The sequence below is a fragment of the Actinokineospora alba genome, assembly GCF_004362515.1.
Lineage (GTDB): Bacteria > Actinomycetota > Actinomycetes > Mycobacteriales > Pseudonocardiaceae > Actinokineospora > Actinokineospora alba.
The window spans coordinates 6,394,176-6,451,846 of record NZ_SNXU01000001.1; the positions used below are offsets into that span (position 1 = coordinate 6,394,176).

The 57,671-nt window shown below is 69.6% G+C and carries 47 protein-coding genes (2 of these 47 cut by a window edge); 22 read left to right on the forward strand and 25 right to left on the reverse strand.

Going from position 1 to position 57,671, the window contains the following annotated elements; all coding sequences use genetic code 11:
* Positions 1-1,126 carry the 3' portion of a glycoside hydrolase family 13 protein gene (locus C8E96_RS29005; RefSeq protein WP_091377996.1) on the forward strand. 494 nt of this gene lie to the left of the window's left edge, so 1,126 of the gene's 1,620 nt are visible here — the last part of the coding sequence; its start codon lies off the left edge, out of view; its stop codon occupies positions 1,124-1,126.
* 1 nt (position 1,127) lies between these two features.
* Positions 1,128-2,174, forward strand: a complete 1,047-nt coding sequence (locus tag C8E96_RS29010; protein ID WP_091377992.1) for a LacI family DNA-binding transcriptional regulator — start codon at positions 1,128-1,130, stop codon at positions 2,172-2,174.
* Between the two features lie 50 nt (positions 2,175-2,224).
* Here C8E96_RS29010 and C8E96_RS29015 read toward each other — a convergent pair whose 3' ends face one another.
* Positions 2,225-3,322: an ABC transporter ATP-binding protein gene (locus C8E96_RS29015; protein ID WP_091377989.1), complete on the reverse strand. Its 1,098-nt coding sequence runs from the start codon at positions 3,320-3,322 to the stop codon at positions 2,225-2,227.
* 238 nt (positions 3,323-3,560) lie between these two features.
* On the opposite strand from C8E96_RS29015, the gene C8E96_RS29020 reads away from it, so the two are divergent.
* The 4 genes from C8E96_RS29020 (at position 3,561) to pulA (ending at position 12,529) form a co-directional block, all read left to right on the forward strand.
* Positions 3,561-4,862 (forward strand): ABC transporter substrate-binding protein, encoded by a 1,302-nt coding sequence (locus C8E96_RS29020; RefSeq protein WP_091377986.1) that lies wholly within the window; start codon positions 3,561-3,563, stop codon positions 4,860-4,862.
* A 93-nt stretch (positions 4,863-4,955) separates the two neighbouring features.
* The gene (locus C8E96_RS29025) at positions 4,956-5,930 is read left to right on the forward strand and encodes a carbohydrate ABC transporter permease (protein WP_228770013.1); all 975 of its coding nucleotides are present in this window, start codon (positions 4,956-4,958) and stop codon (positions 5,928-5,930) included.
* Positions 5,927-6,784: a carbohydrate ABC transporter permease gene (locus tag C8E96_RS29030; RefSeq protein WP_091377983.1), complete on the forward strand. Its 858-nt coding sequence runs from the start codon at positions 5,927-5,929 to the stop codon at positions 6,782-6,784. Before C8E96_RS29025 ends, C8E96_RS29030 begins: the two co-directional genes overlap by 4 nt.
* A gap of 30 nt (positions 6,785-6,814) precedes the next feature.
* Positions 6,815-12,529 carry a pullulanase-type alpha-1,6-glucosidase gene (gene pulA, locus C8E96_RS29035; RefSeq protein ID WP_091377980.1) on the forward strand — a complete coding sequence of 1,905 codons (5,715 nt, stop codon included), beginning with the start codon at positions 6,815-6,817 and terminating at the stop codon, positions 12,527-12,529.
* Between the two features lie 63 nt (positions 12,530-12,592).
* On the opposite strand, the gene C8E96_RS29040 is transcribed toward pulA, so the two are convergent.
* Genes C8E96_RS29040 through C8E96_RS29050 form a run of 3 tightly spaced genes read right to left on the reverse strand, consistent with a single transcriptional unit; the run spans position 12,593 to position 14,665 of the window.
* Positions 12,593-13,009, reverse strand: coding sequence for an MmcQ/YjbR family DNA-binding protein (locus C8E96_RS29040; RefSeq protein ID WP_091377976.1), 417 nt, complete (start codon positions 13,007-13,009; stop codon positions 12,593-12,595).
* Between the two features lie 37 nt (positions 13,010-13,046).
* Positions 13,047-13,748 (reverse strand): hypothetical protein, encoded by a 702-nt coding sequence (locus C8E96_RS33585; RefSeq protein ID WP_091377973.1) that lies wholly within the window; start codon positions 13,746-13,748, stop codon positions 13,047-13,049.
* A complete protein-coding gene (locus C8E96_RS29050) occupies positions 13,745-14,665 on the reverse strand; it encodes an ABC transporter ATP-binding protein (protein WP_091377969.1) in 921 nt (306 codons plus the stop codon). Before C8E96_RS29050 ends, C8E96_RS33585 begins: the two co-directional genes overlap by 4 nt.
* Positions 14,666-14,810: 145 nt before the next feature.
* Here C8E96_RS29050 and C8E96_RS29055 point away from each other — a divergent pair, with 145 nt between their 5' ends.
* Together C8E96_RS29055 and C8E96_RS29060 are read left to right on the forward strand one after the other, a co-directional pair.
* On the forward strand, positions 14,811-15,935 hold the full coding sequence (locus C8E96_RS29055) for a sensor histidine kinase (RefSeq protein WP_228770012.1): 1,125 nt from the start codon (positions 14,811-14,813) through the stop codon (positions 15,933-15,935).
* Positions 15,932-16,528 (forward strand): response regulator transcription factor, encoded by a 597-nt coding sequence (locus C8E96_RS29060; protein ID WP_091377965.1) that lies wholly within the window; start codon positions 15,932-15,934, stop codon positions 16,526-16,528. The genes C8E96_RS29055 and C8E96_RS29060 overlap by 4 nt, the downstream gene beginning before the upstream one ends.
* Here C8E96_RS29060 and C8E96_RS29065 read toward each other — a convergent pair.
* The 7 genes from C8E96_RS29065 to C8E96_RS29095 all read right to left on the reverse strand — a co-directional run bounded on the left by C8E96_RS29065 (position 16,525) and on the right by C8E96_RS29095 (position 22,736).
* Entirely contained in the window at positions 16,525-16,746 is a 222-nt protein-coding gene (locus tag C8E96_RS29065) for a helix-turn-helix domain-containing protein (RefSeq protein WP_091377962.1), read from the reverse strand. The two genes, C8E96_RS29060 and C8E96_RS29065, sit on opposite strands and share 4 nt — an antisense overlap.
* Positions 16,746-17,225, reverse strand: coding sequence for a DUF2975 domain-containing protein (locus tag C8E96_RS29070; RefSeq protein WP_091377960.1), 480 nt, complete (start codon positions 17,223-17,225; stop codon positions 16,746-16,748). The genes C8E96_RS29065 and C8E96_RS29070 overlap by 1 nt, the downstream gene beginning before the upstream one ends.
* Positions 17,226-17,296: 71 nt before the next feature.
* A complete protein-coding gene (locus C8E96_RS29075; protein ID WP_133794850.1) occupies positions 17,297-18,082 on the reverse strand; it encodes a hypothetical protein in 786 nt (261 codons plus the stop codon).
* A gap of 53 nt (positions 18,083-18,135) precedes the next feature.
* Positions 18,136-18,696, reverse strand: coding sequence for a hypothetical protein (locus C8E96_RS29080; protein ID WP_133794852.1), 561 nt, complete (start codon positions 18,694-18,696; stop codon positions 18,136-18,138).
* Positions 18,697-18,843: 147 nt separating this feature from the next.
* Positions 18,844-19,974 (reverse strand): alpha/beta fold hydrolase, encoded by a 1,131-nt coding sequence (locus tag C8E96_RS29085; protein WP_091377949.1) that lies wholly within the window; start codon positions 19,972-19,974, stop codon positions 18,844-18,846.
* A gap of 1,068 nt (positions 19,975-21,042) precedes the next feature.
* Entirely contained in the window at positions 21,043-21,717 is a 675-nt protein-coding gene (locus C8E96_RS29090; protein ID WP_091377946.1) for an ABC transporter ATP-binding protein, read from the reverse strand.
* Positions 21,714-22,736: an ABC transporter permease gene (locus C8E96_RS29095; protein WP_091377943.1), complete on the reverse strand. Its 1,023-nt coding sequence runs from the start codon at positions 22,734-22,736 to the stop codon at positions 21,714-21,716. The genes C8E96_RS29090 and C8E96_RS29095 overlap by 4 nt, the downstream gene beginning before the upstream one ends.
* A 134-nt stretch (positions 22,737-22,870) precedes the next feature.
* On the opposite strand from C8E96_RS29095, the gene C8E96_RS29100 reads away from it, so the two are divergent.
* From C8E96_RS29100 to C8E96_RS29145, 10 genes are all read left to right on the forward strand, one after another.
* On the forward strand, positions 22,871-23,995 hold the full coding sequence (locus C8E96_RS29100) for a sensor histidine kinase (RefSeq protein WP_228770011.1): 1,125 nt from the start codon (positions 22,871-22,873) through the stop codon (positions 23,993-23,995).
* Positions 23,996-24,119: 124 nt separating this feature from the next.
* On the forward strand, positions 24,120-24,740 hold the full coding sequence (locus C8E96_RS29105; RefSeq protein ID WP_091377940.1) for a response regulator: 621 nt from the start codon (positions 24,120-24,122) through the stop codon (positions 24,738-24,740).
* A 288-nt stretch (positions 24,741-25,028) separates the two neighbouring features.
* Positions 25,029-27,593, forward strand: coding sequence for an ROK family protein (locus C8E96_RS29110; protein WP_166658146.1), 2,565 nt, complete (start codon positions 25,029-25,031; stop codon positions 27,591-27,593).
* A 69-nt stretch (positions 27,594-27,662) separates the two neighbouring features.
* A complete protein-coding gene (locus C8E96_RS29115; RefSeq protein WP_091377934.1) occupies positions 27,663-28,544 on the forward strand; it encodes a carbohydrate ABC transporter permease in 882 nt (293 codons plus the stop codon).
* Positions 28,541-29,452 (forward strand): carbohydrate ABC transporter permease, encoded by a 912-nt coding sequence (locus C8E96_RS29120; protein WP_091377931.1) that lies wholly within the window; start codon positions 28,541-28,543, stop codon positions 29,450-29,452. The genes C8E96_RS29115 and C8E96_RS29120 overlap by 4 nt, the downstream gene beginning before the upstream one ends.
* Positions 29,449-30,570 (forward strand): putative glycoside hydrolase, encoded by a 1,122-nt coding sequence (locus tag C8E96_RS29125; RefSeq protein ID WP_091377928.1) that lies wholly within the window; start codon positions 29,449-29,451, stop codon positions 30,568-30,570. The genes C8E96_RS29120 and C8E96_RS29125 overlap by 4 nt, the downstream gene beginning before the upstream one ends.
* Positions 30,567-33,170, forward strand: a complete 2,604-nt coding sequence (locus C8E96_RS29130; RefSeq protein ID WP_091377925.1) for a family 20 glycosylhydrolase — start codon at positions 30,567-30,569, stop codon at positions 33,168-33,170. Before C8E96_RS29125 ends, C8E96_RS29130 begins: the two co-directional genes overlap by 4 nt.
* A 68-nt stretch (positions 33,171-33,238) precedes the next feature.
* Positions 33,239-33,958 (forward strand): GntR family transcriptional regulator, encoded by a 720-nt coding sequence (locus C8E96_RS29135; RefSeq protein WP_091377921.1) that lies wholly within the window; start codon positions 33,239-33,241, stop codon positions 33,956-33,958.
* 129 nt (positions 33,959-34,087) lie between these two features.
* Positions 34,088-36,889: a glycoside hydrolase family 2 TIM barrel-domain containing protein gene (locus C8E96_RS29140; protein WP_133794854.1), complete on the forward strand. Its 2,802-nt coding sequence runs from the start codon at positions 34,088-34,090 to the stop codon at positions 36,887-36,889.
* Positions 36,890-36,918: 29 nt separating this feature from the next.
* Positions 36,919-39,192, forward strand: a complete 2,274-nt coding sequence (locus C8E96_RS29145; protein WP_091377916.1) for a right-handed parallel beta-helix repeat-containing protein — start codon at positions 36,919-36,921, stop codon at positions 39,190-39,192.
* Positions 39,193-39,208: 16 nt separating this feature from the next.
* Here the strand turns inward: C8E96_RS29145 and C8E96_RS29150 are convergent, their stop codons facing one another.
* Entirely contained in the window at positions 39,209-40,150 is a 942-nt protein-coding gene (locus C8E96_RS29150; protein WP_091377913.1) for a LysR family transcriptional regulator, read from the reverse strand.
* 171 nt (positions 40,151-40,321) lie between these two features.
* Between C8E96_RS29150 and C8E96_RS29155 the strand changes: the two genes are divergently transcribed.
* On the forward strand, positions 40,322-41,542 hold the full coding sequence (locus C8E96_RS29155) for a M64 family metallopeptidase (RefSeq protein ID WP_091377910.1): 1,221 nt from the start codon (positions 40,322-40,324) through the stop codon (positions 41,540-41,542).
* Positions 41,543-41,607: 65 nt separating this feature from the next.
* Here the strand turns inward: C8E96_RS29155 and C8E96_RS29160 are convergent, their stop codons facing one another.
* The 13 genes from C8E96_RS29160 to C8E96_RS29220 form a co-directional block, all read right to left on the reverse strand.
* Positions 41,608-43,719, reverse strand: a complete 2,112-nt coding sequence (locus C8E96_RS29160) for a right-handed parallel beta-helix repeat-containing protein (protein WP_133794856.1) — start codon at positions 43,717-43,719, stop codon at positions 41,608-41,610.
* A 2-nt stretch (positions 43,720-43,721) separates the two neighbouring features.
* Positions 43,722-44,363, reverse strand: coding sequence for a bifunctional 4-hydroxy-2-oxoglutarate aldolase/2-dehydro-3-deoxy-phosphogluconate aldolase (locus C8E96_RS29165; RefSeq protein ID WP_091377904.1), 642 nt, complete (start codon positions 44,361-44,363; stop codon positions 43,722-43,724).
* A complete protein-coding gene (locus C8E96_RS29170) occupies positions 44,360-44,593 on the reverse strand; it encodes a hypothetical protein (protein ID WP_091377901.1) in 234 nt (77 codons plus the stop codon). Before C8E96_RS29170 ends, C8E96_RS29165 begins: the two co-directional genes overlap by 4 nt.
* Positions 44,594-44,844: 251 nt before the next feature.
* Complete coding sequence (locus tag C8E96_RS29175; RefSeq protein WP_091377897.1) at positions 44,845-45,789, reverse strand: sugar kinase; 945 nt, start codon at positions 45,787-45,789, stop codon at positions 44,845-44,847.
* Positions 45,790-45,792: 3 nt separating this feature from the next.
* On the reverse strand, positions 45,793-46,626 hold the full coding sequence (locus C8E96_RS29180; protein ID WP_091377893.1) for an SMP-30/gluconolactonase/LRE family protein: 834 nt from the start codon (positions 46,624-46,626) through the stop codon (positions 45,793-45,795).
* The gene (dgoD, locus tag C8E96_RS29185; protein WP_091377890.1) at positions 46,626-47,771 is read right to left on the reverse strand and encodes a galactonate dehydratase; all 1,146 of its coding nucleotides are present in this window, start codon (positions 47,769-47,771) and stop codon (positions 46,626-46,628) included. Before dgoD ends, C8E96_RS29180 begins: the two co-directional genes overlap by 1 nt.
* Before the next feature lie 10 nt (positions 47,772-47,781).
* On the reverse strand, positions 47,782-48,498 hold the full coding sequence (locus tag C8E96_RS29190; RefSeq protein WP_091377886.1) for an SDR family NAD(P)-dependent oxidoreductase: 717 nt from the start codon (positions 48,496-48,498) through the stop codon (positions 47,782-47,784).
* A complete protein-coding gene (locus C8E96_RS29195) occupies positions 48,495-49,355 on the reverse strand; it encodes a carbohydrate ABC transporter permease (protein WP_228770010.1) in 861 nt (286 codons plus the stop codon). The genes C8E96_RS29190 and C8E96_RS29195 overlap by 4 nt, the downstream gene beginning before the upstream one ends.
* A gap of 13 nt (positions 49,356-49,368) precedes the next feature.
* The gene (locus C8E96_RS29200; protein WP_091377884.1) at positions 49,369-50,355 is read right to left on the reverse strand and encodes a carbohydrate ABC transporter permease; all 987 of its coding nucleotides are present in this window, start codon (positions 50,353-50,355) and stop codon (positions 49,369-49,371) included.
* Positions 50,355-51,662, reverse strand: a complete 1,308-nt coding sequence (locus tag C8E96_RS29205) for an ABC transporter substrate-binding protein (RefSeq protein ID WP_091377879.1) — start codon at positions 51,660-51,662, stop codon at positions 50,355-50,357. Before C8E96_RS29205 ends, C8E96_RS29200 begins: the two co-directional genes overlap by 1 nt.
* Positions 51,663-51,665: 3 nt before the next feature.
* Positions 51,666-52,892, reverse strand: coding sequence for a hypothetical protein (locus C8E96_RS29210; protein ID WP_176926785.1), 1,227 nt, complete (start codon positions 52,890-52,892; stop codon positions 51,666-51,668).
* Positions 52,893-52,900: 8 nt separating this feature from the next.
* Positions 52,901-54,163 (reverse strand): glucarate dehydratase family protein, encoded by a 1,263-nt coding sequence (locus C8E96_RS29215; RefSeq protein WP_091377875.1) that lies wholly within the window; start codon positions 54,161-54,163, stop codon positions 52,901-52,903.
* The gene (locus C8E96_RS29220; protein ID WP_228770009.1) at positions 54,160-55,107 is read right to left on the reverse strand and encodes a 5-dehydro-4-deoxyglucarate dehydratase; all 948 of its coding nucleotides are present in this window, start codon (positions 55,105-55,107) and stop codon (positions 54,160-54,162) included. Before C8E96_RS29220 ends, C8E96_RS29215 begins: the two co-directional genes overlap by 4 nt.
* Before the next feature lie 118 nt (positions 55,108-55,225).
* Here C8E96_RS29220 and C8E96_RS29225 point away from each other — a divergent pair, with 118 nt between their 5' ends.
* The 3 genes in view from C8E96_RS29225 to C8E96_RS29235 are tightly spaced (each overlapping or abutting the next) and all read left to right on the forward strand, a layout consistent with a single transcriptional unit that may run on beyond the window.
* The gene (locus tag C8E96_RS29225; protein WP_091377873.1) at positions 55,226-56,014 is read left to right on the forward strand and encodes an IclR family transcriptional regulator; all 789 of its coding nucleotides are present in this window, start codon (positions 55,226-55,228) and stop codon (positions 56,012-56,014) included.
* Positions 56,011-56,793 carry an NAD-dependent epimerase/dehydratase family protein gene (locus C8E96_RS29230; protein WP_091378248.1) on the forward strand — a complete coding sequence of 261 codons (783 nt, stop codon included), beginning with the start codon at positions 56,011-56,013 and terminating at the stop codon, positions 56,791-56,793. The genes C8E96_RS29225 and C8E96_RS29230 overlap by 4 nt, the downstream gene beginning before the upstream one ends.
* Positions 56,790-57,671: the 5' portion of an aldehyde dehydrogenase (NADP(+)) gene (locus tag C8E96_RS29235; RefSeq protein WP_091377869.1), read on the forward strand. Its footprint extends 543 nt past the window's final position; 882 of the gene's 1,425 nt are visible here — the first part of the coding sequence; it begins with the start codon at positions 56,790-56,792; its stop codon lies off the right edge, out of view. Before C8E96_RS29230 ends, C8E96_RS29235 begins: the two co-directional genes overlap by 4 nt.

A 57,671-nucleotide genomic window follows, 5' to 3' on the forward strand; every position in this document is an offset into this window, starting at 1 on the left:
GCCCGACGGCGACTGGTACCTGCACCTGTTCGACGCCGCGCAGCCCGACCTGAACTGGGACAACCCGGTCGTGCACGAGGATTTCCTCGGCATCCTGCGGTTCTGGCTCGACCTCGGGGTCGACGGCTTCCGCATCGATGTGGCGCACGGGATGGTCAAGGAGGACGGGCTGCCCGACGTCGGCGCCACCGAGCAGCGCAAGCTCCTCGACACCCGCCCGCTGCCGTACTTCGACCAGGAGGGCGTGCACGAGATCTACCGCGAGTGGCGCAAGGTCCTCGACACCTACCAGCCCGCGCGGATCGGTGTCGCCGAGGCGTGGACGCCCGGCGCGGGCCGGACGGCGCGCTACGTGCGCCCCGACGAGCTGCACCAGGCGTTCAACTTCCATTACCTGACCGCCGAATGGGCGGCGCCCGCGCTGCGCGAGGTGATCACCGAGTCGCTGGCGGCGATGGCGCCGGTCGACGCGCCCACCACCTGGGTGCTGTCCAACCACGACGTGCACCGGCACGTCACCCGCTACGGCGACGGCGAGGAAGGCCTGCGCCGGGCTCGGGCCGCGGCCCTGCTGACCTTGGCGCTGCCGGGATCGGTGTACGTCTACCAGGGCGAGGAACTGGGTCTGCCCGAGGTGTTGGACCTGCCCGACGACGCGCTGCGCGACCCGATGTGGGAGCGGTCGCTGCGCACTGAGCGTGGTCGCGACGGCTGCCGCGTGCCGATCCCGTGGACCACCAAGGGAAGCTCGCTCGGCTTCGGCCCGGACGGGTCGACGCCGTGGCTGCCGCAGCCGGCGCACTGGGCCGACATGTCGGTCGAGGCCCAGGTCGGGGCCGCGGAGTCGATGCTGGAGCTCTACCGCGAAGCGCTGCGGCTGCGGCGCGAGCACCCCGCGCTCGGCGAGCGGCCCGCGCTCGAATGGCACGACGGCGACGACACGCTGCTGCGCTTCGCCCGCGTCGACTCTTTCACCGGGCGCCGGTTACACTGCGCAATCAACTTCGGTGCCACCCCGGCGAGCGTTCCGGTGGCGGGCGCCGTGCTGCTGGCCTCGGGGCGGCTCGGGTCGGACAGCGGCGACGTGCTGCTGCCGCCAGACACCGCGGTGTGGTGGGAGGACTGATATGGCCCAGGCATCGGCCGCGAGTGGGACCGCCCGGCTCAGCGACATCGCCACCCAGGCCGGGGTGAGCGAGGCGACGGTCAGCCGGGTGCTCAACGGGAAGCCGGGCGTGTCCACCACGACCCGGCAGACCGTCCTCGCGGCGCTGGACCTGCTCGGCTACGAACGTCCCGCGCGGCTGCAGGAGCGCAGCGCGGGCCTGATCGGGCTGATCACCCCGGAGCTGAGCAACCCGATTTTCCCGGCGTTCGCCCAGGTCATCGAGCAGGTTCTGACCCGCGACGGGTACACGCCGGTGCTGTGCACGCAGAGCCCCGGCGGGTCCACAGAGGACGAACTGACCAACACGCTGGTCGAGCGCGGGGTCAACGGGATCATCTACGTCTCGGGTTTACACGCCGATTCCACGGCCAACATGGACCGCTACGTCAAGCTCGCCGGGCAGGGCGTGCCGTTCGTGATGATCAACGGCTACACCGAGCACGTGTCGGCGCCGTTCGTGTCGACCGACGACCGCGCCGCCATGCGGCTCGCGGTGCAGCACTTGGTGGCGCAGGGACACACGCGCATCGGCTTGGCCGTGGGGCCGCGCCGGTTCGTGCCGGTGGTGCGCAAGATCCAGGGCTTCGTGGAGCACATGCGCACCGCGCTGCCCATGTCGGCCGAGGAAGCCGAACAGCTCGTGCAGCACTCGCTGTTCACCGTCGAGGGCGGCCAGGCGGCGGCTAACGCGTTGATAGAGAAGGGATGCACCGCGATCATCTGCGGCAGCGACCTGATGGCCTTCGGCGCGATCCGGGCGGCCCGGCAGCGCGGCCTGCAGGTCCCGCGCGACGTCTCGGTGATCGGCTTCGACGACTCGCCGCTGATCGTGTTCTCCGACCCGCCGCTCACCACGCTGCGGCAGCCGGTGGAGGCGATGGGGCAGGCGGCGGTCAACGCGCTGCTGGAGGAAGTGACGGGAACCCCGGCGCCGCACGCGGAGTACGTGTTCATGCCGGAACTGGTCGTCCGCGGCTCGACGGCGGCGGCTCCCCCCAAGTCCTGAGCACACGAAAAGGGGCCCGCGACCTTGGTCGCGGGCCCCTTTTGCTGTCCTCAGACCAGACGTTCGCCGGTCTCGGGGTGGAACAGGTGCAGCTCCTCGGGATCACGCACGCTCACCGTGACCTCCTGACCCAGCGACGGCGGTGTGCGCCCGTCGACCCGGATCACCAGTCGGTCGCCGTTCTCCCCCGCCACATGCCCGTGCACCAGCGCGTCCGCGCCGAGTTCCTCCACGAGGTCCACCACGACACCGAAGGCGTCAGATGTGCCGGAGGGGACGACGGTCAGCGACTCGGGCCGCACGCCGACGGTGACCGTGTTCAGCTGCTCCGCGCGGATCGCGGCGACGGTGTCGCGCGGCAGCGCTATGTCGAGGCCGCCCAGGCGGACCGCGTCACCGGCGACGGTTCCGGCGTGCAGGTTCATCGCCGGTGAGCCGATGAAGCCGGCGACGAACGCGTTGGCGGGCCGGTCATACAGGGCGCGCGGGGTGTCGCATTGCTGCAGGAGCCCGTCTTTGAGGACGGCGACGCGGTGGCCCATGGTCATGGCTTCGACCTGGTCGTGGGTGACGTAGATCGTGGTGGTGCCGAGTCGTCGTTGGAGGGCGGCGATGTTGGCGCGGGTCTCGACGCGGAGTTTGGCGTCCAGGTTGGACAGTGGCTCGTCCATGAGGAACACCGCCGGGTCGCGCACGATGGCTCGGCCCATGGCGACGCGCTGGCGTTGGCCGCCCGACAGTGCCTTGGGCTTGCGGTCGAGGTACTTCTCCAGGTCGAGCAGCTTCGCCGCCTCGCCGACCTTCTCCGAGATCACCGACTTCGACAAACCCTGCAGCTTCAACGCGAAGCCCATGTTCTGCGCGACCGTCATGTGCGGGTACAGCGCGTAGGACTGGAACACCATCGCGATGTCACGGCCCTTCGGCGGCACATGGGTGACATCCCGGTCGCCGATGCGGATGGTCCCCTCATCGACGTCCTCCAACCCGGCGAGCATCCGCAGCGCGGTCGACTTGCCCGAACCGGACGGGCCCACCAGGACCAGGAACTCTCCGTCCTCCACCGAGAGGTCGAGCTGATCCACCGCCCGCACCGGCGGCGACCCCGCGTAAACCCGGGAAGCGCTGTCGTAACTGACCTGGGCCATGCCACATCCTTTGCGTCCGCTGGACGGTCGAGCCGCCAGGATGCCGCATCCCTACCGTGAACACCAGGGTCTTGCAAGACTTTCTGCAACTTCATGAAGGAACTATCGTGATTTCGGTCTCGAAACGATAACGGATGCGGATTCGACGTTCCCTTGTTCGCAACGTGCGTGGAAAGTCCGCTTAACAACGAGCAGGCCAGTGCCGGGCCGATCGCTCTGAATAAATTCTGGAGGCGTCGTGGTTACACAAGGTCGCGCCCTGCGCGGTGCCGCGCTCGCGGCAGCCCTGATCTTGGGCGTCAGCGCGTGCGGATCGTCGGACTCGGGTGGCGGTGGCGGGGCGAGCACCGCTCCCACCGCGTTGGAGGGAGTCGGGCCGATCACGCTGGTCACCGGCAAGGACACCTCCGGAAACCTGCAGAACCAGGTCGACGGCTGGAACACCGAACACCCGGACCAGAAGGTCACGGTCATCGAACTGCCCGAGGACGCCGACGCGCAGCGGCAGCAGATGGTGCAGAACGCGCAGACCAAGTCCGACGCCTACACCGTCCTCAACCTCGACGTCGTGTGGACCGCCGAGTTCGCCGCAAACCAGTGGGTGGCCCAGCTGCCCGAGACCGAGTTCCCGCTCGACAAGCTGCTCCCGGCCACCGTGGAGACGGGCAAGTACTTCAAGAAGCTCTACGCCGTCCCGACCACCAGCGACGGCGGCCTCCTCTACTACCGCAAGGACCTGCTCGACGCCGCGGGCGCCAAGCCGCCGACGACGTGGGCCGAGATGAACGCCGCCTGCGACAAGGTGATCGCCGCGAACCCCGGTCTCTCCTGCTACGCCGGTCAGTTCGAGAAGTACGAGGGCCTCACGGTCAACTTCAGCGAAGCGGTGAACTCCGCCGGCGGTGACGTCGTCGGCGACGATGGCAAGCCGAACGTCAACACCGAGAAGGCGAAGGCGGGCTTGGACTTCCTCGTCGACGGCGTCAAGTCCGGCAAGATCGCCGCCAAGGCCCGCACCTTCAAGGAAGAGGAAGGCCGCCGCGCCTTCCAGGCCGGTGAGCTCATCTTCCACCGCCAGTGGCCCTACCAGTACGCCAAGGCCAACGCCGCCGACGGCTCGTCGACGGTCGCGGGCAAGTTCGCCGTCGCGCCGCTGCCCGGCCTCGACGGCCCCGGCTCGTCCACCCTGGGCGGGCACAACTACGCGATCAGCTCGTTCGCCAAGAACAAGAAGACCGCGCTCGACTTCATCAAGTACATGGTCGACGAGAAGCAGCAGCGGGCGAACCTGGAGAAGACCAGCCTCGCCCCGACCTGGGCCTCCCTTTACGACGAGCCCGCGCTGGTCGAGAAGTTCCCGTACCTGACCGAGCTGAAGAAGTCGATCGAGAAGGCGAAGAAGCGCCCCGCGGTCGTCAAGTACCAGGAAGTCTCCTCCGCCATCCAGGAAGCGGCGTACTCCGCGATGAGCGGCCAGGCCACCAGCGCCGACGCTCTCGCCGCGCTGCAGACGAAGCTGGAAAGCCTGACCAAGGGCTGAGCAGGACCGCGCCAGGGATCCGGTGCCCCGGATCCCTGGCGCCCCTGCTGCCACCGATCGTCCCCTTTCCCCGCCGCTGCCTGGAGATCCGCCATGGCCACGCTCGTCGACGCCCCACCCCGACCCGAGTCGCCCGCACCCCCGAAGATGACGCACCGGAACGCGGGGGTGAACCGCCTGGCGGCGATGCTGGTGTCGCCGACCCTGCTCGTGCTCGGCCTGGTCGTCGCCTACCCGATCATCTCCGCGCTGCGGCTGGCCTTCTACCAGCGCAACGATGGCATCGACCCCGAGACCGGGGTGCTGCAGACCGGCGACAAGTTCGTCGGCATCGACAACTTCACCGACATGTTCACCGGCGCCACCGCCGACCGGTTCCTCAACGCGCTGTGGAACACCACGACGTTCACCGTCGTCGCGGTCACCCTCGAAGTGGTGCTCGGCGTCCTCATGGCTTTGGTGATGCACAAGGCTTTCAAGGGCCGCGCCCTCGTCCGCGCCAGCATCCTGGTGCCCTGGGCCGTGCCGACCGCCATCGCCGGTCTGCTGTGGCGCTGGATCTTCCAGGCCGACGGCGTGGCGAACGACCTGCTGCCCGGCGAGGCGGTCCTGTGGACCACCGACGGCATCCAGGCGTGGTTCGCCGTCATCATCGCCGACACGTGGAAGACCGCGCCGTTCATCGGACTGCTTGTCCTGGCGGGCCTGCAGGTCATCTCCAACGAGGTCTACGAAGCGGCCAAACTGGACGGCGCCTCGCCGTGGAAGACGTTCTGGGCCATCACTTTGCCGCTGGTGCGCCCGACCCTGCTGGTCGCGGTGCTGTTCCGCATCCTCGACACGCTGCGGATGTTCGACCTGCCGTACACGCTGATCGGGCCGGGGAAGAACGCGACCGACACGGTCACGATCCTGGCGTTCGAGGAAGCGGTGAAGTTCGGCAAGTACGGGCCCGCCTCGGCCTACGCGGTGTTCCTGTTCCTCTACGTCGCGACCGTCGCCTTCGCGTTCGTCAAACTGCTCGGCGCCGACGTCATCGGGGCCCGGACCGGAAGGAAGAGCCGATGACCGCCACTCTGGAACGCGCCCCCATCCGGCACCGGAGCCGCTTCTGGTGGGCGCCGTACCTCGGCATCGCCGCCATCGTCGTGTACTGCCTCTCGCCGTTCTACTGGATGCTGGTCTCCAGCCTGCGGCGCACCAACGACATCTTCGACTCCTCCCCCGTGCCCGCTCCCCTGTCGCTGGACTCCTACGAGGCGGCGTTCGCGGCGAACAACGGGTTCGTCCGCGCCCTGGGCAACAGCTTCCTGGTCGCCGGGGTGACCACCGTCCTGGTGCTGATCATCGGCACGCTGACGGCCTACGCCCTGGCCCGGCTGGACTTCCGCTTCAAGAACCTCGTGCTGGCGATCATCATCACCACCAGCATGTTCCCGGGCATCTCACTGCTGGTTCCGCTGCTGGAGCTGTTCAGCGGGATCGGCTGGATCAACACCTACCAGGCGATGATCGTGCCCAGCATGAGCTTCGCCCTGCCGCTGGCCGTCTGGAACCTCACCGCGTTCTTCCGGCAGATGCCGATCGAACTCGAGGAAGCCGCCCAAATCGACGGCTGCACACCCGCCCAGGCCTTCCGCAAAGTCATCCTGCCCTTGGCCGCGCCGGGTGTGTTCACCACCGCCATCATCACGTTCATCGCCGCCTGGAACGAATTCATCATCGCGCTCTCGGTGGTCAACAAGAAGGACCTCAAGACCGCGCCGGTCATCACCAGCCAGTTCACCGGCACCACCCAGTTCGACGCTCCCTTCGGGACCCAGATGGCCGCGGGCGTCATCGTGACCATCCCCCTGGTCATCCTGGTCCTGCTCTTCCAGCGCCGGATCGTCGCGGGTCTCACCGCGGGCGGGGTCAAGTAGTCCGGTTCCCCTACCACCGAGGAGGTTGTGATGGGTCGACGCGCGAAATCGGTTCTCGCTCTCATCCTGGGCGCGGCGCTGGCCGTTCCCCTGCTGCCGCAACTCATGCCGGAGGCGGCCGCCGAACCGACCGGCAGACTTGCCGTCGGCGAGGTCGTGGACATCGCCCCCGGTGTCCGGTCGGGCGACAAGAAGCTGGCGAAGGACGCACTGCGCGACGACCTGTCGGGCGAGCGGTTCTACTTCGTGATGCCGGACCGGTTCGCCAACGGCGACACTGGCAACGACCGCGGCGGGTCGGCCGAGACCGACCGGCTCAAGACCGGCTTCGACCCCGCGGACAAAGGTTTCTACCACGGCGGCGATTTACCCGGCCTGCGGTCCAAACTGGACTACCTCAAGGGCATGGGGATCACGGCGATCTGGATGACGCCGATGTTCGCCAACCGGTGGGTCCAGGGCAGCGGGAACGACATCTCCGCCGGCTACCACGGCTACTGGACAACCGACTTCACCCGGCTCGACCCGCACTTCGGGACCACCGCCGACATGCAGGCCGTCATCGCCGACGCGCATGCCAAGGGCATGAAGGTGTTCTTCGACATCGTCGCGAACCACACCGCCGACGTGATCGACTACGCCGAGGGCAAGTACGAGTACCTGAGCACCGGCGCGCAGCCCTACCTGGACGCGCAGGGCAACGTCGTCGACATCAAGGCCGCGGCGGGCAAACCCGACTTCCCCGCCCTGGACCCGAAATCGTCGTTCCCCTACACGCCGGTCTTCCGCTCACCCGGCGACGCGAACGCGAAGACACCGGCCTGGCTCAACGATCCCGCGCTCTACCACAACCGCGGTGACTCGACGTTCAGCGGCGAGTCCAACGAGTACGGCGACTTCTTCGGCCTCGACGACCTGATGACCGAGAACCCCAAGGTCGTCAAAGGCATGCAGGACATCTTCACCACATGGATCGACACCCTCGGCATCGACGGGTACCGGGTGGACACGGTCAAGCACGTGAACATGGAGTTCTGGCAGGCCCTCGCACCCCACGTGAAGGCGTACGCGGCCGCCAAGGGCAAGAAGGACTTCTTCGTCTTCGGCGAGGTGTTCAGCTCCGACACGGCGCTGACCTCGTCGTACACGACCACCGGCCGCATGCAGGCCACTTTGGACTTCCCGTTCCAGAGTGGCGCGCTGGACTACCTGTCCGGCAAGGGTTCCGGTCGGCTGGCCGAGGTGCTGCTCGCCGACGACCAGTACACCGACGCCGACTCCAACGCCGCGTCGCTGCCGACGTTCCTGGGCAACCACGACATGGGCCGGATGGCCTGGATGCTGCGTCAGGAGCGTCCCGGTGTCACGGAGGACGAGCTGCTCAAGCGGCTCAAGCTGGGCAACACGCTGATGTACCTGTGGCGCGGCAACCCGGTCGTCTACTACGGCGACGAGCAGGGCTTCGCGGGCGGCGGCGGCGACAAGCTGGCCCGGCAGGACATGTTCGCGAGCAAGACCCCGGAGTTCATTGCCGAGAAGTTCGTCGGAAGCGACCGCACGGGCGCTCAGGACAACTTCGTCACCTCGCACCCGCTGTACCGCCAGCTCGCCGACCTCGCGTCCTTTGTGGACCGCGACCCGGTGTGGGCGGACGGCAACCAGGTGCTCCGGCTCGCCGAGGGCGACACGCTGGCGTTCAGCCGGATCACCCACCGGGACCAGCGCGAATACGTCGTCGTGGCCAACGCGGGCGCGGCGGCAAGCACGGTCGACGTGCCGGTCGGCGCTCCCGGCCGCAAGTTCCGCACCGAGTTGCCGACGCGCGGTGAGGGTCCGACCAGCGGTCAGGACGGCAAGGTCCGGGTGAGTGTGCCCGCTTTCTCCGCCGTGGTGTTGGCCTCCACCGAGAGGCTTCCGGCCGCCGCACCGACGCCGACGCTGGTCGCGCCCGCGGTCGGCACAGTGCTCGACGACCGGGTCGAGGTGCGGGCCGACGGCATCACCTCACCGTTCGCGCAGGCCACGTTCGCCGCGAGGGTCGAGGGGGCGAGCGACTGGACCGTGCTCGGCACCGACGACGCCGCGCCGTACCGGGTGTTCGCCGACGTGTCCAAGCTCGATCGCGCGGCGGTCGGGAAGAAGGTCGAGTTCCGGGTCGTGGCCAAGGACGGCGCGGGCACGCTCGGCGCGGACGGCGCGGCGATCAAGCTGGCCGCCGCTCCCCCACCACCCGGTGGACCCGGCGGACAGAGCCCGGACTGGCTGGTCGTGCACTACAACCGGCCCGCCGGTGACTACGCGGGCTGGGGCCTGCACGTGTGGGGCGACGTCGAGACGCCCACCGACTGGAGCACCCCGCTGCCCTTCGCCGGTGAGACCGCGTATGGCCGGTTCGCCTGGGTGAAGCTCAAGCCGGGGGCGACGCAGGTCGGGTTCATCACGCACAAGGGCGACGAGAAGGACGGCGGCGACCGGTTCGCCGCGCCCGCCGCGACCCCGCAGGTGTGGCTCAAGCAGGGGCAGGACACGCAGTACCCGAGTGAGGTCGCGGCCACCGGCAAGGCGACCGTGCACTTCCAGCGCCCCTCCGGCGATTACACCGGGTTCGCTGTTCGAGTGCCGGGTAAGCCTGACGTGCCGCTGTCCGGACGCGACGCGTTCGGCGCCGTCGCGGAGATCCCGGCGACGGCGACACCGCTGGACTTCGCCGTGGTGAACGGATCGAGCACGGTCATGTCCGGCAAGCTCACGGGCGCGGCGGGGTGGGTGCGTGAGGGGTCACCCACCGTGCATCCGAGCCTGGCGGCCGCCGAGAACCGGGCGGTGATCCACTACTCGCGCCCCGACGGCGACTACACCGACTGGGTGCTCTACCACTGGACCGGTTCGCTGGAGCCGAGTCCGGGCTGGACCCAGTCACGGCCGGCGGACGGGCGCGACGGGTTCGGGATCTACTGGTCGGTGCCGCTCGCGCCGGGCGCGGCCGGGTTGAGCCACATCATCCACAAGGGCGACACGAAGGACCCGGGCAGCGACCAGTTCCTCGATGTCGGCGGCACCGGGCATGAGGTCTGGTTCCTCTCCGGGTCCGCGCGGGCCGACGGCTCCGCGACCTACGTGCTGCCGCCGTCGACCGCCCCGGCCGCCGACGTGGACCTGGCCAAGGCGAAGGCGATCTGGGTCAGCCGGGACAAGCTCGTCTGGGACCTCCCGGCGGTCGCCACCGACGGCTACCAGGTGCGCTACGACGCCGACGGCCGGATCACCGTGGTCGACGGGCAGGTGCAGGGCGGCAAGGTGCTGCGACTACAGCCCAGTGGTGCCTTGGCCGGTGAGCTCGCGGCGAAGTTCCCGCACCTCGCGGGGAAGCCGACGTTCCAGGTTCGCGCGGCCGACGCCGGCCGGATCGATGAGGCGCTGCGGGCGCAGCAGGCGGCCGTCCACGTCGACGCGAGCGGCGCTGTCCGGCACGCCACAGGCATCCAGCTCGCAGGGGCGCTGGACGACCGGTACGGGTCGGAAGCGGTGAAGCACAGCTATCGGCCCGGTTTCTCCGGTGACCAGGTGTCGACTCGGCTGTGGGCGCCGACCGCGCGGTCGGTGAAGCTTCGCCTGTTCGGCACCACAGCGCCCGCACGGGACGCGCAGCCAGCGCAGGTCGTCGACCTGGTCCGCGATGACCTGACGGGGTCGTGGTCGGGCAGTGGGGCTTGGCGGGACCGGTACTACCAGTTCGAGGTGACCGGCTGGTCGGTGCCGGAGAACAAGTTCCGGACCATCGTGGTCACCGACCCGTATTCGGTGGCGCTGTCGGTGGATTCGACCCATTCGCAGTTCGCCGACCTGGGCGGCTCCGGCGCCAAGCCCGCCGGGTGGGACCAGCAGGTCGCCCGCGGGCTCGGCGGCGACCCGACCGAGCACGGCATCACCGAGTTGCACGTGCGCGACTTCTCGATCGCCGACGACACCGTCCCGGAGGGCGAGCGCGGCACGTACCGCGCGTTCACCCACCGCGAATCGATCGCGATGAAGCACCTGAAGTCGTTGGCGGAGGCCGGGATGGACACCGTGCACCTGCTGCCGACGTTCGACATCTCTAGCATCCCGGAGCGCCGCGCCGACCAGCAGCGGCCCGACTGCGACCTGGCGTCGATGCCCGCCGACTCACCCCGACAGCAGGAGTGCACCAGGGCCGCCGCGGCCCGCGACGGGTTCAACTGGGGCTACGACCCGCTGCACTACGACGTCCCTGAAGGCTCCTACGCCACCGACGACGCCCAGTCCGGCCCGGCGCGTGCCCGGCAGTACCGCGAGATGGTGCAGTCGTTGCACGACAACGGGAACCGGGTCGTGGTGGACGTGGTCTACAACCACACCACAGTGTCCGGCGACGCGGCGCACTCCGTGCTCGACAAGGTCGTCCCCGGCTACTACCACCGGCTCGGCCCCGACGGCGCGGTGGCGAACTCCACCTGCTGCGCCAACACCGCGACTGAGAACACGATGATGGGCAAGCTCGTCGTCGACTCGGTCGTGCACTGGGCGCGCACGTACAAAGTGGACGGTTTCCGGTTCGACCTGATGGGCCACCACCCCAAGGCGAACATTCTCGCGGTCCGGGCGGCACTGGACGCCCTGACCGTCGAGCGGGACGGTGTGGACGGTCGCAACATCCGGATCTACGGCGAGGGCTGGGACTTCGGCGAGGTCGCGGGCAACGCCCGGTTCGTCCAGGCCACCCAGCCCAACATGGCCGGGACCGGCATCGCCACCTTCAGCGACCGCCAACGCGACGCCATGCGCGGCGGTGGGCCGTTCGACGAGGACCCACGAGTGCAGGGCTTGGCCTCCGGCCTGGCCGGAGACCTCAACGGCTCCCCCGCCAACGGCGACACAGCGGCCCGGCTGGTGAACTACACGGACCTCGCGAAGCTCGGCATGGCGGGCAATCTGGCCGACTTCCGCTTCCGCTCCACGGCGGGCGCTGAGGTCCGTGGTCGGGATGTCTCCTACAACGGCTCCCCCGCCGGCTACACCGCCGCTCCGGGAGAAGTCATCACGTACTCCGACGCCCACGACAACGAGACGCTGTTCGACGCCTTGGCGTTGAAGCTGCCGATCGGGACGTCGATGGCCGACCGGGTCCGGATGCAGAAGATCGCCCACGCACCGGTGCTGCTCGGCCAGGGCCAGCCGTTCATGCTGGCGGGCAGCGAGTTCCTGCGCTCGAAGTCGTTGGACCGCAACAGCTACGACTCCGGGGACTGGTTCAACATCTACGACCCGTCGTTGGAGTCCAACGGTTTCGGCCGCGGCCTGCCACCGGCGGCCGACAACCAGGCGAAGTGGCCGTACATGGGCCCGGTGCTGGCCACGTCGTCGGTCAAGCCGACTTCGGCGGATATGCGTCGAGCCGTGGACGACACACTGGAGCTGCTGCGGATCCGGCAGTCGTCACCGCTGTTCACCCTGGCCGACGCCGGTGCGGTGCAGGAGAAGCTGTCGTTCCCGGCCGCTGACGCCGGGCTGATCGTGGCCTACCTGGACGACACTGTAGGAGTGGATGTCGACCCTGGGCGGCGTGCTCTACTGGTGGTGGTGAATCCGTTCCCTGGTGAGAAGACGGTATCGGCGCCCGGGAATGAGTGGACAGCACATCCGCTGAGCACGGATGCTTCGCGGGCCGTGATCGGTGACGGGTCGGTGACCGTGCCGGGTCGGTCCGTGGTGGTGCTGTCCCGCTAGCCCCTAGCGGCACCAGCCCCACGACACCACGAGTGCCGTGGGGCTGGTGCGACCACCCCTTGATCAGCCGGGTGCGGGTCGATCCACCTGGGCTGCCAGCATCTTCGGCGCCTGAACGCAGAAGCTCTCGGTCAGCAACTCCCCTACCTCGTCCCAGTCCGTGTCGGCCGACAGCACCATCCCGAGGACGTTCTCGCTCCAGTCCGGCTTGAAGAACGGATTGCCCACCGCGCACAGCGCATCGATCTCCGGGAGCGGAGCGCGGAACGTCAGCACCGTCACCGGGCCGCCATCGGCCGCCGCCCGGGCGTACGCGTCCGGGTACCCGGACGCGATCGTGAGCACGTGGGCGAAGGTCCGCTTGCGCACCCGCCACCGCGTCCCCGCCCAGGCCTGCTCCTCATACGCGTCGGGCAACGCGAGGCACACCGCCCGGAGTTCGGCGAGGATCTCCTTCGGCACGTCGGCATAGTCGGGCATGTTCGTCAAACTACCGTCGCTCACCGACATTTTCGCCCTATGCCCGGGGCTCCCACCGGAAGTACCGCCGCCCCACCGCGATCGCCGCCACCGTCCACACCGCCATCGCGCCCACCGGCCCCCAGCTGGGCCCGCCCTCCACACCGGCCCGCACCAGCGCCGCCGTCGCTCCACCGGGAGCGGCCAGCATCAGCGGGGTCACGGTCGGCGACGACAGCGCCCACATGGCGCCCGCGAAGGTCGCCGCGAACAGCGGTGTCGTGGTGAGCTGGGCGGTCTCGGGGGTCGCGGTGAACGACGCCGTGGCCAGCGCCGCGGCCGCCGCCACCACGGTCCCGCCGACGATCGCGGCCGCCAACGCCACCGGATCCCGTGGCATCGGGGCGTCCGCGATCACGGCGACCGTGGGCAGCAGCACGCCCTGGACCAGCCCCAGCACCACCATCGGCGCCATCACCCCGGCCAGGATCACCGGTTCGGGCGCCTCACCGCTGCGCAGCCGCTTGAGCGAGAGGTCCTGGCGGCGGGCGACCAGCGCGGTGGTCGCGCTGATGTAGACGGTGAGGCCGTGTACGACCAGCAGCTGCATCGTGATCGACCCGGCCCAGTCGCCACCGCCGCGGGTCAGCGCGAAACCCACGCCGATCAGCAGCGGCATCGCCAACCCGAGTGCGGCGGCGGTTTTGTTGCGCAGCAGGAGGACCAGTTCAACCCTGGCCAGCGCGAGGACGCGGTTCACGCCGCCACCGCCGCGTGGTGCGACACGCCGTGGAAGACGTCGGCCAGTGAGGCGTGGTGGGCTCGCAGTCGGCCGAGTTGGATGTCGCGGTCGGCCGCCCAGCGCAGCACCTCCGCCAGGTCGTCCTGCAGCACGCGGGTGCGGATCTCGACCCGGCCCTTGCCGAACGCCTCCGGGTCGACCCGGCCCGCGACGCCGGGCAGGTCCAGGAAGGCGACCTCGTCGGGTCGGGTGAAGGAGATCCGCGACGCCTCCCGTTCCAGGACATCGGCCAGCGGGCCGCACACCTCGATCCGGCCCTCGTGCATGATCGCGATGCGGTGGGCCAAGTTCTCCGCCTCCTCCAGGTAGTGCGTGGTGAGGACGATCGACGTGCCGTGGGCGAGCAGGTCCCGCAGCGTCCGCCAGGTGCGCGCGCGGGACTCCGGGTCCAGGCCGGTGGTCGGCTCGTCGAGGAACAGCACGTCCGGCCGACCCAGGGTGGCCAGGGCGAGGTCCAGCCGCCGCCGCTCGCCACCGGAGAGCGCCTTGACCCGCACGTCCCGGCGGTGCGCCAAGTCGACCATGGCGAGTGACTCATCCACTTGGGACGGTCGGCTGGTGAGGCCGCGCCACAGGGTCACCGCCTCGCGGACCGTCAGATCGCCGGGGAATCCCGACTCCTGCAGCATCACCCCGGTCCGGGGCCGCACCCGCGCCCGGTCCGCGGCGGGGTCGAGACCGAGCACGCGCACGCTGCCCGCACTCGGCGCGCGCAGGCCTTCTAGGACTTCCATGGTGGTGGTCTTGCCCGCCCCGTTGGTGCCGAGCAGGGCGAACAGCTCCCCTGGCTGGACGGCGAAGTCGATGCCGCGCACGGCCTCGAACCTGCCGTAGCGGCAGCGCAGGCCGACCACTTCGATGACTGGCTCGTTCATGGGGCAAGCGTCGCGACCCGACGGCCGGGCCGGTAGGCGCGAAGATCACCCGTGGCCGGCGGGAACGCCTGTTCTCCCGTGACAAATGTCAGGTTCCTGACCGATGCGGGCGCTGCGCGGGTCGTGGCCGCCGTACATTCTGCTGGTGCGGACACCACTGGAGCGGATGCGCAAGTACACGGTCTGGACGCTGGTGGGCGCCGCGGGGATCATCGGGCTCCTCCTCACCGCCGAGGTGCAGTTCCGCAGCCCGTGGCTGCTGGTGTGCGTGGCGGTCGTCGTGCCGCAGTACGTGCGGATCAGCGCGATCGCGATGCCGGGGCTGGGTATCCCGGTCGCGCGGCCGTGGGAGATCCCGGCCACCGCCGTCGTCGCCCTGGTCGGATGGTGGGCGAGCCTCATGACCCTGCCGCTCGGCTTCGGGTGGGCGATACTGCCCGCGAGCATCCTGGCGGCGGTCGCCGCCTGCCACACGGGTGGAACCCGGTGGGCGATCACGGTCCTGGGAAGCGCGTTCATCGGGGTGTCCGGCCTGGCCGCGGCCGAGGCGGCGGACACCATGACGACCGAGGCGCTCCCGTGGACGCTGGCCGTCGCGGTGATCAGCGTGGTGTTCGTGCTGAGCAACCTGCTGCAGGTGTGGCTGTGGTCGGTGATCCGGCAACTCGACGACGCCCGGGCGCTCGCGGCCGACCTCGCGGTGGCCGAGGAACGCCTGCGCTTCGCCGCCGAACTGCACGACGTGCAGGGACACCATCTGCAGGCCATCGCGCTGAAGGGCGAACTGGCGGAACGTCTGATCGGCCACGACGACGCCGCCGCCCGCGTCCAGGCCGCCGCGGTCAGCGAACTCGCGCGGCAGGCGCTGCGCGAGACCCGCGGGGTCGTGCACGGTTACCGCCGCACCAGCCTGTCCACCGAGATCGGCAACGCCGTCGACATTCTGCGCGCGGCGGGCATCGCGGCGGCGGTCGACGGCGACGCCACCGCCGTGCCGCCCGCCCTGCAGCCGCTGTTCGGCGCGCTGGTGCGGGAAGGGACCACCAACATCCTGCGGCACACCGCCGCGGGCGTGTGCGACCTGGTGGTGTCGGTGGCCGACGGGCGGGCGCGGGTGCGGTTGAGCAACGACGGTGTCCGACCGAGTACCGGCGACCCGGGCAGTGGCATCGACAGTCTGCGCGAGCGGTTCGCCGCCATCGGCGGGCAGCTGCGCACCGAGGCAGGCGACGGCCGGTTCGCGCTGGTCGGCGAGGCGGCCGTCGGATGATCAGGGTGGTGCTGGCCGACGACGAGGACCTCATCCGCGGCGCCCTCGCGGCGCTGCTGGAACTGGAGCCCGACATCACCGTGGTGGCCGAGGTGAGCGACGGCGACGCCGCTGTCGCTGCCGTCGAGCGGCTCTCCCCGGACATCGCCGTGCTGGACCTGGAGATGCCCCGGCGTGACGGCGTCGCCGCGGCCGAGGCGATCGGCCACCGCGCGGCGGTGGTGATCGTGACCCGGCACGCGCGTCCGGGTGTGCTCAAGCGGGCGCTGGCGGCGGGAGTCCGGGGCTTCGTGCCGAAGACGACCCCGGCGTCGCGGCTGGCGACGATCCTGCGTGACGTGCACGCGGGCGGGCGCTACGTCGACTCGGAGATCGCCGCCTCCGCGCTGACCGAGGACACCTGCCCGCTGACGGCCCGGGAACTGGAGGTGCTGCGCCACACCCGGCGCGGCGGGTCGGTCCAGGACATCGCCCGGACCGTCCACCTCGCGCACGGCACCGTCCGCAACTACCTGTCCTCGGCGATGGCCAAGCTCGGCGTCTCGTCCCGCCACGATGCCGCCCGGATGGCGTGGGACGAGGGCTGGATCTAGGGCTGGTCCTCGTCTTCGTCGACCCACTCGAGCAGGTCGCCGGGCTGGCAGTCGAGCACCCGGCACATGGCTTCCAGGGTGCTGAACCGCACCGCCTTGGCACGACCGTTCTTCAGCACCGCGACGTTCGCCGGGGTGAGCCCGACCCGCTCGGCGAACTCACCGACACTCATCTTGCGCTTGGCCAACTCGACGTCGATGCGGACCACGATCGGCATCAGATCACCGCTTCCATGTCGGTCCGCAGCGTGGTGGCACGGCGCAGCAGCGCACGCAGCACCACCATCAGCAGACCCAGCACGGTCGCGCCCACCGACAGCAGGAAGAGCAGGAGCGGTAGCCCGGGGTCGTCGGCGTTGAAGCCGACGTAGAGGAACACCCCCACCAGCACCACCCAGCCCGCGGCGACGGCCCACACGATCGCGTCGACCCAGCCCAACGCGGCGTCGCTGAAGATGCGGTCGTCCTTGACCAAGGTCAGCAGCTTCCACGTGCACACGATCACCACCTGGACACACAGCACCCAGAAGATCGTCACCGCGGTCGCGGGCCACCGCAGATAGGCGAAGTCGGGCGACTCCTGAGCCATGTGCGCGAACTGGCCGGGCAGGGACATGGTCTGGAACAGGACCAGGACCCCGAACAGCAGCGCGAGGAAGATCCGGAGCAGGGTTACCGCCAGACGTTCAGTGTTCATGCATCGAGTATCGGCCGCTGTCTATCGAATGTCAATCGGTACCTATCGTCTTTCAGGCCCTTCCGTGATGCTCAGCCGACGAGCTCCAGCCGAATCGAGTCGTCGTCGCGGAGGATCACCGTCGCGCTCCCGGAGCCCCAGTCCTTGGGGATCAAGAACCACCTCTGGCCAGAGAAGGTCAGCAGACGAAGATCGCGGTAGACGTAGAGATACGGCTTGTCCGACTCGACGCCCGCGAGGCCGGTGAATTCCTCCGCTGGGAGCGCCAGCCTCGATCTGCTGTAGAGCAGCACCTCGGACCGTGGCACCCGCCCGTCCGCGAACGCCTCAGCCAACTCGCGCCCACTCCGCTCGGCGACGATGGCCGCCGACCAGAACGCCGACGCGACCACCGCCAGGACCGCGAACACGGCGAACCCCACTGCCCGATCGCCGCGCGGCGATAGGGATTCGGCGCCGATGGCGTGCGCTTGGTAGCCGGAGATCGCCGCGACTCCGAGTGCGACCGCGCCGACCAAAGCCGACACCCAGCCGATGACAGCCCCGACCGCCAACGCGGCGCCGACGACGGCGACAACCAGGAACGCCGACCTGACGAGTGCCCGCGACTTCTCCCTCGAACGCCCGAGGTATCCGGTCAAGGTGAGACGAGCGAGAAACAGGGCGAATGCGATGAATCCAGCGATCAGGATGGGCTGGAAGAGTATTTCGACGCTGCGCAGGACATAGTCCGCCGGGCTGAATCCGACCAGGCCGAGGTCGACCCCGAAGTAGGCGAACAACGCTCTCGACCTGACCCAGCCGAAGAAGAACAGGGTAGAGGTGAGCAGCGAAACTGGCGCGAGAACCGCCGTCACCCTGCCGGAGAGGTCACCCCACGCAGGCCGCCTGAGCGCCGTATCGGCCCCCACTATGGGGTCACCTGCCCCGGCGAACGCGTGCCCACGCCTGGAATATGACCGTCGTCCGCGCCTGCCGTACCCGGCTGCGCGGGCAGGTTTTCCGCACAGAGAAACCGAAGCGCCCTGTTCCAGGCGGGCTGCAACCCGGTCACCCGGTCCCCGCGCGCGGCTTCAAGCTTCGCGCTGAGGTCGGCATCGCCCAGGAGGAACGCCACATAGTCGGCTTGCGACTTGGACTGGCGCTGATAGGTGCACGCGGTCAGGCCGACGTACGCGACGTCCTCGAAGATGAAGACAGAGTTGTCCAACGGGCCCAGCCCGCCGCCATTGACGTACCTGTCGATCCGGTCCCCGAACCGGTCGAAGATCTCCTGAGTGTCGCGACCACACGGTTCAATCAGATTCGCGATCGTTTCGCAGGTATATGGCTTTCCCCGCACGACGATCGTGGGCTCCCCGCCCACGGTGGCACTCGTGGTGGGCTCCACCTCGGGACCCGGTGAGCCACAGGCCACCGCCAGGAGAATGCCGGAAGCCACGCAGGCCATGTTGCTCACTGTTCGAGTCATCCCCCAACTCCTGCCACTCGGCTGACACGCGGGGTCGCTGCGCTTCTCTACGACGTCGAACAGAACGCGCATCGCGTTACAGCGGAACGAAAGCATCAGGAGGGCCGTCCCCCGCCACGCCTGGGCGTCAGGCGTGGCGGGGGCCGCTCAGCAGTTGCCTGCCGCGGGGGCGCCCGCGAGCCGGTCGGCTACCCACTGGGTGACCAGAGGGCTCAGGTACGCCGCGGTTTGGGAGTGCCCGCCGGTGTCGACCTGCCAGTAGGTGAGCTTGGCGCCCTTGCCGCACCACTGCGGCCGCAGCGCGACGCTCACCGAGACCGGGATGATCTCGTCGCCCGTCGAGTGGTACATCAGCGTGGGGACCGTGGGTGCGCGGGTGCCCAGGTTCTGCTCGGCTAGCCGGGCGCTCCAATCAGGACGGTTGAGGACGTCCGTGGTCGTGTAGTCGGAGAGGCGACGGTTGGCGTACTTGCCGAAGTCCGATCCGCAGTCGTCCCGGATGTCGGCGTACGCGGCTTGGCCGGCGGCGTTGAGGTAGTTGGTCAGCGCCAGTTCCGGATAGGCGGCGTTGAGGCCGACACCGGCGGCGAGAACCAGACCGAAGTTCGCGCCCCCGTCGTTGGCGTCGGCCACGCGACGCAGATCCGACGGCGCCGCGCCGACGGCGAAGCCCTTGATGTTGAGCTCCGGGGCGTAGGCCGGGGCGATCTCCGCGGCCCACCCGGCGGTCTGCCCGCCCTGCGAGTACCCGACCACCGCGACCGGCGCCTTCGGCGACAACCCCGTGCCGGACAGCCGAGTGCTCGCCCGGACGACGTCCAACACGGCGTTGCCTTGCGAGCGCCCGGCCGTGTACGTGTGGTCGCCGGGCGTGCCGAGCCCTTCGTAGTCGGTGACCGCGACAGCGAAACCCTTGCGGGCGTACTGATGGATCAACCCACCCTCGAACTCGTCGCCGCGCTGCAGCCCGACCGACGGCGCGCACTGGTCGCCGAGACCGTGGGTGCCGGGCCCGTAGCCGACGATGGCGCCGGTACTGCCGTTGGGCACGATCACGGTGCCACTGACCACAGTGGACGCTCCGGTGGCGGAGGTCGAGCGGTAGGTGATCTTCCAAACCCGGGCGTACTCGAAACCCGGAGCCCAGATGGCGCGAGCACTGACGAGGTCGCCTGCCCTCGCGGTCGGGGCGGCGGGTTCGGCGGAGGCCGGGGCGGCGAGGGTGGTGCCGACCAGGACCAAGGCCAATAGCGGGATCAGTTTGCGCGAACGGGTCATGCGCTCCTCCTTGAGCGTCGATCCGACGGTAAACATGAAAGCCTTTCGCCCTTACTCGCCAGTACCGCTGAACGGGCGAACCGGGACCGCCGGGTGGCGGGCTGCACCCAACGGGTCACCTGGTGACCAACGCCGACCTTGCTCAACCGCCGGCACTTCGCCCCTCCACAAAGTTCGGCAAGAGCGCCACCGTCTGCGGCCGCCCGATCCCGCTGGCCTGGTGCCGAAAGGGCGGACCGCTTGCCAGACAAGACGACCCAGGCGAGTAAGTAGCCCCGCCGGGCAAGCGGGTCGCCTCACCAGGCGACGGGGTGTCCGTCGGGCAAGCGAGTGCCGACCAGCACATGCGCGCGCCGACCCGGCGACAGAGGCAGGCGGGTCGGCGACCTCGGCAAGTCAGCCGGCTCGCAGCGGGCCGCAGCGCACCCGAGGACGGCCGCGCGGCGGCAACCGCGCGCGCCCGCGGCGTTGCCTAGCCAGGCGACCGGCCGACCAACCCACTCGCCTGACGGGACCACTCACTCGCCCGACGAGACCACTCGTTCGCCCGGCGGGACCACTCACCCGCCCGGCGAGGCGACCCTCTCGCCCAACGCACCACTCACTCCCCCAGCAGGGCGACTCACTCGCCCGGCGGGACCACTCACCCGCCCGGCGAGGCGACCCTCTCGCCCAACGCACCACTCACTCCCCCAGCAGGGCGACTCACTCGCCCGGCGAAACCACTCGCTTGCCCCGTGCCGAGCCACCCTCTCGCCCAACGCACCACTCGCTTGCCCGGCGGGGCGACTCGCTTGCCCGGCGGGGCGACTCGCTTGCCCGGCGGGGCGACTTGCGGGGGTCTGCTTGGGGGCGGGGCGGGTTGCGCGAGGGTGGCTTAGGGGCGGTGCTTTTGTTTGGGCGGGCGGGGGCGCGGCGCCTCGGGTGGCGGTGGCGGTGGGTTTGGTTTCCTATGGCGAGGTATTCAGCTCGGCTCCCTTCATCTCAGGCCAGGGCGACGGCGGCCCTCATGCCACCCGGTGAGTCCGGGTCGCTCCGGGCAGGAGTGCCGCCCGTGAGCGGCGGGGTTCACCGGGGGCGGCGGGGGGCGCTGGTTTTGCCGTCGCGCATGGTTACGGTGTGGTCGGCGAGGTCCAGGTGTTCGACGTCGTGGGTGACCACGATCGTCGCTGTCGCCGACTCCCTGGTGATCTCCCGCAACAGGGTCATCACCTGCCTTCCCCGCTCCCGGTCGAGCGCCGACGTGGGCTCGTCGACGAGGAGTACCGCGGGCTCGCCCATGAGGGCGCGGGCGACGCCGACCCGTTGGCGTTCGCCGCCCGACAGCTGATGTGGGCGACGGTGTTCCTTGCCGGTCAGGCCGACCCTGTCCAACAGCTCATGCGCCCGGTCTCGGCGCGACCGCCCGACAATGGTGCCGACCAGCAGCAGTTGGTCGAGTGCGGTCAGCGAGGCCAACAGGTTCGACTGCTGGAACACGAACCCGATCCGCTCCCGGCGGACCCGGTCGCGGGCGGCCGCGCTCAGCGCTCCCACGTTCTGGCCCGCGATCCGGACCGTGCCCGAGGCCGGACTGACCAACAGCCCCGCGACGGCCAGCAGGCTCGACTTCCCCGAGCCGGACGGCCCGGTCACCGCGACCAGTTCGCCCGCTTCCGCGGTGAGCGTGGCGTCGTCGAGGGCGACCAGGTCGCGGTCGCCGTCGGGATAGAGCAGGCGGAGAGAGTCCAGTCGCAAGGTCATCGGGAAGCTCCCAGCGCGGTCAGCGGGTCGACGGTGGTGACGCGGCGGACCGCTATCGCGGCGCCTGATAAGCCGACGCCGATCATCAGGGCCAGGGGGATCAAGACGGTGCCGCTGTCGACGACGAACGGGACCGCCTCGCGCGCCAGGAGGCCCAACCCGGTCGCTGCCGCCGCACCGGTGACAGTGCCGAGCACCAGCACCACGGCGGCCTGCCCCAGGGCATCCCGCAGGAGGTAGCCGCGGGAGGCACCCATGGCGCGCACGACGGCGAGGTCGGGGGTGCGCTGCATGGTCCAGACGGTGAAGAACGCGCCGACGACCAGGGCGGAGACGACGAGCAGCAGCACCCTGATCATGGTCAGCGAGCCCTGTTCCGCGGCATACCCGCCGACGGCGTCGTATGCCTGCTCCCTGGTCAGCACCCGCGTCCCGGTGGCGGCGCCGATGGCGGCGGGGTCGCCTGCCAGGTCCACCAGGACGCCGGTGAGGCTGTCGGTGCGGGCGATCTTGTGCCAGGTGTCGATGGCCGTGTGCACCACCGGAAGGTGGCTGAACGACGTCTCGTCGCCGGCCGCGGCCACGATCAGCCGGTGACCGCCGAGTTCGACCTCGGTTCCCGGGGCCAGACCGAGACTGTCGGGAACGCGCACTTGGTCGGGCGGGAGCGAATCATCGGTGCCGAACACGCTCACGGCGGCTGTCGTGTCGCCGGCGGTGAGCCTGCTCGTGCTGATGCCCAGCGGGCGGGCGGTGCGGACGCCTGGTTGGGCGCGGAGGCGGTCGACAGTGTCTGCGGGCAGGGCGCTCAGGGCGAACTGCGGATCGCTCTGGCCGGGCGGAGCGGCGAGGGCGACCTGGTCGGTGGGGAGGGCGGAGATGGCGGAGACGCTCGCCGCGCCCAGCCCCGAGGTCAGCCCAGTGAGGAGGACGACCATCAGGGTCATCAGGCCGATGACCGCGCCGAGCAGCGCGAATCGGCCTCGGGCGAAGCGGAGGTCTCGCAGGGCGATGAACATGTGTCAACCGTGCCGTGGCTTGGGGCGTGGGGCATCGGTCGAGAGTTCAGGATCGGGGCATCGAACGAAGCGGAGGAAACTCAATCAAAAGTTGCAGGCGCCCCCGCCGACAGCCCATTAACGTTGAGTCCGACATGGACACGACACCGAACGCCACCATGACCGTGCTGCGCAGGGCCCAGCACGTGCTTTTCGCCGTCCTCGTGATCGTCGCGGCCGTGCGGACCGCGCAGAGTGGCTCACCGTGGGTGGGCGCGCTCGGCGGTGCCGGGCTCATCGCCTGGTACGCGCTCGGCCCGCTGACGAAGGCGCGGATGTGGTGGCTCGGCGTACTGGTCGCGGGCTGGATCGCCCTGAGCGTCTACGGCGCCGACTGGGTGTGGGTGGCGTTTCCACTGTTCTTTCTGTGCCTGCGCGTGCTGCCCACGCCGGTGGGCCAGGTCGCGGTAGGAGCGCTCACCTTGTTCGCCGCGGCCGGATTCATGTGGCACCGGGGCTCGCTCGACGTGGCCGCCCTCGTCGGGCCGGTGATCGGCGCGGCCGTCGCGATCGTCATGACCGCCGTGTACGACACGATGCGCGCCGACGCCGCCGCTCGTGCCGAACTGCTCCAGGAATTGCTTGCCGCACAAAAGGAACTGCGGGAGAGCGAGCGCCGGGCCGGTGCGGTGGGCGAGCGGGAGCGCCTGGCCCGCGAGATCCACGACACGATCACCCAGGGCCTGACGAGCATCGTATTCCTCTTACAGGCGGGCGGTCGCACGCATCTGTCCACGGCACTGAGCACCGCGCAGTCGAGCCTTGAGGAATCCCGCAGGCTGATCGCCGCGCTGGCTCCCGCCGAGTTGAACGGCCGCCCGCTGGCCGACGCGCTGAAGCGAGTCGCGGACGACTCGATGCGGGTGGGCCTGGACACCGCGCTGGTGGTCGACGGCACCCCATACCGGCTGCCGACCTCCACCGAGGTGGCGCTGCTGCGCGTCGCCCAAGGCGCGCTTGCCAACGTCCGCGTCCACGCCCGGGCGAGCCACGCGCGGGTCACCTTGACCTACCAGCCCGACAAAGTCCGCCTCGACGTCGCCGACGACGGCCATGGTTTCGACCCGCACGAGCCTCCGGTGGGCAAGGGATCCGGGATCGGCCTGTCGTCGATGCGTGGCCGCCTCGGCGAGGTCGGCGGCATCCTGGTCGTCGAGTCGACCCCGGGCGAAGGCAGCGCGCTGAGCGCGATCGTGCCCGCCACGGAGGTACCCGCATGACGCGGCCCCGGCAACTACCCAGACCCGGACCGGCCGTGGATGGTGCGGTTGTCGGTGAGCGCCAGGTCGGTGCCGGTCGTGCTCGCGTGCGAGAGCCGCGCGGTGGGCGGGGTGTTCGCCTGCCATGATCCGGGTGCTGCTCGTCGACGACCATCCCATTGTCCGCACTGGGTTGCGGACGGCGCTCGCCGGGGTCGACGGGGTCGAGTTGGTCGCCGAGGTGGCCACCGGCGAGGAGGCTGTCGCCGTGACGGAACGGCTGCGGCCGGATGTGGTGCTGATGGACCTGCAGCTCGGGCCGGGCATCAACGGCGCCGAGGCGACCCGGCGGATTCGGGCGCTGCCTGATCCCGCGCGGGTTCTTGTGCTCACCACTTACGACAGTGAGGCCGACATCCTCGCCGCGATCGAGGCCGGGGCCACCGGGTACCTGCTCAAGGACACCGACCCCGCAGCCCTGGTGCCCGCCATCCGCACGGCCGCGCGCGGTGAGACCGTGCTCGCGCCGAATGTGGCGTCTCGGCTGGTGGCCCGCTTTCAGGCCCCGGCGCAGTCGCTGACGCCGAGGGAAATCGCGGTGCTGCAACTGGTGGCGGACGGCCACAGCAACAAGGCGGCCGCCCGGGCACTGTTCGTCACGGAGGCGACGGTGAAGTCACACCTGGTGCAGGTCTTCATGAAACTCGGGGTGGACAGCCGCACGGCGGCGGTGTCGGCGGCCCGCCTCCGCGGCCTCGTGCGCTGATCAGAAACGATCGCCGCCCGGCTGAGTGACGACCATCAACCGTCACTAACAGTGATCGCGCCGATCCTGGATCGACCTCCGCGAAGCGGGTAGGAATCCACGCCCCGACCCCTTGCTGAGAGAGCACCGGTTCACCCGGTCCATTTGAGGTGGGTTGACCCTCTTCCGGCACACCGCGAACAAACCCGGAAAACCCAGTTCAGCGGCCCCTTGACGCCCCATTTCGGGCCACATACGATCCTCGCCCAACGGGTAACGACAGTGACCGATCAAAGTAGGTGGACATCGGTGGCGGATGAATTCCGGGTCGATCGCCGCGGCACGAAGCAGTCGCTTCGGGCCCGGAACCTCGCGCTTGTGCTACAGAGCGTGGCGGCGGGCGACGGTGTGGTGAGTCGGGCGGACATCCGCCGGTCCACCGGGCTGCCCTCAGCCACCGTCTCCGAGGTCGTGGGCGATCTCGTGGCCAGGCGGGTCGTCCGCGAGGTGGGCCAGGCCCGCTCCAGCGGCGGCAAGCCCGCCACCCTGCTCGCCCTCGACCGCGACCACCACCTGTTCATCGGCGTCCACATCGGACGCAGCCAGATCGTCGCCTCGCGGGTGACGTTGGGTGGGCGCATCCAGGAGTCCGTGCGGATCGCCTACAACCCCACCGACAACCCGATCCCGCCCGCCGCGGAAGCCGTCGCGCGGCTCACCGCCACGGCCGTCGGCTCCATCAGCTCCATCGGGCTCGCCACCCCCGGCATCGTGACCAGCGAGGGCGTGCTCACCCAGGCGCTGAACTACGGGTGGTCGATGATGCCGTTCGGCGAGCAGCTCTCCCAGGCCTGCGGCGGGCTGCCGGTGCACGTGATCAACGACAGCAACGCGGTGGCGCTGTCCGAGGTCGTGTTGTCCGACCGGTCCCGAGTCAGCCTCGTCCTGCTGTGGCTCGGCACCGGCATCGGCGCGGGCATCGTGCTGGAGGACCGGCTCTACGAAGGCCACGGACACCGCGCGGGCGAGATCGGGCACATCGACACCGGCACGGACGCCCTCTGCGTCTGCGGCCGCACCGGCTGCCTGGAGGCGGTCGCGGGCCTGTTCGCGATCGTCGGTGACGCCGACGCGGCCACCGTCGACGACTTCGTCCGCGGCCGCCCGAACACCCACGCCGCCCGCGCGCTGGCCCACCGGGTCCAGCGCGCCGCCAGGGAACTGGCGCGGCTGGTCTCCACCCTCGCGGCCACGCTCGACGTGGCCGACTTCATCGTCGGCGGGCCGCTGGTCACCCACGCCATCGGACCCGCCGTGCTGGCCGCGGTCAACGACGAACTGTCAGCCAGAACCGTGCCGGGATTCTCCACGGTGCGGGTCGAGTTCTCCGAGTTCGGCGGCTACGACGTGGTGATCGGCGCCGCCGCCCACGCCATGTGCCAGGAGCTCGGAGTCATGGTCACCCTTCCGGACGCTGTTTCGGATGGTTCGGCGCCTTCGTCGGGGAGGCCCAATGAGGAGGAAGAAATGGCCTTGTCCCAACACTTCCGCCAGCGCGCGACAGCTGTCGCGCTGGCGGCGTCCTTAGCGACGGCCGGATGTGGCGCCGCGGACGGCGACTCGCTGGTCGTCGAGGTGTGGACGCACGAGTTCGCCCCGCTGCAGAAAGCCCTGCAGGAGAAGTGGATTCCCGAGTACGAGAAGGCGAATCCCGGCACCAAGATCAAGCTGACGTCGATTCCGTTCGCCGGTGTCGTCTCCTACGACTCCAAGCTGCTCTCCGCCCTGTCGTCGGGCAAGGGCCCGGATGTGTGGGACATGGGCGACTGGAACTACGACTCGTTCCACAAGGGCGGCTATCTCGAGCCCATCGACCCGACGGCGTTCGGCTACGCCTCGGACAAGGAGCTCATCGATTCCTACCAGCCCGGCGCGACCAAGGCCGTCGAGCGGGACGGCAAGCTGGTCGGGCTGTTCTCCGAGTTCAACACCCTCAACCTGTTCTACAACACCGAGGTCTTCGCCCAGGCGGGCATCCCGGCGCTGCCCGCGGACAAGCCCGTCTCCTGGGAGCAGCTCGGCGAGATCGGCAAGAAGCTGCGGGTCGAGAACAACGGCAAGGTCGAGCGCACCGGCTTCCAGTTCGGCTTCTTCGCCAACTTCCGCTCCCCGCAGTGGTACGCGCAGAACTTCTACACCCTCATGCGCCAGTACGGCCAGGACGACCTCTACGTCGACGGCAAGCCCGCCGCGACCACGGAGCCGGTCGTCAAGGCGTTCAAGCTGATCCACGACTACACCTTCCAGTACAAGGCCTACGACCCGACGTTCCTCAACAACTGGTTCGCCGACGTGCCGCAGGGCCGTGCGGCGATGGTGCAGGCCGGAACCTGGTACCCGGCCTCGGCCAAGGAGTCCAACCCGAACTTCAAGTTCGCGGTCGCGCCCAACCCGGTGGTCGACCCGGACGACCCGAGCACGTACCAGAACATCTCGTGGCTGTGGGGCTGGTCGGTCAACGCCAAGAGCCCGACACCGCAGAAGGCCGCCGCGCAGAAGTTCCTCGCGTTCATCCTGGGCAAGAAGGGCGAGACCGCCCAGGCCGCCTACTGGTTCGAGAAGGCTGGTTTCCTCCAGCCCAGCAAGGCTTTCCTGGAGTCGGACGCCTACCGCGCCGCGCTCAAGGAGTCGCCGTGGCTGCAGCTGTGGATCGACGCGTTCAACAAGTACAAGATCGCGCCCGTGCAGCACAGCTACGACGAGCCGGGGGCCGCGCTCGTGCGGGCCATCGACCGGGTCATCTACGACAAGGCCACCCCTGAAGCCGCGGCCCAGTCCCTGCAGCAGGAACTGAGCAGGCTCGACAGCCAGTGAGACCCGGCGCCGCCCGGTGACTCGCACCCCGGGCGGCGCCTTCCCTGGCCACGCCGTGAAAGGCCCACCATGCTCCGCAACCGCGAACTCCGCGTCGCCGCCGTCTTCATCTCCCCCGCCATCCTGTTCTTCCTGGTCTTCTGGGCCGCGCCGGTGCTGCTGGCCCTGTACTACTCCTTCACCGACTGGCAGGTCGGGCAGGACGAGACGTGGACCGGCGTAGCCAACTACGCGAAGCTGCTGTCAGATCCCCAATTCCACACCGCGGTACTCGCCTCGATGTCGATCGTCCTGATCGTCATGGCGGTGAGCCTGGTGCTCGCGCTCGGTGTGGCGATCGTGCTGGCCGACCCGCGCATCCAGGCGGGCAGGCTGTGGCGGGTCTCGGTGATCGTCCCGGTCGTGACCGACTGGGTGGCGACCGGACTGGTGTTCCAGCTGTTCTTCCTGCCCAACCAAGGGGTTCTGGCCTCGTTCGGCCAGTCACTCGGCATCGACGCGCTCAACAGCGTGCGCTGGACGACCGACGCGGGCCTGGCGCCGTGGGCGATCGCGATCTTCGTGATCTGGAAGCAGACCGGCCTGTACGCGATCTTCTTCCTGGCCGGCCTCAAGGGCATTCCCGGCGACATCCTCGAAGCGTCCAAAGTGGATGGGGCGAACTCCTGGCAGACGTTCTGGCGCATCCGCTGGCCGATGATGACCCCGGTGACGGTGTTCGTGGTGGTGCTCGCCTTCGTGACCACGCTGGGCCTGTTCGAACCGGTCTACCTGCTCACCGGCGGCGGCCCGGCGGGCGCGACCCGAACACTCCCGCTGTTCCTCTTCGAGAACTTCTTCACCTTCGGCAACAGCGGTTACGCGTCCGCGGCCGGCATCTACTTCCTGCTGCTGAGCCTGATGTTCACCTACGCCGCCTCCCGCATCCTCAAGGACAGGGACGAGTCATGACGAGCCTCGCGACGCGACCGCAGAGCACGGCCGCCCCGCAGCGCCCGAAGCGCCGGTCCGGACGCACCGGCAGCACACTCGGCCTGGCCGCGAAGTACCTGGTGCTGCTGGCGTTCACCGCGTTCAGCCTGCTGCCGCTGGCCTGGATGGTGTCCTCGGCGTTCAAGGCGCCGCAGGACGTGCTGGAGGTGCCGGTCCGCTGGATCCCCAAGGAGTGGCACCCGGAGAACTTCGTCAAGGCGCTGATGGAACCCCGGTTCACCGGCCACACGTTCCTCGAATTTCTGATCAACAGCACGATCGTCGCCACGGTGACCGCGCTGGCCAGCGTCGTGCTGTCCATCATGGTCGGCTACGGCTTCGCCAAGTTCCGCTTCCGCGGCCGCGAGGCGTTCATGTGGACACTGCTCGGCTCGACGCTGCTGCCGTTCTCCTCCGTCGTCATCCCGCTGTACCTGGTCATCGACTCGCTGGCGCTGACCGACACCCTCGCCGGTCTCATCATTCCCTTCGTCATCACCGGCCAAGCCGTCTTCATCTCGCGGCAGTTCATCCGCGCCATCCCCACCGCCTACATCGAGGCCGCGCGGCTCGACGGCGCGAGCGAGTGGGTGATCTTCCGGCGGATCATCGTGCCGCTGACCGGACCGGCGGTGACGACGGTGGCGGTCATGAGCTTCCTGTTCTCCTGGAACCAGTTCCTCTGGCCGCTGGTGATCACCTCCTCCCAGGAGGGCTTCACCGCACCGCTGGGCCTGTCCATGCTCGGCATGGGCAACACCTTCAACACCGACTACAGCGTCTGGATGGCCGCGTCCACCATCGCGATCATCCCGCCGCTGGTCTTCTTCCTGATCCTGGAACGCCCCTACCTGCGCGGCCTGGAAGCCATGGCAGGAGTCAAATGAGCAGGCGTCACCTGATCCCTGGCCAGCTCCGCGCCGTGTACTACTTCGAGGACACCCTGCACCGGGCCGGGCCCGAAGGAGGGCGCTCACTCCTCGCCGCCGCAGCGGAACTCGGCTTCACCGCCGTGGTCACCGAACCGGTGCGGTTACCCGAGTGGCTGGTGCCCACCGCGCATGAGCTGGGCATGGCCGCACTGGTTGCCGTCGCGTGCTTCTCCGACCACGCTGACCCGATCCTGCCCGAGAACCCACACTTGTGGCCGATCGAGTCGACGGGCAGGCGCAGGCCGCGCCAGGAGTGGTACACCGGCCTGATCCCCACCGACGAGACGCACAACGCGACCGTCGTCCAGCGCTGCGCCCGGCTGGCCGAGCAGGGCGTCGACGGTGTCATCGCCGACTTCATCCGCTGGCCGATGCACTGGGAGCTGGAGCTGCGCGCCCCGGAGCGCCACCAGGAGACGTCTTACGACGCCATCACCCTCGCCCGGTTCGCGGACTGGTCGGGCGTCGCTGTTCCCCACGAGCCCGTGTCCGCCGCCGAGCGCATCCACAGCGAGCACGCCGAGACCTGGTACGACTTCCGCCGCATGGTGATCACCGACGTGCTGCGCAGAATCGGCGAAGCGGTGCGGGAAGCCAATCCCGACGCGCTGGTCGGCGCGTTCGTCGTGCCCGCGACCGAGCCGCAGCGCATGACGTGGCTTGGCCAGGACGTCGCCGCCTTCGCCGAGCACTGCGACGTGCTGTTCCCCATGGCCTACCACGCGATCACGCACCGCCCGCCGTCCTGGGTCGCCGAGGTGACCAGGGAGATCGCGGCGAGCAGCGGCGGCGTGGTCGTCCCCGTCGTCCAGTCCACATCGGACCCGGCGGTGAGCGACGGCGCGGACTGGGGGCCGCGCTTCGACGCCGCCGACTTCGCCGACGCGCTCGCCCACGCGGCCGAGGCCGCGAGTGGTGTCGTCGTCTTCTGCGGCGAGGGGCTCACCCCGGACCGCGCCCACGAGGTCGCCCGGTCGTTCGGCCGGGACACCACACCAGCCCTGAGCAACCGAAGAGCGAAGGAGCCGTTCGAAAGTCACCATCCCCTGCTACGCAGCAAGGACCCAGCATGAGTTCTCGCCTGTCCCCACCGGCATCGCGCGCCCGCGCGATGATCACCAAACTCACCGTCGTCACGACCGCCGCCGCGGGCATCGTCGTCCTCGGCCAGTCGCCCGCGCAGGCGTCGGCCGCCGACACGATCGTGCCCAGGGTCGCCTCCTGGACCCCGGCCACCGGCACCTTCACCCTGACCTCGACCAGCCGCATCGTCGTCGACGCGGCCACCGCGTCGAGCTACACGTCCGGCCCCGACTCCCCCACCACCTCGCGTCGCACCCTGTCCCAGGTCGCGACCAAGCTGCGCACCGACATCCAGGCCGTCACCGGACGCGCGCTGACCGTCGTCACCGGCGGCGCAGCCGCCACGGGCGACATCACGCTCGCCCTGTCCAACAGTGACGCGACGCTGGGCGTCGAGGGCTACCGGATCGCCGTGGGCGACCAGGTGGCCGTCACCGCCCCCACGTCGACCGGCGCTTTCCAGGCCGGCCGGTCGATCCTGCAGCTGCTCAAGACCGACGCGGGCAACGACAACCTCACCCGCGGCACGGTCCGTGACCTGCCCTCGCTGACCTACCGGGCCGTGTCGGTCGACCTCGGCAGGCGACACTGGGAGGTTTCCGCGATCCAGGACGTCATCCGGCAGCTCGCCTGGCACAAGCTCAACATCCTGCAGCTGCACTTCAACGAGAGCGAGGCGTTCCGCCTCTACAGCCCGAACTACGCGGGCATCGCGCCGACCGACGCCAAGGCCAGGTACTCCCAGGCCGACATCGCCGCGATCGAGGCGGTGGCCGCCGAGCACCACGTCACCGTGGTCCCCGAGATCGACATGCCCGCGCACTCCACCGCCATCGCCCTCGGCGGCGGCGCGAACCGGTCGATGGCGCCGAAGTGCGGCAGCGGCAACGAATGGGTGCTCGACTACGTCGACCCGGCCGTGCGGTCGTGGGCCAACAACCTGCTGGGCGAGTTCGTCTCGTGGTTCAGCGGACCGTACTTCCACATCGGCAACGACGAGGTCCCCCACACGCTGGCGTCGTGCCCGTACGTGCAGAACGCGATCGACACCGATCCCGCGATCACCAACTTCGAGGACCTGCAGGAACGCTTCATCAGCGAGCAGAACGCGGTCGTCAAGGCGGCGGGCAAGCGCACGATGATGTGGGCCAACGCGGCGAACATCCTGCCGGAGAAGGAGATCATCCTGGTCAACTTCGGCTCGGACGCCAACGCGGCCACGCTGCGGAACATGGGCTACGACGTCGTCAACACCGCGTACAACACCGGTTCCTACACCCGCTTCTTCCTGATCCCCGCCGCGTTCGGCGACACCAGGCACGTCGCGAAGGGCACGATCTACGGCTGGACACCCGCGACACCGGGTGGGCGCAACCTCGGCCAGCAGGTCGCCATCTGGTCCGACCAGATCTACTTCGGTGACACCAAGTACTTCACCGACGAACTGGACTCGCGGCGCGCCGAACTGGCCGAGCGGACCTGGAACTCGACCGCGACCAGCGCGACCTACAGCCAGTTCGTCGCGAAGGTCGCCGCGGCCGGGGCGGCGCCCGGTGTCAGCACCGCGACACCGGCTCGCACGGCCAACGGGCAGCCCGACCACCACTACGACTTCAACGAGAACCTGCCGGTGACGTCGGCGACGCACTTCCCCGGCGGCTACACCTATCCGACGGCCCGCGACAGTGTCGGCGGCAAGCACGCGAGCGCCTACACCGCCGAAGCGCCGACCTTCCCGACCGCGGGGTATCGCGGCAGCGGAGCGCGGTTCACCGCGGGGGCGAACGACAAGCTCAACATCGCGGGCTCCGACCTCGCTCCACCGTGGACGGTCGCGACGTGGGTGCGCCGTGAGGTGAACGGAACGGACACGCAACTCCTGCGCGGCTGGAACACCGCGATCAAGCTGGAGCAGAACGGGACCACCAACCGGGTCGGCGTGACGACCTACGGCGTCGGGGACTACTCCTTCGCGTACACGGTCCCGCTCAACCAGTGGACGCACCTGGCGATCGTGGCGACGCCCACCGGGACGAGCCTGTACGCCAATGGCTCGCTGGTGCAGACGATCCCGCAGACCGTGGCGCTGCCGCGAGGCGCGATCGGCGGCAACCGGGCGTTCGGCGGCACCCTCGACGAACTGCGCATCTACGACGAGGCACTGTCGGCGACCCAGATCGCGGCGCTGCACAGCGCGTACCAGTCCGATGCCGCCCTGGGCAGCCCGGCGACGGCGTCCACAGTGGAGACTTCCGCCTTCCCCGCGTCGGCGGCAGTGGACGGGATCTCGTCGACCCGCTGGTCGAGCACCCGCATGGATCCACAGTGGATCCGGGTGGACCTGGGCAGCGTCAAGGCGATCAACCGGGTGAAGCTCACGTGGGAGGCGGCCTACGGCCGGGACTACCAGGTCCAGGTCTCCACCGACGGCACGAACTTCACCACGATCCGCAGCCAGGTCGGCGGTGACGGCGGCGTGGACGACCTGACCGGGCTGTCCGGCAGCGGCCGATACCTGCGGATCCACGGAACCGCGCGGGGCACCACCTACGGCTACTCGTTGTGGTCGCTGGAAGTGGGCGCGGCGTAGGAAACGGCGGTGGTGCGCGCGAACGGCACCGCGCGCACCACCGCCACCGTCCGCGAGAGGAACCCTCCATGCACAGCAAGTACCGAGTGGTGGCCGACCAGCTGATCAGCTCGATCGAGCGCGGCGAGTACCCGGTCGGCAGTGTGCTGCCGCCGTTGCGCGAACTGACGGTGCGCTTCGACGTCGCCCGCGGCACGGCCCGCGCCGCGGTCGCCATCCTGGTGGGCGAGGGGCTGGCGGTCGTGAGACAGGGCGTCGGCACGCTGGTGTGCGCGACGAGACCGGCTTCCCGGCCCGCCCCGCCGACGCCGGTCGAGACACCTCGCCCGGGCCACCCGGAGGTCGTGCTGAGCGGGTGGACAAGCGCCGACGCCGAGGTCGCGACCAGGCTCGGCGTGGCGTCGGGCAGCCTCGTGGTCCACCGCGTCCGCCATCACCGCACCGGACGCCGGATCGTGCAGATCGATCAGCAGTGGGTGCCCGCGACGGTCGCGGGCCGGATCGAGGAGCACACCGGCCAGGACATCGCCGACCGCGACGACACCCCGTACGCCAACCTGACCGACCTGATGCGCCGAGCAGGGCTCAACCCGGTGGTCGCCGCGGTCACGCTGAGCGCCCGGATGCCCGAGCAGCCCGAGTGCACAACCATGCGCATCCAGGCCACGCGACCGGTCCTGGTCGCCCACCACGTCGTCCACGATTCCACTGGCAGACCGGTGGAAACCACGACGACGGTCGGTTCAGCCGACCGCGCAACGCCGATGTTCACCATCCCCGTGGGCTAATACATCAGAGGTCTAAGTGGTCTACCGCCGTTCGGGCGATGGCAATACTTGCTAGTTGTGGCCGTTTATCGGCGGTGCAACACTTGCCCGCGTCCCCATCGAGCGTCCAATTTTCCACGGATAGCTCCGATGTATCGCCCCGAACAAGTTGGGGGTTTCGTGCAGGCAGGTTCGCGCGGGTCGGCCGCCTTGGCCATCGCCATCGCCCTCGTCCCACTCCTCGTCCCCGCGTCGGCGCAAGCGAGCACCGTCGCCTTCATCAGCCCGACAGTGTCGTCACTGAGCGGGACGGTCGACCTGGAGGTCACCGCTCCCCCGGGCACCACCAGCGTCCGGTTCTCGGTGGACGGCACCGCTGTCGCCGAGGTCACCGGCCAGTACGCCACCGCCACCGGCAGCGCGCCGATCTGGCGCACGGCAACCGATGCGGGCTGGTTCACCGCCGGCTCCCACACCCTGCGGGCCGACGCGATCACCCCGTCCGGCACCGTGACCGCCACCAAGGCGGTGACCACGACCAGACCAGCCGACCCGCCCGGCACCACCTCGCTCGACGGGACGTGGGCGTTCGCCACCGAGGCCGAGCTGGCCGCGGGCGCCCTCGACGGCACCCGGCCCGCCGCCGCCCAGCCCGGATTCGACGAGTCACGCCTGAGCCCGGTGCTGGTTCCGAGCTCGTATGGCGCGGTCCGGAGCAAGTGGGACGCCGCGCAGGGCAACCGCGTGCTGTACCGCCGGTCGATCGACCTGGCCCCGGCCGCCGGACTGCGCACCCATCTCGTGTTCGAGTCCTGCTTCTTCGCCTGCCGGTACTTCCTCAACGGCGTCGACGTCGGCGCCTCGACAGGCGGCTATCTCCCGGTCCGGCTCGACGCGACCGCCGCCGCGCGCGACGGCGCCAACACCCTCGCCGTCGTGGCGGACGGCCGGAACTCGACCACCAACGCGTTCACCACGACCCACCTGTACTGGCAGTGGGGTGGGCTGGTCCAGTCGGCGCGGGTGGAGCGGGTTCGCGGGGTGGCGATCACCAACCTCACCGCGGAGGGCAGCCGCGCGGGTGTGCTCACCTTGCGCGCGCAGGGAACCAGCACCGCGACGACAGCTATCGGCATCGCGACCAAGGTCGTCGTCCGCCGTCCGGACGGCACGGAGGCAGCCAACCGCACCGTGTGGTTCAACGTCCCGGCCGGTGGCGGTGCCGTGCAGCCGGTGACGATCGATCTCGGCGCGCCTGTGCTGTGGAGTCCGGCGAACCCGTCCCGGTACACAGTGGACATCGCGGTCCCCTCCGGTTATGGCCGGTCCGTGACGCTGCGGCCAGGTTTCCGGGACGTCGCGGTGTCGGGCTCGGACGTCGTCCTCAATGGACAGGTCCTGGCGAACCTGCCGGGCTTCAATCGGCACGCCGACTACCCCGGTCTCGGCCGCACGATCCCCGACGGGCTGGTGGTCCGCGAGCTGCGCGAGCTGTACGCGAAGGGATACCGGATCTTCCGGCCCGGGCACTACCCGACGACGCCAGCCGTGCTGGACGAGGCCGATCGACTGGGCATGCTCGTCATCGAGGAGGTGTCGATCCAGCAGCTCAGCGGCACCGCGCTGATCTCCCCCGCGGTGACCGCGTTCGCCAAGGACCAGCTGCGGCGGATGATCGACCGCGACCGCGGGCACCCGAGCGTCGTCATCTGGTCGGTGGGCAACGAGAACCACACCCAGACCGCCGAGGGCGCCGAGTACGTGCGCGATCTCGTCACCTACGGCAAGTCCCTGGACGCGACCCGGCTCTACACCGAGGTCAGCGCGTGGCACACCAGCGACAAGTCCTACGCGCACCAGGACATCGTGCTCGCCAACGTCTACTACGGCTGGTACGGCTCGAAGTTCACCGACGTCCCCGGCCTGCTCGACCGCATCCAGGCGCTCGCGAGCGGCAAGCCCGTCATGATCAGCGAGTACGGCGCGGAAGCAGTCAAGGGCCGGTCGAACCTGGGGTTCGGCGGCGAGTACTACCAGGGCCTGATGATCGACGAGTACAACCGGCTCGTCGGCAAGCGCCCGCACACCCTCGGCCTGATGTACTGGACGTCCACGGAGTTCGTCGCCTCGCCGACCTGGTCGGGCGGCAACCCCGAGCCGGTGGCGCCGTTCCACACCAAGGGAATGCGCACGTGGTTCGGTGAGGCGAAACTGGGCTGGCGGGTGATGTTCGCGCCGGTGCGGATCCGGGAGATCGCGCCGTTCACCTCGTCGGCTTCGGTGACGATCGACGACGTCAACGGCAAAGGCGCGTCCGGCACGCTCAAGGTGACACCGCCCGCCGGGTTCACCGGCCCGGCCGACCAGCCGTTCACCGTGCCGCCAGGTGGCTCGACGACGGTCGACGTGCCCCTCACCGGGCAGTTCCCGAAGGCGGGCACCGATGGCGCCCCAGGTCTGGTGCGGGCCGTCATCGACGCGGACACCGAAGCCCAGCCTCGGCCGCTGTGGCCCGCGCCGGGTGGGGTCCTCGCGCTGGACGCGGGCGGTGACACCTCGCCGCTCGCACCCGGCTACCAACGGCTCGGCACCTCCACCTCCTACAGCACGGCCACCGGTTTCGGCTGGGTGGGCACGGGACCGCAGCAGCGCGACCGGGCCAACCCGGACGACCTGCGCCGCGACTTCGCCACCGACACCGCCGCCCGCACCCTGCGGATCACCGTGCCGTCAGGCGGCCGGACGGTGCACGTCCTGGTCGGTGACCGGCAGTACGCCGCCGATCCGATGCGGATCAGTGCCGGGGGCACGACGGTGCTCGACACCGCCGCCCTGCCGAAAGGCTCGTTCCGCTGGCACGCCGTCCCGCTGACCGGCGGCACGCACGACCTGGTGATCTCCGCGACGACCGCGGGCACCTACTGGAAGCTCGCCGCGCTGGTCGTCTCATGACCCGCGCCCGATTTCGACCTGGAGCAACAATGATCGCCATTCGAGCCGCGGCGACGGCGCTGGCGTTATGCGGCCTGGTCGCCGCCACGCCCGCCTCCGCCCAGACCTCGGCGCAGCGAGTGCTGTACGCCTCCCCCACCGGTTCGGGCACCGCCTGCACGGCCACCGCGCCGTGTTCGCTCGACGGCGCGCGATCCGTAGTGCGCACGCTCGTGCCGACCATGACCGGCGACCTCGTGGTGACCCTCGCGGGCGGCACCTACGCCCGGACGAGCGCCTTCGAGCTAGGCCCGCAGGACTCCGGGCGCAACGGCTTCCGGGTGGTGTGGACGGCCGCCGCGGGCGCCAAACCGGTGTTCAGCGGGGCGAAGACCGTGACCGGGTGGCAGAAGTGGGACGCCGCCAAGGAGATCTGGCGCGCGCCGCTGCCCGCGGGCACGAACCCGCGCCAGCTCTACGTCAACGGCTCGCCTCGACCGCGCGCCGCCGGAGCGGGCTGCGAGAAGGTGGTGTGCCCGGCGGACGCGACGGGCTTGGGCGGCGCCTCGGCGACCGGTGTCGCCGGGTTCCGGTACCCGCAGGACGTGGAGGCGTCGATCAAGGTGCGGTGGCGCAACTACCGCTGCGGGGTCGCTTCGGTGTCCGGCGACAAGCTGGTGATGCGGCAGCCGTGCTGGAAGAACTCCGCCTCCGGGACCAATCGGACCGGGCCCTACTGGGATTCGACCACAGTGGACTCGGGGCGGTACACCGGTGTCGCCTTCTTCGAGAACGCCTACGAGCTGATCGACCGCCCGGGCGAGTGGTACGCGAACGCCCACGACGGTTACCTGTACTACAAGGTGAACTACCCCGGCAGTGACCCGAACACGGGCACCTTCGAGGTTCCCGCGACCGAGACGCTGCTGCGGCTGGGCGGATCCACGACCGACCCGGTCCACGACCTCACCGTCAACGGCATTACTTTCGCGTACACCACCTGGCAGCAGCCGAAGTCCGACGAGGGCTACGCCGGGATGCAGGCCGGGCTCACGCTGACCGGCTTCACCGGCCCCGTGGACCACGCGGGTCGTTACTACACCAAGCCGGAAGCGGCGGTGCACGTGCGCACCGGCCGGAGTGTGACCGTCAGCGGGTCGACGTTCACCCACCTCGGCGGTGCCGGGATCAAGCTGGAGACCGGCACCCAGCGGTCGACGGTCACCCGCAACACGTTCACCGACATCTCCGGCGGCGCGGTTTTGGTGGGTGACACCGAGCCCAACCCGCCCGCGGAGTTGGTCTCCCTGGCCAACACAGTCTCGTACAACACGATCACGTGGGTGGCCAAGGAGTTCACCGACTCGGTCGCGATCTGGTCGGGGTATGACGCCGAGCTGTCGGTGGACCACAACACGATCGCGAACCTGCCGTACTCCGGCATCAGCGTCGGCTGGGGCTGGAACCAGACCGAGGCCCAGAAGCCGGTGCTGCGCGACAACCGGATCACCAACAACGCCATCACCAACGTCCTGATGCCCGCGGGCGGCCAGCACGACGGCGGCGCGATCTACACCCAAGGCCCGCAGCCGCGCTCGGTGATCTCGGGCAACTACCTCAACCGCAGTGAGTACGAGGGCACCGAACGCGACGGGAACGGCGTCTACCTCGACGAACAGGGCTCGTACCTGACCGTGGAGCGCAACGTGATCCTGCGCGTCGGCGGCAAGTGGGTGTCCAACTGGGCCGGGTACGGCATCCAGAACACCGCGCGCAACAACTGGACCGACACGTGGGCGCCCGCGCTGTCGGGCACCGGCAGCACCATGGTCGACAACCAGACCACGCTCGCCACGCTGCCGGAGGAAGCCCTCGCGGTCGCCCGTTCGGCGGGCGCATCGGCGACGACGGTGGAGCAGATCGCCCCCGACTTCGCCCGGGGCAAGCCCGCGACGCAGTCGTCGACCGCGAGCGCGGCCGGGCTGGCCAACGATGGGAACACCTACAACTCCAGCCAGACCTTGTCGCAGGCGCAGCCGTACTGGCAGGTCGACCTCGGGGTGTCACGGCAGCTCGGTCAGGTGGAGATCTGGAACCCGAACGCGGTGGCCGCCCTGAGCGACTTCTACGTGCTGGTGTCGGACAGTCCGATCACGGCGGCGGGGCTGGCTGAGGCCCGGGCGCAGGCAGGCGTGTCGTCCTACCACCACTCGGCGAGGGCGCTGCGGCCCAGTTTCCTGGACATCGGCCGGACCGGGCGGTACGTCCGGGTCCAACTCGCGGGGACGGCGGCGCTGTCCCTCTCGGAGGTCAAGGTCCACTGACGCGGTGGCGGCGTGCTCAGCGCAGCTGGGCGCGCCGCCACTCGCCGTAGGTCTGGCTGCGGGTGGCGGTTTCCTCGTACGAGTCGTGGGCCAGCTCGGCGAGTGTGTCGGCGTGGGCGGCGAGGGGGCCGTTGGTGTTCCAGGCGAGCACATGCCGGTACCACAGCGGGGTTCGGCTGATCGGACGCACCACTACGCCATCCGGCGGAACACAGGTGGCCTGGCACAGCGACGCCACCCGCAGGCTGCGGATCAGGTCGAAGACGAGGACGCCCTCCACCTGGTGGGCGATGCGGGGTTCGACGCCCGACTGCCCGAAGACCTCGGTGTAGTACTCCCACACGCGGTCGTCGTCGTCCGGTGGCAGCGTCCACTCGATCGCGGCGAGGTCCTTCAAGTCCACTTCGGATTGTTCGGTGAGCGGATGATCCTCCGGGAGCAGGGCGAAGATCGGCTCGGTGTGCACCGGAAGCAGCGTCACCCCTGGTCGGGGGGCGATCTCGTAGCCGGGGCAGTCGCCGACCACAGCCAGTTCAAGCCTTCCCTCGGCGACCAGTTCGATCAGCGGGGTGGCGCAGGACTGGGCCCTGGTGGTGAAGTCGGCCTCGGCGAACGTTGCGCGCAGCCGCCTGATCAGCGCTCCGGCGAAACCGGCGTTCACCGTGCCCACTCTCAGCACTGCCAGTGACTCGCCGGAACTGAGCGTGGCGGCGAGCTTGAGGTCGTCGAGGGCCGGAAGCACCGCCCGGGCGCGGGACAACACCAGGTTGCCGAGGGCGGTGGGGACGGCGCCGCGCCGGTCGCGGGTGAACAGCGGGCCGCCGAGGACCCGCTCGACGCGCTGCAACTGGGCGGTGAGGCCGGGTTGGGCCATCCGCAGGGCCGCGGCCGCTCTGGTCAGGCTGCCGGTCTCCGCGATCGCGCAGACGACACGGAGATGCCGGACCTCGAGTTCCATGACCCGCACGGTAATTCGTGGCCCGGCCGCTGACCAGACCGTACCGGCCAGTGCGGGCCCGCGGAACCGCAAGATCCATACGGTTCCTGGATGGAATTTTGAGAGTACCGGCGGGCCCCTGGCGAATCCGATGGTTGGTCTCCCTGCGACTGAGCCATTGAAGGGGCAGCAATGCGCCGTAAATCGATACTCCTGGCCTTACTGGCCGCGGCCCTGATGGCCGTGAGCCTTCCGGATGTCCGGCAGGCGAGCGCCGCGCCGGACGACGAGACCGTCACCGAGGTGCGTGAGGTGTTCAGCCCGGACGGCTCGATCAGCCGCCGCCCGGTCACCCGGCCCGCGATCGAACTGCCTGCGCAGGCCCAGGCGCTGGCGGCGGCCGAGGTGATCCCGATCGAGATCAACGGACCCAGTGCCAGCCGGTTCGACCTGGTCTTCGTGGGTGACGGCTACACCGGCGCCCAGCTCGGCACCTATGGGGAACACGTGCGGAGCAAGCTCGCGGAACTCATGGCGGTGGAGCCGTTCAAGACCTACCGCGGGCAGTTCAACGTCTGGCAGGTCAACGTGGTCTCCGCGGAATCGGGCGTGGACAACGATCCCTCTTACGGCATTCGGCGTAACACGGCGCTGGACATGTACTTCTGGTGCGGCAATGTCGAGCGGCTGCTGTGCGTCAACGAGACCAAGGCCCGGCAGTACGCCTCGGCGGCTGATGACGCCGATCAGGTCATCGCGCTGGCGAACACGACGAAGTACGGCGGGGCAGGCGGGAATGTGGCGACCTCCTCGGGCGGCAACGCGTTGGCGGGGCAGATCGTGGTGCACGAGTTGGGGCACTCGATCGGCGGATTGGCTGACGAGTACACCTATGGCGGTGGCGACTGTTATCCGTACCGCGAGCCGCGTGAGATCAACTCTTCCCGGTACACGGCCGAGCAGATGCGACAGAACCAGGCCAAGTGGTACCGGTGGCTGGGTCAGACCTCGCCTGACGGCGGGGTGGTCGACACCTACACCGGCTCCAGCTACTACACGCGGTGTGTCTACCGGCCCACGGACAACTCGTTGATGCGGTCGTTGGGTCGGGCGTTCAACCTGCCTGGGCGGGAGGCGATGATCGCCGCGTTCTACAAGGAGACCGGGGTGGTGGAGGCGGCCGCGTCGGATGAGAGTGAGTCGCCTTGGGTTCGGCCTGTCGGGGGTGCTTCGGTGTCCTGGACTCTTGACGGACAGCCCGCGGGCACCGGCACCCAGTTCGTGGCGCCCGCGTTGTCTCCTGGGGCGCACACTGTGACCGCGACTGTCACTGACGACACCGCGGCGGTGCTCGATCCTGAGCTGCGCAAGCGGTACATGACTCGACGGATCAGCTGGATCATCGGCGACTAGTGCGTGTCCCCAGACCGGGTCGGGCAGGAGGGGAACCTGCCCGACCCGGTCTGGGGATACCGAACTCAGGCGATCTTCATGGCGAACACGTGCAGGCCGGCGTTGGCCAGTGGGCCGCCGACGTTGGGCAGGGTGATCGCGGCGACCGTTTTGCCCGCGGTGATCGGGATGCTCCCTTGGAACAGGGTCACGTCTTGTTCGTCGCGGCCGGTGGTCGGGTTGTTGTAGGTGGTGGGCTTCTTGTGGTGGTAGTCGGTGATGGCGGCGACCGTGGTGCCCGCCACCGGGGTGCTGGTCCACCAGTCGGCGAACGACAGGGTGTAGGTGGACGTGGTGCCGTCGGTGTAGTGCAGGGTGCCGGTGCCGGTCTGGGTTCCGTACGCGCCGGAGCCGAGAAGTGCCACCTTGGTCCCCGAGCCGGACAGAGTGATCTTCTGGCCCGTGGCCTTCACGTTGTCCGGGAAGCCGATGTACTGCTGCGCCCAGTCAAACGTGACGCCGCCGGAAGTGACCGGGCCGTACGTGAAGCCCTTCGCCGCCAATGCCTCGGCGGAGAAGCTGCGGCCGCTGAGGGAGTAGCCGCCGATCTGCGGGTTGGCGTCCCTGGTGATGCCGTGGTTGTTGAACGCCTCCTTGAGGGAGCTGAACGTCTTCGCCGACACGCCGGAACCGTTGTCAGCGCCGATGTTGACCGTTCCGCCCGCCTTTGGGACGGTCGCGCCCCAGAAGTCGCGGGCGCCGAGTGTGGACAGTGGGGTGCCCGCGTTGAGGGCGGGTGAGCCGGTGGTGAGCTTGTAGCCGCCCACGCTGGCGATTTCCACCGCGCCGCCCGGGTAGTTGAGCTTCGGGTCGGCCTTGACCGCCGTGGTGTCGGCCGTCGGCGCGGTGATTCCGCCGTAGTACAGGTTGGTGCCGTAGGTGACACCCGCTCCGCTCGGGAACGTTCCGGACGCGGCGTAGAAGATGTTGTTGTAGATCTTCGTGTTCGCCGTCGGCAGATCGAGGGTCAACGGCTTGCTGGAACAGAAGAACGTGTTGTTGTAGAACTCGATGGGCGCCGTGGTGCTGGGGCCTTGGGCCACCCGGCAGTCGTCCTGGGAGACGTTGAAGCGGATGACTTCCTTGGCGTTGTTGTTGCCCAGGTTGGTGCACGCCTGGCAGCCGAGGTGGAAACCGCCCGCGTTGTTGGACGAGTAGTTGTACTGGAAGGTGCAGGTGCCGACGATCGCGCCGTCGCAGTCCCAGGCCGTGGAGTCGAAGCTCGACGGGTAGCTGCGGGTGACCTCGTTGAACTGGAACACCGGGTTCTTCGAGTTGATCGGCCACATCCCGGCGAAGTTGCCCGCGACGAACGGATACGCGCCGCCACCCAGGTTGTCCGCCCGGTTCTTCTCGACCAGCGGGGCGTCCGATCCGTGCACGACGATGCCGTCGCCGCCCGCGCTGATGACCCGGTTCGATCCGATGTAGACATTCGTGTGGTAGGCGCTGGGTTTGGTCGAGATCTTGATACCACCGCCGCCGGTGTCGTGGACGTTGTTGTTCACGATGCGGAGGCCGTTGACCGGTCCGGCCGTGGACGAGGCGAGCACGATGATGCCCGCGGACCGCGAGAACCACGGCGCGTTGGTGCCGGTCTTGTCGCCCCAACCGGCGACGTTGTCCACTTCGAGACCGTCGATGACGATGCCCGCCTTGGCCGCGGTCGTGGTGGTCTCGACCCGGATGCCGTTGCGTTCGGCGCGGGTGGCGCTGGGGTTGGTCAGGCGCAGGTCCTTGACCGTCCAGTGGCTGAGGTCCTTGAGGTACATGGCATTGGCCGCACCGGCGCCGTTGATCACCGCTCGGGCCGTCCCGGTCCCGTACGCGCCGACGGTGACCGGGCTGCCCGAGGCGCCGGAGCCCTGGCCGACGAACTGGCCGGTGCAGGTGGTGCCGCGCTTGAACAGCACCTGGTCACCGGGGCCGAAAATGGTGGCGTTGACCTGGCTCAGCGCGTTCCAGGGATTAGTCAGGGTTCCCTGGGGAGTCGCGGTCGACGAGCAGTCGACGTAGTACGTGGTGTCCGCCGCCACCGCCGGCGGGATGGACAGGGCGATCGCCCCGCCCGCCCCCACGGCGATGACGGTGCCTAAAGCGAGCTTGCGAATGCCTGCCTTGCGTGTTGGTGCCCTCACGATCAACCTCCTGATTGATCCATTCCATCGCCCAGACCGGCGAGGAAGTCGGTGACACGGGACCGGATGGACTCCGGCGCACCCGACGTCAGTGATCCCCCGACCCCCACGGCCACCGCTCCCACGGCGAACCACTCCCCGGCGTTGTCCCCGGTTATCCCCCCGGTCGGAACGAACCCGATGTGCGGGAGCGCCGCCCGGACCGCCTTCAGATAGGCGGGCCCCAGTTCCCCGGCGGGGAACAGCTTCACCAGCGCGGCCCCGAACTCGGCCGCACGAACGGCTTCGGTCGGCGTCTGCGCGCCCGCCAGCACCGGGACGCCGTAGCGGTTTCCACAGGCGATGACCTCGGGCACGACGGTGGGGCAGACCAGGAAGGTCGCCCCTGCCAGAATCGCCAGCCGCGCGCTCGCCTCGTCCAGGACTGTGCCCGCGCCGACCATCCGCCCGTCCGGTGTGGCGGCGAGGGTTCGGATGGCATCGAGAGCACCCGGCGTGACCAGCGAGACCTCGACGACGGTGATCCCAGCCGAAACCAGCGCCTCCCCTGCCGCGACCGCGCTCTCCGCATCAGCGGACCGCAAGATGCCCACCACCCGCCCGGCTGCGATGGCACCCGTGCGCTGCCAGAGATACCCGCTCACCGTCCCACCCCCGCGTCTGTGGTGGTGATGGCGGTGGCGGCGGTAGTGCCGGTGCCGGCGGCGGTGCCGATGGCGGCGGCGGTGCCGATGGCGGCGGCAGTCGTGCCGATGCCGGCGCCAGCGGTGGCGGCGGCAGTCGTGGCAGTCGTGGCGGCGGTGCCGATGGCGATGGCACTCGTGCCGTTGCCATCGGCGGCAGTGGTGCCGGTAGCGGTGGCAGTGGCAGTCATGCCTGTGCCGGTGGCGGCGGCAGTCGTGCCGGTGCCGATGGCGATGGCAGTCGTGGCAGTACCGCCCCACCCACCAATCGCAACGGGCCGATCCCAGCGGCCTGTTTGGGTGGTTCGCCTTGATTTGGGGGAAATGGGGCTAAACTCGCGGTGCGGGTGAGGTTCCTTCGCCTCGCCTTTTAACCCGCACAGCCCCATTTCGAGGGGCCCCAAATCAAGGCGAACCACCCAAACAGGCACCCGACCACAGCTCACCGGTCCACCTCCGAATCCACAGCCAGCGCGGCAACAAGGTCGGCCGAATAAGGCAAACCGTCGATGTCACCCAGAGCCTGGACGTTGAGCGCCCCACAAGCGGCCCCCCGCGCGAGGCAGTCAGGAACAGACACCCCATCAAGCCAGCCCGAGAGAAACCCCGCGTCGAACGCGTCCCCAGCACCGACCGGATCCACAACAGCAGCCGAGAAAGCAGGCACCGCCCACTCATCCACCCCATCGCTGGCCCAAGCCCCATCGGCACCAGCCTTGACGACCACCAACCGAGAACCACGGTCCAGCAACCACTTGGCCGCCAGCGACCGGTCCGATTGCCCAGTCATCACGAGCGCTTCCTCGTCACTCGTGAGCACCAGGTCCGCGCCGACCACAAGCTCGCCCAGCACAGCAGCCGCCCGCTCAGCAGACCACAACCGCAACCGAAGATTCGGATCGAACGACACCACCACCCCATGCTCATGCGCCAGCTCGATAGCAGCCCGCACAGTGTCCAAACAGGACTCCGACAGCGCGGGCGTGATCCCGGTGACGTGCAACACGCGCGCACCCGCGATATAGGTCGGGTCCAGATCAGCAGGCCGCATCAAGCTGGCCGCGGAACCCGAACGGTAGTACTGCACACTGATCCGCCGCACAGCGTGCGCGTCACGCACCAGCATTCCCGTCGGCGCTTCGGCGTCGAGCCCGACCCGGCTGACGTCGACCCCCTCGGCACGCAACACCTCCAGCGCAGCGTGGCCGAAGGCGTCATCGCCGAGTCTGCCGAACCAGCCGGTGCGGTAGCCGAGCCGGGCCAGGCCGATCGCGACCGTGGCCTCCGCCCCGGCGATGCCGCGCCGGAAGTCGTGGGCGTGCCGTAGCGGGTCGCCCGGGTAGGCCACCATCAGGCCCATGAGTTCGCCGAAAGTCACCACGTCCATGGCTCACCCACCAAACCTGTTGGCGGGCAGGCCTTTGACGCCGACCTCAAGGGCGAACAACGCTCCCGCGTGCGGCTCGTCGACACCCACCGACGCGGACGTCACGTAGAGCGTGCCCAGGTCCGCGCCACCGAAGACCGGGCAAGTCGGTCGGGACACCGGGAAGTCGACCACCCGGTCCAGCCGACCGTCCGGGGTGTACCGGTGCACAGCCGACCCACCCCACAGCGCCACCCACAGGCAGCCGTCCGCGTCGAGGGTGAGCCCGTCCGGTGAGCCCGCGGAGACCTCGACCACCGTCCGACGCCCGGAGAGCACTCCGGCGTCCACGTCGAACGCGTCGATCCGGCCGGTGGGTGTGTCGATGTAGTACAGGGTCCGGCCGTCCGGGGTGAAGTCCAGCCCATTCGACACGGTCACCCCCGGCAGGACCGGCCGCACGCTGTGATCGGGGTCGAGCCGGTAGACGATCCCCGCCCCTGGCTCCTGGTCGTAAGGCATGGTCCCAGCCCAGAACGACCCGGACGGATCGCATTTCCCGTCGTTGAACCGCGCCGGCGGTCCGGGGTGCGTCACCACGGCGATCTCCGAGGTCGAGCCGAAGTCGAAGGCGCGGAAGCCATCGGCCACCGCCAGCACCAGCCCACCCTGCTCGCGCACCGCGAGCGATCCGACGTGCGTGCCGACGTCGAAGACCTCGTCAGCCAAGCCCGAGGGGTCGTGCACGTGGACCGACTTGCCGAGGATGTCGACCCAGTACAGCCGCTGGGCGCGCACGTCCCACACCGGGCCCTCGCCGAGCCGGGCGCCAGCGTCGACGACGATCTCCGGGGTCATCACCAGCTCCCCAGGGAGCCGTCGGCGTGGTGCCACACCGGGTTGCGCCATCGGTGCGGGTTCGCCGCCGCGGCACGCACTGCGTCCTCGTCGATCTCGATGCCCAGCCCCGGCCCGAGCGGCCGGTCGATGTGGCCGTCGGTCGAGGCGAACACCGAGTCGTCGGCCAGGTAGCCGAGCTTCTCGCTGTCCGGGTGGTAGCCGAGGCCGAGGCTCTGCTCCTGGATCAGGAAGTTCGGCACCGCGAAGTCCAACTGCAGCGACGCCGCGAACGCGATCGGGCCAAGTGGACAGTGCGGTGCGACCAACACGTCATGGGTTTCCGCGGCGGCGGCGATGCGGCGGCACTCGGAGATGCCGCCCGCGTGCGACAGGTCTGGTTGGGCGACGGCGATGCCGGACCGCAGCACGGGGTCGAAGTCCCACCGTGAGTAGAGCCGCTCCCCCGTGGCGATGGGGATGCTGGTCGACGCGGTGATCCGCGCCAGGTCCGAGCTGAACTCGGGCAGCACCGGCTCCTCGACGAACATCGGCAGCAGCGGCTCCAGCAGCGGCAGCACCCGCCGCGTCATGGCTCCGGTGAACCGTCCGTGGAAGTCCAGGGCGAAGTCGCGGTCCGGCCCGATCGCCTCGCGCACCGCCGCCGCCCGGTCCACGATCTCGTGCACCCGCGCGGCCGTGTCCAAACCGGACACCAGACCCCACGGGTTCAGCTTGACCGCGGTCAAGCCGACACCCACCTGGGCCTGGGCGGACTCGACCAACTCGGCCGTGGTGTCGCCGCGCAGCCAGCCGTAGATGCGGACCTTGTCGCGTACCGGCCCGCCCAGCAGCTCGTGCACCGGCAGCCCCAGCGCCTTGCCCTTGATGTCCCACAACGCCTGGTCGATGCCCGCCAGCGCGCTGGAGAGGACCGGGCCGCCGCGGTAGAAACCGGCCTTGGCCATGGTTTGCCAGTGGTGCTCGATCCGCATCGGGTCGGCGCCGATGAGGTAGTCGAACAGCTCGCCGACAGCGGCGGCGACGGTCTCGGCCCGCCCCTCCACGATGGGCTCGCCCCAGCCGACGATGCCCTCGTCGGTGTCGACCCGCAGGAACAGCCAGCGCGGCGGCACCCGGAACAGCTCAAAGCCGGTGATCTTCACCAGGTCTCCTCTACAGACCGTTGACGTGCCAGCCGCCGTCGACCGGGATGGTCGCGCCGGTGATGTAGGAGGCGTCCGCCGAAGCCAGGAACGCGATCACCGCGGCCACCTCCTCCGGGGTTCCGGCCCGCCGGGCGACCGTGCGCGCGATGTGCTCGGCGCCGGTCCAGTCACCCCACGCCGGGGTGCGGATCGGCCCCGGCGCGACGGCGTTGACCCGGAGGTCGGGGCCGTACTCCACCGCCAACTGCTGGACCATGGCGTGCAGCCCACCCTTGGCCGCGGCGTACGCGGTCGCCCCGAGCAGTCCGACCAGGCCGTGGATGCTGCCGGTGGCCACGATGCAGCCGCCCCGCTCGCGCAGCGCGGGCACCATGGCGCGGACGCCCAGGAACGCGCTGCGCAGCGTCGTGGACTGCACCTCGTCCCAGGCCTCGACCGCCAGCTCGTGCGGCTGCGCCCGGTCCGGCGGGTTGCGGCCGACGTTGAGGTGCAACACATCCAGCGCGGGCACGGCCTCCGCGATGACAGCCCAGTCCCCCGGAAGCGTGGCGTCCAGGCGCAGGTAGCGGCCGTCGATCTCGAGCGCGATCGCCTGACCGCGGTCGTCGTCGATGTCGGTCACCACGACTGACGCGCCCTCAGCGGCGAGTCTGCGCGCGGTGGCCGCGCCGATCCCGGAGGCGGCACCGGTCACCAGGGCGGTCTTCCCGCCGAACCGGCTCACTTGCCCAGTCCCGCCGTGAGGCCCTCGGTGATCCGCCGACCGAGCCACAGGTAGAGCAGCAGCATCGGCAGAATCGTGATCGACACCCCGGCGAACAGGGCGCCGTAGTCCGCGCCGTTGTACTGCTGCTGCTGGATGAACCCGATCAGCGCGAGCGAGAGCGTGTAGTTCTCGTTGCTCTGGATGAACATCAGGCCCAGCAGCGTCTCATTCCACAGCCCGATCGCGTTGAGCAGCAGCGCGGTCACCAGGCCGCCGCGGGCCAGCGGCAGCATGATCCGAAAGAACGTGCCGCTCGCCGACACCCCGTCCAGCGCCGCCGCCTCCTCCAACTCGTTGGGCAGTGAGCGGAAGAACCCGGTCAGCAGGAACACGGTGAACGGCAGGTGGGTGGCGACATAGACGAGGAACAGCCCGAACAGGCTGTCGATCAGCCCGAACTCGGCGAGCACCGAGTACAGCGGCAGCACGATGATCTGCAGCGGGATGCCGAGGCCGAGCGCGAAGAACATGGTCAGCCCGGCCGAGAGCCCGCCTCGGCGCCTGCTCAGCGCGTAGGCGGCGGGCGCGGAGACGCCGACGACGACCACTGACGCGGTCACGACCAGCACCAGCGTGTTGATCGCGGCGGCGCCGAAGCCGCTGTCGACCCACGCCCGGCTCCAGTTGCCGAAGTCCGGCGCGGCGGGCAGCGACCACGGGGTGTTGAGGATCTCGCTGCTGCTCTTGACCGAGCTGATCAGCATGAACAGGAACGCGAACAGGCAGAAGGAGACGAACAGCCACACCGCGGTGGTGCCGATCGGCCGCAGTACTGGGATGCGTGGGGTGGTGCGCGTGGCGATACGTGTTGTCACTGGATCCTCCGGACTAGAACTGGACCGCGTCGCGGCGCATGGCCCGACGCAGGAGCGCGACCATGCCGGTGACCAGCAGCAGCATCACCAGGGCCGAGGCGCAGGCGTAGCCGAAGCGGTACTGCGGGGTGGCGCCGCCGAACGTGACGCCGTAGACGAACACGGCGGCGTTCCACTCGTAGGCGGGCGGCATCTGCCCCTGACTGGCGCCGAAGGCGTAGATGAACTCGAACACCTTGACCGAGCTGATCGTCCACAGCACCGCGGCCACACCGATGACGTCCCACGACAGCGGAAGCGTGATGTGCCGCAGCTTCTGCCACGCCGACGCACCGGCCAGCGACGCGTCCTCATAGAAGTAGCCGGGGATCCGGTCGACGCCCGCCATCAGGATCGCGACGTAGAAGCCGGTGCTGATCCACACCATCGCGATCATGATCATCAGGAAGGCGCTGTCCGGCCCGATCCACGCCACCGGCTCGCCGCCGAACTTGACGATGAGCGCGTTGAGCAGGCCGTCGTGCCGGAGCAGGAAGCCCCAGAAGATGGCGAGCACGATCGGCGAGACGATGTGCGGCAGGAAGATCACCCCGCGCACGAAGCCTTTGCCCTTCATGTCCCGCAGCAGCAGCATGAAGCTGAACGCGAGCACGAAGATGCCGATGCCGACCACGACCAGGATCAGCAGCGTGTTCCAAAAGGACTCCAGGAACAGCGGGTCGTCGAACAGCGCGGTGAAGTTGTCCGTGCCGCGCCAGGTCGGAGTGTTGATGCCGTCCCAGTTGGTGAAGGCGGCGTACACCGAGTACAGCGTCGGCCCGATGAACAGGACCAGGTACAACGCCAGCGGAATCGCCAGGAACGGGCCGAAGATCCGCCGCTGCCTGCGGGCCAGCGGCGACTGCCCGCCGCGCACCGGGCGGGGCCCCGCGGGCCGCCGGGAGTCCCGGCGGCTCGCGGACCGCTGCTCGAGGTTCGCTTGCTCGAGGGTCACAGCCATCAGCCCTGCGTCTTCCAGAACTCGACCGACTTCGCCTTGACCTGGCTGACGAAGTCCGCGGCGCTGGTCTTGCCCTGCACCAGGGACTGCGCGACCGGCTGGAACGCGGTGGACTCCCAGCCGCCGAACTTCAGGCCGAGCGCGGCGCCCGAGGGGTAGACCGCCTTGTCCTGGAACGACTTGCTCAGGCTCTCCAGCGCCGCGGGGGCGGGGATGTCGGAGCGCGGGGTGATGTTGTCGGCCTTGGTGCTGATGCCTTCCAGTCGCGACTTGTTCAGGAAGTACGCGATGAACTTGCCCGCCGCATCGGAGTTCTTGGCGGTCTTGGGGATGCCGAAGCCGAAGAAGTTGACGCCGACCGCGTCGGTGCCGCCGTCGATCCGCGGCAGCTGCACGGAGCTGTACTCGAAGCCCGGCGCGGCGTAGGTCTTGGTCTCGCTGGTCACCCACGAGCCCTGCAGGATGTAGGCGGCCTTGTTCTGCGCCCACAGGTTCTGCTGCGCCGGGTACTGGCCGGAGTTGTAGCCGGGGGCGAAGTAGCCGCCCTTGACCAGCTTCTCCACCCTGGTCACCGCGTCGAGGACCTTCGGGTCGTCCCAGGCGGCGCCGGTGCGGTCGCTCGCCAGCTTCTGCATGCCCTCGGGGCCGACGGCGCGGATCAGGGTGAGCAGCGGCCAGTACTTGGCCACGCCGGTGTTGTCGGCGTCGAGGGCCAGCGGGGACACGCCCTTGGCCTTGGCGGCGTCGAGCAGCTTGACCAGGTCGTCCCAGGTCTGCGGCTGCTCGGTGGGGACCTGCTTGGCGTTGAACCACAGGCCTTCGCCGGTCACCTCGTAGGGCACCATGAACGGCTTGCCCTCTTTGTCCTTGAGGTAGTCGACGTACTTCGACGGGATGACGTCGGAGACCTTCTTGCCCTCGCCGGGAACCTCGAGGTTGTAGACCGAGGTCAGGTCGGCGGCCTGGCCGGTGTTGGACAGGCCGTTGCCGAGCTGGTTCATCGACTGGTCGACCAGGTCCGCGGCGGCCTTGGTGCGCAGCGACGGGGTGAGCTTCTTCATCACCTCGCGGCCGTGCCACTGGACGTCGACTTTGACGCCGGTGTCCTTGGTGAAGGAGTCGATGGCCGCCTTGATGACCTGGGCCTGCGGCTCCTTCTCCTGCCACATGGACCAGTACGTGAACTCGCCGGAGCCCCCACCGCTTCCGGCGTCGCTCGGCGACCCGCAGGCCGACACCGCGAGCAGGGCGCTGAGGCCGAGCGCGGCGAAACTGATGGAACGGCGCAGCCGCCCGGTTCGGGTCATGATCTACAGACCACCTATCTGGGACTCGTTCGCGCGGGTCGCCCCGGCGCGCTGGGGGTGAGGGAGTTTGGCCGCGGCGACGAGCGCCCGCAGCACGGCCGAAGCCGATCGGGGCACCAGCCCCAGGTGATAGAGGTGCAGCTCGCTCAGACCGGCGGCGGCGAACTCGCCCGCCCAGTCCTCAAGAGACGGTCCCTCCGGCGGTCGGACGGTGTCCGGCCGGAAATATCCCCCGACCGCGATGTCGTCGCCGACAGCCGCGGACATCTCTCGCAGCCGGGCGACGGCGGCGTCTCCGCCCGCCCAGCAGTTCGCCACCACACTGTCCACATCGGAACCGAGTGGCCCCCCGATGGCGGTGAAGGCGTCGGTGGCCCAGCGGTCGGCGGCGCCGTGCAGGGTCACCGGCAGGTCCGGGCGGGTGGCCCGGGCGCTGTCGACGACGCGTCGGCGGATCGTGACCGCCGTGTCGGCCAGGACTCTCGCCAAGGCTTCGGCGAGATCGGCGCCGAGCGCTTCCTCCACCGACTCCGGCCCTGCCCCATCGACGTCCACACAGGACCGCACCTGGGCGGCCAGCCGACGTGCGTCGATGCCCGCACCGGCGTAAAGTTGTTCGCAAGCGGCGCAGAAGCAGAGCGATAGCAGCCGCTTCTGCGTCGCGGTCCACTGCGCGAAGTCCACTTTGTCATGGTGTCCGCCGTGGTCGATCCCCAGCCGCCCGCACGCTTCGAGGATCACGCCGTCCGGCTCACCGGTCACGACGATCTCACTCGCGAGGGTCGCGCAGTAGTCCACGACTTCCTCGGCGCTCGGGCACAGCGCGTACTCGTACGGCTCGCCGAAAGCGTTGCGCACCACCAGGTCCGGGTTCGCCGCACCCAGCACGCTGCTGTGGGTGAACACCATCCACGCGTACACGCCCAAGCCGTGCCCGCGGATCGCCTTCGCGGCCGCGCCGAACGGGTCGGGCTCGCCCAGCCAGTCGGCGAAGCGCGGGGTCAGCCTGCGCCCCTGCCAAGCACTCTGTCGCACCGGGAGGTAGCAGGCCGCGTGCGGCGTGGTCATCAGCCTGCGCGTCGGGTGTTGCGGGGTCGGAACCCTGGTCGTGTGGTACGCGGCGGCGAGGGCCACCACGTCGACGCCGACCTCAGCTGCCCGGGCGGGCGCGTCCGGGTCACCGGCGAAGTCCCAGGGATAGGCGTAGCCGACTGTCTTATCGATACTCATCACCACTGTTACCACCTAGGCTTGCGCAGCTCGTAGGACGGGTCGATCCGGCGCATGTAGCCGGTGTCGTCGCGGTCGCGAATGCCGCAGGACAGGTACTGCTCGTGCAGCCCGGCGAGCGCGTCGCGGTCGAGTTCCACGCCGAGTCCCGGTGTGGTCGGCACCCGCACTGATCCATCTACAAAGGACAGGACGCCGGGTTCGATGACGTCCTCGGACTTCCACGGCCAGTGCGTGTCGCAGGCGTAGGTCAGGTTCGGCGTCGCGGCGGCCAGGTGCACCATCGCGGCGAGGCTGATCCCGAGGTGGGAGTTGGAGTGCATGGACAGGCCCATGCCGAAAGTCTCGCAGATGCCCGACAGCAGCGCCGACCGTCGGAGGCCGCCCCAGTAGTGGTGGTCGGAGAGGATCACGCCGACCGCGTCCTGAAGGACCGACGGCTTGAGGTGGTCGAAGGAGACGACACACATGTTGGTGGCCAACGGCATCGGCACCGCGCGGGCGACCTCGGCCATCCCCTCGATCCCAAGGGTCGGGTCCTCCAGGTACTCCAGGACGCCGTCGAGTTCGGCGCCGACCTTGATGGAGGTCTCGACCGTCCACGCGGCGTTCGGGTCGAGCCGCAGCGGCAGGTCGGGGAATTCCGCGCGCAGGGCGTGGATCGCGGCGATCTCCTCGTCCGGCGGGAAGACGCCGCCCTTGAGCTTGAGCGCGGTGAAGCCGTATTCGTCGACCATCTTGCGCGCCTGCGCGACGATGCCCGCCGGGTCGAGTGCCTCGCCCCACGAATCCGGCTCGAAGCCGGGGTGCGCGGCCCACTTGTAGAAGAGGTACGCGCTGAACGGGACGGCCTCCCGGACCGCGCCGCCGAGCAGGTCCGAGACCGGACGGCCCAGCAGCTTTCCCTGCACGTCAAGGCAGGCGACCTCGAACGGCGAGTACACCCGGTCGACGGTGCCGCTGGTGGTGATCATCCCGGTGAGTCCGTGGCCGTCGGCCCCGGTGTTGCCGGAGAGGACGCGCTTGGCGGTGGCGAACATGGCGTTGAGCGCGAAGACGTCGTGGCCGACGATCGCGTCGGCGACCGCGCGCAGCCGGTCGAGGTGGCCGGTGTCGGCGTAGGTCTCACCGAGCCCGGTGACGCCGTCGGCGGTGTGCACCTCAATGATCGTGCGGATCGCGTAGGGCTCGTGCACGCCGACCGCGTTGAGCAGCGCCGGGTCGGCGAAGGCGACGGGCGTGAGGGTGACGCCGGTGATGGGGACGCTCATCCGGCCACCGCCGCGGCGGTGAGGGCGAGCCCGGCGGCGATGATCCGCTCCAGCTCGACGACGTGCTCGGGCGACGGCTCCACCAGCGGCGGGCGGACGGTGCCGACGTCGAGCCCGCGCAGTCGCACGGCGGTCTTGACCAGCGAGACCGCGTAGCCAGGGACCTTGTTGCGCAGTTCGACCAGCGGGTGGAAGAAGTCGACCAGGAAGCGGTCGATCAGCACGTCGTCGCCGGTCGCGGCGGCCTTGAAGAAGGCCAGCGAGATGTCCGGCGCGAAGCAGAACACCGCCGACGAGTACAGCGTCACGCCGATCCCGCGGTAGGCCGGGACGGTCACCTCGGCGGTCGGCATGCCGTTGAAGAACTGGAACGGCTTTCCGCTGCCGTTGAGCGCGCCGCGCACGGCCAGCACGATCCGGCCCAGCAGGTCGAGGTCGCCGCGGCCGTCCTTGAAGCCCGTCACGTTGGGGATGGTGGCGACCTCGGCGGCGGTCTCCGGGTCGAACACCGCGTTGCCCCGGCTGTAGACGATGACCGGCAGGTCGGCCGCGGCGGCGACCTCGCGGGTGTAGGCGACCATCCCGCTCGGCGGCGCGGCCACCAGGTACGGCGGCAGCATGAGCAGGCCGTTGGCGCCCGCTCCCTGGGCGGCGCGGCTGAACTGCCTGGCCAGCGGGAGTGACCCGCCGGTTCCCGCGTAGACCGGGACGGCACCCGCCGTGACCTCGACCGCGCGGCGCACGAGCGCCTCGTACTCGACCGGCTCCAGCGCGTGGAACTCGCCGGTGCCGCAGGCGACGAAGACTCCGCCGGGTCCGGCGGCCAGCCCTTGCTCCAGGTGCGTGGTGAACATGTCCAAGTCGACCGCACCCGCGGCGTCGAACGGCGTTACGGGGAAGAACAACACCCGGTCGAGCATCTGCACCGGAACTCCAGGGTTCATGTATGTGAACGTCGGTCATACTTGCGAACTGTGGGGCGGAACCGTAAGACTGCCCACACCCGGTGTCAAGCAGGGGTGTCCGCCGGGTTTCGCGAAGGAAACGCAACGAGGAGAACCGATGACAGTCAGTGAGGCGAGCGGGGGGCCGCGTCCGGACTCGGTGAAGTCGGCGGCCAGGACGATCGACATCCTGGAGCTGCTGGCCGGGTCCGAGCGGAGGCTCACCCTCAGCGAACTGCAGCGCAAACTCGACGTGCCGAAGTCCAGCCTGCACGGCCTGCTGCGCACCCTGGTGGCGCGCGGCTGGGTGGAGACCGACGAGCGCGGGACCGGCTACAGCGTCGGCCTGAGCGCGCTGCGGGCGGGCGCGACCTTCCTCGACCGCGACCCGGTGGTGCAGGTCGCCAGCGCGGTGCTGGCCCGGCTGCGCCGCCAGCTCGACGAGACCGTCCACTTGGCACGGCTCGACGGGCCGGACATGGTCTACCTGGCCAGCCGCGAGTCCCAGCACCACCTGCGGGTCACCTCGCGCATCGGCAGGCGGCTGCCCGCGCACGCCACCTCGCTCGGCAAGGCCGTGCTGTCGACCATCGACGAGGTCGAGGTCGCCACGATCCTGCCCGCGAAGCTGATCGCCCTGACCCCGGACACCGTCACCGACCACGACGAGCTGCGCGCCGAACTGGCCGAGGCCCGGGTGCGCGGCTGGGCGTTCGAGCAGGGACAGAACACCCCCGGCCTGACCTGCTACGCGACGGCCATTCCCAACCTGCCCACGGTCGACGCGATCAGCTGCTCCATCCCGCAGTCGCGGATCAGCGACGACCACGAACGAGAGGTGGTGGAGGCGCTCATGGCCGCCGCCGACGAGATCGCCCAACTGTGCCGAGCGAGGTCTCCCCGATGAACCTGCTGATCACCGGCGCCGCGGGCGGCGTCGCCACGATGCTGCGACCCCGGCTGGCCCGCCCGGACCGGGTGCTGCGGCTGCTCGACATCGCCCCGGTCACCCCAGGCGCGGGCGAGGAGGCGGTGACCGCGTCGGTCACCGATCTCGACGCCATGACCGAGGCCTGCCGGGGCATGGACGCGGTGCTGCACCTGGGCGGGCTGAGCACCGAGCACGCGTGGGACGACATCGCCGCGGTCAACATCGACGGCACGTACCGGGTGTTCGAGGCCGCCCGCCGGGCCGGGGTCCCGCGCGTGGTCTTCGCCAGCAGCAACCACGCCGTGGGGTTCCACCCGAACGACGGCGCCGAGGCCCCCGACTACGGCTTTCCCCGCCCGGACACGTTCTACGGCGTCAGCAAAGTCGCCGGGGAGGCGCTCGGCAGCCTGTACCACGACCGCTACGGGCTCGACGTGGTCTGCCTGCGCATCGGCTCGTGCTTCGAGCGGCCTTCCACGGATCGGATGCTCGCGACCTGGCTTTCTCCGGACGACTGCGCCCGGTTGGTCGAGGCCGCCTTGAGCGCGCCCTCACCGGGTTTCCGTGTGGTGTGGGGGATTTCGGCGAACACCCGGGCGTGGTGGTCGCTTGCGGAGGCCCGCTCGCTGGGCTACGAGCCGCAAGACAACGCCGAGGACTACGCGGGCGAGGTCACCGTGGAGGCCGACGAGTACGACAGGTTCCTGGGCGGGGCGTTCTGCTCGCCCAAGCTGGATCAGGGAGGACGTTCATGAGCGCCGTGCAGGGCTTTGACCCGCGCACCGCCGCACCTGTCGGGGAACCGGTGCCCGCCACGGCTGCTGCTGAAGTCGACGCGGTCGTGGCCGCGGCGAGCCGGACCTGGGCCGACACGTCGCCTGCCGACCGGGCGCTCGCGCTCGACGCGGTGGCGGACGCGCTCGACGCGGACTGCGCGCGGCTGGTCGAGATCGCGGACGCGGAGACCGCGCTCGGTGTCCCCCGGCTCACCGGGGAGGTCGGGCGGACCACGGGCCAGCTGCGGATGTTCGCCTCGCTGCTGCGGACTGGTGCACATCTGAACGTGGTGTTCTCCCCAGGTCCACCGGATGTGCGGCGGACCCGCCAGGCGATCGGGCCGGTGGCGGTGTTCTCGGCGAGCAACTTCCCGTTCGCCTTCTCCGTCGCCGGTGGGGACACAGCGTCCGCGCTGGCCGCGGGCTGCCCGGTCGTGGTGAAGGCGCACGAGGCGCACCCGCGTACCTCCCTGGCCGTCGCCGAGATCCTGCGTCGGACCCTGCCCGAGGGCGTGTTCGCGCTGGTCACGGGCCGGGAGGCGGGGACGGCGCTGGTCCGGCATCCGGGGATTCGCGCGGTCGGGTTCACCGGGTCGCTCGCGGGCGGCCGGGCGCTGTTCGACCTCGCCCAGGGCAGGCCGGACCCGATTCCGTTCTACGGCGAACTGGGCAGCGTGAACCCTGTGGTGGTTCTGCCCGGCGCTTCGGGCGTTGCCGAGGGCTACGCCGCTTCCCTGACGCTTGGGGCGGGACAGTTCTGCACGAACCCGGGTCTGCTGTTCGTCCCGGATGACGCCGTGCTGCTCGATGAGATCGCCCAGGCGGTCGGCGGCACGACCGCGGGCCCGTTGCTCAGC

Bases quoted from the DNA above. Each gene is read 5' to 3' on its own strand.
- C8E96_RS29010 (WP_091377992.1), top strand. From the start codon at position 1,128: ATGGCCCAGGCATCGGCCGCGAGTGGGACCGCCCGGCTCAGCGACATC.
- C8E96_RS29015 (WP_091377989.1), bottom strand. From the start codon at position 3,322: ATGGCCCAGGTCAGTTACGACAGCGCTTCCCGGGTTTACGCGGGGTCG.
- C8E96_RS29025 (WP_228770013.1), top strand. From the start codon at position 4,956: ATGGCCACGCTCGTCGACGCCCCACCCCGACCCGAGTCGCCCGCACCC.
- C8E96_RS29030 (WP_091377983.1), top strand. From the start codon at position 5,927: ATGACCGCCACTCTGGAACGCGCCCCCATCCGGCACCGGAGCCGCTTC.
- pulA (WP_091377980.1), top strand. From the start codon at position 6,815: ATGGGTCGACGCGCGAAATCGGTTCTCGCTCTCATCCTGGGCGCGGCG.
- C8E96_RS29040 (WP_091377976.1), bottom strand. From the start codon at position 13,009: ATGCCCGACTATGCCGACGTGCCGAAGGAGATCCTCGCCGAACTCCGG.
- C8E96_RS29050 (WP_091377969.1), bottom strand. From the start codon at position 14,665: ATGAACGAGCCAGTCATCGAAGTGGTCGGCCTGCGCTGCCGCTACGGC.
- C8E96_RS29060 (WP_091377965.1), top strand. From the start codon at position 15,932: ATGATCAGGGTGGTGCTGGCCGACGACGAGGACCTCATCCGCGGCGCC.
- C8E96_RS29065 (WP_091377962.1), bottom strand. From the start codon at position 16,746: ATGCCGATCGTGGTCCGCATCGACGTCGAGTTGGCCAAGCGCAAGATG.
- C8E96_RS29070 (WP_091377960.1), bottom strand. From the start codon at position 17,225: ATGAACACTGAACGTCTGGCGGTAACCCTGCTCCGGATCTTCCTCGCG.
- C8E96_RS29080 (WP_133794852.1), bottom strand. From the start codon at position 18,696: ATGACTCGAACAGTGAGCAACATGGCCTGCGTGGCTTCCGGCATTCTC.
- C8E96_RS29085 (WP_091377949.1), bottom strand. From the start codon at position 19,974: ATGACCCGTTCGCGCAAACTGATCCCGCTATTGGCCTTGGTCCTGGTC.
- C8E96_RS29090 (WP_091377946.1), bottom strand. From the start codon at position 21,717: ATGACCTTGCGACTGGACTCTCTCCGCCTGCTCTATCCCGACGGCGAC.
- C8E96_RS29095 (WP_091377943.1), bottom strand. From the start codon at position 22,736: ATGTTCATCGCCCTGCGAGACCTCCGCTTCGCCCGAGGCCGATTCGCG.
- C8E96_RS29100 (WP_228770011.1), top strand. From the start codon at position 22,871: ATGGACACGACACCGAACGCCACCATGACCGTGCTGCGCAGGGCCCAG.
- C8E96_RS29105 (WP_091377940.1), top strand. From the start codon at position 24,120: ATGATCCGGGTGCTGCTCGTCGACGACCATCCCATTGTCCGCACTGGG.
- C8E96_RS29115 (WP_091377934.1), top strand. From the start codon at position 27,663: ATGCTCCGCAACCGCGAACTCCGCGTCGCCGCCGTCTTCATCTCCCCC.
- C8E96_RS29120 (WP_091377931.1), top strand. From the start codon at position 28,541: ATGACGAGCCTCGCGACGCGACCGCAGAGCACGGCCGCCCCGCAGCGC.
- C8E96_RS29125 (WP_091377928.1), top strand. From the start codon at position 29,449: ATGAGCAGGCGTCACCTGATCCCTGGCCAGCTCCGCGCCGTGTACTAC.
- C8E96_RS29130 (WP_091377925.1), top strand. From the start codon at position 30,567: ATGAGTTCTCGCCTGTCCCCACCGGCATCGCGCGCCCGCGCGATGATC.
- C8E96_RS29135 (WP_091377921.1), top strand. From the start codon at position 33,239: ATGCACAGCAAGTACCGAGTGGTGGCCGACCAGCTGATCAGCTCGATC.
- C8E96_RS29140 (WP_133794854.1), top strand. From the start codon at position 34,088: ATGTATCGCCCCGAACAAGTTGGGGGTTTCGTGCAGGCAGGTTCGCGC.
- C8E96_RS29145 (WP_091377916.1), top strand. From the start codon at position 36,919: ATGATCGCCATTCGAGCCGCGGCGACGGCGCTGGCGTTATGCGGCCTG.
- C8E96_RS29150 (WP_091377913.1), bottom strand. From the start codon at position 40,150: ATGGAACTCGAGGTCCGGCATCTCCGTGTCGTCTGCGCGATCGCGGAG.
- C8E96_RS29155 (WP_091377910.1), top strand. From the start codon at position 40,322: ATGCGCCGTAAATCGATACTCCTGGCCTTACTGGCCGCGGCCCTGATG.
- C8E96_RS29170 (WP_091377901.1), bottom strand. From the start codon at position 44,593: ATGACTGCCACTGCCACCGCTACCGGCACCACTGCCGCCGATGGCAAC.
- C8E96_RS29175 (WP_091377897.1), bottom strand. From the start codon at position 45,789: ATGGACGTGGTGACTTTCGGCGAACTCATGGGCCTGATGGTGGCCTAC.
- C8E96_RS29180 (WP_091377893.1), bottom strand. From the start codon at position 46,626: ATGACCCCGGAGATCGTCGTCGACGCTGGCGCCCGGCTCGGCGAGGGC.
- C8E96_RS29200 (WP_091377884.1), bottom strand. From the start codon at position 50,355: ATGGCTGTGACCCTCGAGCAAGCGAACCTCGAGCAGCGGTCCGCGAGC.
- C8E96_RS29205 (WP_091377879.1), bottom strand. From the start codon at position 51,662: ATGACCCGAACCGGGCGGCTGCGCCGTTCCATCAGTTTCGCCGCGCTC.
- C8E96_RS29210 (WP_176926785.1), bottom strand. From the start codon at position 52,892: ATGAGTATCGATAAGACAGTCGGCTACGCCTATCCCTGGGACTTCGCC.
- C8E96_RS29215 (WP_091377875.1), bottom strand. From the start codon at position 54,163: ATGAGCGTCCCCATCACCGGCGTCACCCTCACGCCCGTCGCCTTCGCC.
- C8E96_RS29220 (WP_228770009.1), bottom strand. From the start codon at position 55,107: ATGAACCCTGGAGTTCCGGTGCAGATGCTCGACCGGGTGTTGTTCTTC.
- C8E96_RS29225 (WP_091377873.1), top strand. From the start codon at position 55,226: ATGACAGTCAGTGAGGCGAGCGGGGGGCCGCGTCCGGACTCGGTGAAG.
- C8E96_RS29230 (WP_091378248.1), top strand. From the start codon at position 56,011: ATGAACCTGCTGATCACCGGCGCCGCGGGCGGCGTCGCCACGATGCTG.